At 53.0% G+C, this 41,691-nt stretch carries 23 protein-coding genes and 1 pseudogene; 14 read left to right on the forward strand and 10 right to left on the reverse strand.

The features are described from left to right. Positions 1–518 precede the first annotated feature (518 nt). Positions 519–1,490, reverse strand: coding sequence for a glutamate racemase (locus MXE39_RS10255; protein WP_246978594.1), 972 nt, complete (start codon positions 1,488–1,490; stop codon positions 519–521). Between the two features lie 415 nt (positions 1,491–1,905). Here MXE39_RS10255 and trmA point away from each other — a divergent pair, with 415 nt between their 5' ends. After that, a complete protein-coding gene (trmA, locus tag MXE39_RS10260) occupies positions 1,906–3,102 on the forward strand; it encodes a tRNA (uridine(54)-C5)-methyltransferase TrmA (protein WP_246978595.1) in 1,197 nt (398 codons plus the stop codon). Positions 3,103–3,397: 295 nt separating this feature from the next. Here trmA and MXE39_RS10265 read toward each other — a convergent pair whose 3' ends face one another. Further along, entirely contained in the window at positions 3,398–4,663 is a 1,266-nt protein-coding gene (locus MXE39_RS10265; RefSeq protein ID WP_247074053.1) for a malic enzyme-like NAD(P)-binding protein, read from the reverse strand. A gap of 925 nt (positions 4,664–5,588) precedes the next feature. After that, the gene (gene rpmE, locus MXE39_RS10270) at positions 5,589–5,810 is read right to left on the reverse strand and encodes a 50S ribosomal protein L31 (protein ID WP_246909703.1); all 222 of its coding nucleotides are present in this window, start codon (positions 5,808–5,810) and stop codon (positions 5,589–5,591) included. Positions 5,811–6,311: 501 nt separating this feature from the next. Here rpmE and priA point away from each other — a divergent pair. After that, positions 6,312–9,350, forward strand: a complete 3,039-nt coding sequence (gene priA / locus MXE39_RS10275; RefSeq protein ID WP_246978597.1) for a primosomal protein N' — start codon at positions 6,312–6,314, stop codon at positions 9,348–9,350. Between the two features lie 200 nt (positions 9,351–9,550). Here the strand turns inward: priA and MXE39_RS10280 are convergent, their stop codons facing one another. Next, positions 9,551–10,495, reverse strand: coding sequence for a glycosyltransferase family 2 protein (locus MXE39_RS10280; RefSeq protein WP_246978599.1), 945 nt, complete (start codon positions 10,493–10,495; stop codon positions 9,551–9,553). Positions 10,496–10,818: 323 nt separating this feature from the next. Further along, positions 10,819–11,895 (reverse strand): hypothetical protein, encoded by a 1,077-nt coding sequence (locus MXE39_RS10285; protein WP_246978600.1) that lies wholly within the window; start codon positions 11,893–11,895, stop codon positions 10,819–10,821. 560 nt (positions 11,896–12,455) lie between these two features. Between MXE39_RS10285 and argS the strand changes: the two genes are divergently transcribed. The 5 genes and pseudogenes from argS (at position 12,456) to MXE39_RS10310 (ending at position 18,654) form a co-directional block, all read left to right on the forward strand. Then, complete coding sequence (gene argS / locus MXE39_RS10290; RefSeq protein WP_246978601.1) at positions 12,456–14,192, forward strand: arginine--tRNA ligase; 1,737 nt, start codon at positions 12,456–12,458, stop codon at positions 14,190–14,192. A gap of 318 nt (positions 14,193–14,510) precedes the next feature. After that, positions 14,511–15,203 carry an SPOR domain-containing protein gene (locus tag MXE39_RS10295; RefSeq protein ID WP_246978603.1) on the forward strand — a complete coding sequence of 231 codons (693 nt, stop codon included), beginning with the start codon at positions 14,511–14,513 and terminating at the stop codon, positions 15,201–15,203. 664 nt (positions 15,204–15,867) lie between these two features. Then, a pseudogene (hslV, locus tag MXE39_RS10300) lies at positions 15,868–16,395 on the forward strand (ATP-dependent protease subunit HslV); the annotation flags it as partial. 89 nt (positions 16,396–16,484) lie between these two features. Continuing rightward, entirely contained in the window at positions 16,485–17,819 is a 1,335-nt protein-coding gene (hslU, locus tag MXE39_RS10305) for an ATP-dependent protease ATPase subunit HslU (RefSeq protein ID WP_246978605.1), read from the forward strand. Positions 17,820–18,396: 577 nt separating this feature from the next. Further along, positions 18,397–18,654, forward strand: a complete 258-nt coding sequence (locus MXE39_RS10310; RefSeq protein ID WP_246978607.1) for a hypothetical protein — start codon at positions 18,397–18,399, stop codon at positions 18,652–18,654. 150 nt (positions 18,655–18,804) lie between these two features. Here the strand turns inward: MXE39_RS10310 and MXE39_RS10315 are convergent, their stop codons facing one another. Beyond that, a complete protein-coding gene (locus MXE39_RS10315; RefSeq protein ID WP_246978608.1) occupies positions 18,805–20,259 on the reverse strand; it encodes an AraC family transcriptional regulator N-terminal domain-containing protein in 1,455 nt (484 codons plus the stop codon). 404 nt (positions 20,260–20,663) lie between these two features. On the opposite strand from MXE39_RS10315, the gene MXE39_RS10320 reads away from it, so the two are divergent. After that, positions 20,664–21,974 (forward strand): flavodoxin, encoded by a 1,311-nt coding sequence (locus tag MXE39_RS10320; protein ID WP_246978609.1) that lies wholly within the window; start codon positions 20,664–20,666, stop codon positions 21,972–21,974. A gap of 1,149 nt (positions 21,975–23,123) precedes the next feature. Beyond that, entirely contained in the window at positions 23,124–24,803 is a 1,680-nt protein-coding gene (locus MXE39_RS10325; protein ID WP_247074055.1) for a flavodoxin, read from the forward strand. 93 nt (positions 24,804–24,896) lie between these two features. Here MXE39_RS10325 and MXE39_RS10330 read toward each other — a convergent pair whose 3' ends face one another. Both MXE39_RS10330 and MXE39_RS10335 read right to left on the reverse strand, forming a co-directional pair. Continuing rightward, positions 24,897–27,218, reverse strand: coding sequence for a fructose-specific PTS transporter subunit EIIC (locus MXE39_RS10330; protein ID WP_246978611.1), 2,322 nt, complete (start codon positions 27,216–27,218; stop codon positions 24,897–24,899). Between the two features lie 804 nt (positions 27,219–28,022). After that, positions 28,023–29,498 carry a cation diffusion facilitator family transporter gene (locus MXE39_RS10335; protein WP_246978612.1) on the reverse strand — a complete coding sequence of 492 codons (1,476 nt, stop codon included), beginning with the start codon at positions 29,496–29,498 and terminating at the stop codon, positions 28,023–28,025. Between the two features lie 1,090 nt (positions 29,499–30,588). Between MXE39_RS10335 and plsB the strand changes: the two genes are divergently transcribed. Both plsB and MXE39_RS10345 read left to right on the forward strand, forming a co-directional pair. Beyond that, positions 30,589–33,240, forward strand: coding sequence for a glycerol-3-phosphate 1-O-acyltransferase PlsB (gene plsB, locus MXE39_RS10340; protein ID WP_246978613.1), 2,652 nt, complete (start codon positions 30,589–30,591; stop codon positions 33,238–33,240). Between the two features lie 485 nt (positions 33,241–33,725). Continuing rightward, positions 33,726–34,196 carry a flagellar basal body-associated FliL family protein gene (locus MXE39_RS10345; protein ID WP_246978614.1) on the forward strand — a complete coding sequence of 157 codons (471 nt, stop codon included), beginning with the start codon at positions 33,726–33,728 and terminating at the stop codon, positions 34,194–34,196. A 247-nt stretch (positions 34,197–34,443) separates the two neighbouring features. Here MXE39_RS10345 and MXE39_RS10350 read toward each other — a convergent pair whose 3' ends face one another. Together MXE39_RS10350 and rfaD are read right to left on the reverse strand one after the other, a co-directional pair. Beyond that, the gene (locus MXE39_RS10350) at positions 34,444–35,346 is read right to left on the reverse strand and encodes a rhomboid family intramembrane serine protease (RefSeq protein ID WP_246978615.1); all 903 of its coding nucleotides are present in this window, start codon (positions 35,344–35,346) and stop codon (positions 34,444–34,446) included. Next, on the reverse strand, positions 35,325–36,290 hold the full coding sequence (gene rfaD / locus MXE39_RS10355; protein ID WP_246978616.1) for an ADP-glyceromanno-heptose 6-epimerase: 966 nt from the start codon (positions 36,288–36,290) through the stop codon (positions 35,325–35,327). The genes MXE39_RS10350 and rfaD overlap by 22 nt, the downstream gene beginning before the upstream one ends. 550 nt (positions 36,291–36,840) lie before the next feature. Between rfaD and waaF the strand changes: the two genes are divergently transcribed. The 3 genes from waaF to MXE39_RS10370 all read left to right on the forward strand — a co-directional run. Continuing rightward, on the forward strand, positions 36,841–37,902 hold the full coding sequence (gene waaF, locus MXE39_RS10360; RefSeq protein ID WP_246978617.1) for a lipopolysaccharide heptosyltransferase II: 1,062 nt from the start codon (positions 36,841–36,843) through the stop codon (positions 37,900–37,902). Between the two features lie 251 nt (positions 37,903–38,153). Continuing rightward, a complete protein-coding gene (locus tag MXE39_RS10365) occupies positions 38,154–39,443 on the forward strand; it encodes a 3-deoxy-D-manno-octulosonic acid transferase (protein WP_246978618.1) in 1,290 nt (429 codons plus the stop codon). 1,566 nt (positions 39,444–41,009) lie between these two features. Then, on the forward strand, positions 41,010–41,691 hold a 682-nt coding region (locus MXE39_RS10370; RefSeq protein WP_246978331.1), incomplete at its 3' end, for a helix-turn-helix domain-containing protein.

The raw sequence follows: 41,691 nt of genomic DNA on the forward strand, positions 1-41,691 counted from the left end.
AATCTGAGCCATGATCAAACTCTTCACTTTAATGATTCGTTTGAAGTGCAACTGTAACCAGTTGCCAGTATGTTGGCAAAACTCAAAGTTCTTAACTTAAAGAACCCACACAGATTGTCTGTACTTATCTGATTTTTAAAGAACTTCAAAGCGCTGGGCTTTTGCAGCTGATTCGCTCACTGCGTCACAGCGGAAACGTATTTTAATGATTTTCACCACCGGGTCAACACTTTTTTCACAGTTTTTTTAAAGTTTTTTAATACTTTGAGCAAAAACACGATATCTACGGGCTTTTGCCCGACAATATTTTCCTTTTTTCTGAGATTTGGATCTCATCCCCGACCACAAAACAGCGCACCACCATAGTGCAGTTAACACATTTTCCGCATTTTTAAGCCTGCCAGATACTGAAAGCTGTCTGCTCACCTGTCCGACACGAAGATTTTGTCTGAATTTAACAGCACTGAGGCAGGCAGCCGCTCAGCCAGCAGCTGAGCGGCTGCGCCCCTGTCGGGCGTTTATGCAACGGTACCGGCATCCTTGAGTATGAAGTTTCTGACCTCAACAAAACCAAAGCAGCGGAAGGTGCACTCAAACATGTCCTTTTCCTGATCGGTAGCATTACCTGTATACATGGCAACCTGCGGTCCGCTCTCTACGGCCCCGCCAGCAGCGGCGACTGCTGCGCCGCTGCTTTCCTGCTGACCTGCCAGCAGGGAGTTGATTCTTCTTGCTACGGCCTCACCTGAGTCAACCAGAGTAATGTCCGGTCCGAGCACCTGAGCAATGTCATCGCGCAGCAGCGGGAAGTGGGTGCAGCCCAGAATAAGAGTGTCAGGACGATCACCCTGAGGCAGGGACAGAACCGGCTCTAGAATCTTCTCAAGGCGCTGATGATTGGTACTGTCGTCATCAGCAATATGCAGATGCTCATTCTCAAGCATGCAGCTGTGTCGGCCCTGAGCATTTTCCAGATCAGCAAGATGCTCGGCACAGAACCTGCGACCAAACTTGAGCAGCTCAGCTTCGGCAAGGCGCACCAGGTCCTCACTGCCAATGCGCATCACACGGCAGTCATAGGCAAATTCGTTGATCAGGAAATCGGTATAGGCCCTGTGAACTGTACCCGGGGTAGCCAGCAGGGCAATGTGTTTGTTGCGGCTGATGGCTGCTGCCGGCTTGATGGCCGGAACCACACCTACTACAGGAATGCTGAAGATATCTCTTATGACAGGCATAACTGTGGTACTGGCGGTATTGCAGGCAATAACAATCAGATCAGGATGCAGCTCATCAGATACTGCCTTTAGCAGTGCAGACACACGGCGGCGTAAAAAGACCTCGCTCTTATTGCCATAGGGAAAGCACTCATGATCAAAGAGGTAATAGAAAGCGGCATCGCGATTGAGCTTCCATGCCTCAGTAAATACTGACAGGCCGCCCATGCCCGAATCAAAAAACAGAACTGTCGGTTTGCGCTTCTGGGTCATAAGCCCTCCTCAAAAACTGTCATAGTAAGACCTGCTGCTGACAACTTTGCTTCCCGTGCAGCTGCTGCTTGCTCAGCAGTGCAGCAGCGCCCAGGGCAGGCCGCATTGCCCGCAATTACAGGCACTGCCAGGCCTCGTGGCCATCAGAGCCGGCCAAAATTCGATGTACATCCGATTATACTCCAGGCCCGCATGTCCCTGGCCTGCATTGGCATATGCCCAGCCGCCACTCCTGGCCTGCCATTCAGGACAGGCCAGCATGGTTACAATGTTTTGCGTGAACCGTGCGGATGGTGAGCTGATGACAGGAGTTGATGGTGTGAAACTGGGCTGGGAAAAGCTGTTTTATGCAGTTTAGTGACTTTTTTGCTAACATGCAGTCGAGTTTTTTTCTGAGAAATACAGGATTTTGAGCATGTTACCAGTTCTTTTGACCACGACTGACAAAGACAATTATCAGGCCTATCTTGATGAGAAGGTCACCAGAGTATTCGGCATGCTCAAAGAGACGCTGCAGGATTCAGATGATCTCAGAGGCTATGAGGATCTGTGTGGCCTTACTCCTGAGGTACATGCATCCATCCCTGAACACTACCGCATGCGCGCTGAGTTTTCGGTCTTCCACCACAATGACGGCACCTGCGATTACGCCATGTATGAGCCAGGCAGCAAGCCACGCAAGATCATTCTGATCAAGGACTTCCCAGGCTGCACTGTCTCCATTAACAGGGCCATGGCCGCTCTGCGCGAGCTCCTGCCTGAATACCCTCTGGTCAAGCGCAAGCTGTTTGGTGCTGACTTTCTGAGCAACAGCCATGATGATGTTGTTATCAGCCTCAACTATCACAAAAAGCTCGATGAGGCATGGCAGGAGGAAGCACAGGGTCTTTATACCCGACTTAATGAGCAGGGTCTGTCCATTTCCTTTGTGGCCCACGCCCGCAAGCAGGCCATTGTCATAGGCAAGGATCATGTAATCGAGACTATTCCTACCACCAGAGGCGATATCCGCCTCAAGCAGGTGGAAGGTACTTTCTCTCAGCCTAATGCTACAGCCTGCTCAGCCATGCTTAACTTTGCTCTTTCCTGCGCTCAGGACGGCATTGATGAAGCAAAGGCCAAAGGACAGAAGGCCAGAGATCTGATTGAGCTGTACTGTGGCTCCGGTACCTTTACCGTAACTCTTGCCCCACTGTTCCAACGCGTGTTTGCAACCGAGGTTGCCCGTCTGCCAGCCGAAACAGCTGTATTTAACATGCAGCTAAATGGGGTGGACAATATCAGCATGGCCCGTCTGAGCGCTCTTGAGGTAACAGAGGCCCTGACTCATGTACGCACTTTCCGCCGTCTGCAGGAAAAGGAGATCAATCTTGATGATTTTGACTTTGGTACCCTGCTTATCGACCCTCCACGAGCCGGTCTGAACGATGAAGAAGCCCTGAAGTTTACCAGCTCCTATGACCGCGTCATTTACATCTCATGCGGTCCTGAGTCCCTGGCCTCAGATCTCAAATATCTTACCCGCACTCACCGCATTGCCCGTCTGGCTTTCTTTGACCAGTTCCCATACACCAGTCACATGGAAAGTGGCGTACTGCTGATCCGCCGCTGACAGCTGCCACGCGCAGCCAGCCGGACTGCCGGGCTGGCGGCCTGCCTGCCAGACAGCAGGACTGCCTGATGGGCTGGCGGCCTGACAGCCAGCAGGGCACGGCAGACAGAAGACATGGCAGACCGCTCTGTATGACCTGTCCATACTGCCGCCCGGCCATATGGGGCGGTGGCGCCGTTAAGTGCGGCGCCATGAGCCATGGGCCGGGAGGATGCTGTTAAAGGCGTAAAAAAAGGCATTCAGAATTTTCTGAATGCCTTTTTTTGATCACCAGATTAAGGTGCCAGTCTGAGAATTAGTAGTTCTCAAGAGCCGGGCTGTAGTTCTCTGGCATTGGGATCTGAGCAACACCGCTGTCAACGGCAGCCTGTGCTACAGCACGGGATACCTTAGGCAGTAAGCGTGGATCCATTGGCTTAGGAATTACGTAATCTGGACCAAACTCAAGCTTGTCAACCTGAGCAGCCTTTACTACCGCAGCTGGAACAGGCTCCTTTGCCAGTTCACGGATAGCCTCCATGGCAGCCAGCTTCATCTCCTGGTTGATGCAGGTAGCGCGTACGTCCAGGGTGCCACGGAATAAGAATGGGAAGCACAGAACGTTGTTGATCTGGTTTGGATAGTCGGAACGGCCGGTACCAATGATGATATCAGGACGTACACGACGTACTACAGCTGGCTCAACCTCTGGATCAGGGTTGGAGCAGGCAAATACTACAGCCTTAGGAGCCATGCTCTTTAAGTCTTCTTCGGTTATCAGGCCAGGGCCGGATACACCCAGTAATAAGTCAGCACCGGCACAGGCCTCAGCCAGGGTCTTAGGACCGGCATCGTTTACAAAACGTGGCTTCTCACCGTTGTTGTACTGGGCACGGTCAGAGCGGATTACGCCGTGACGGTCAACCATGAATAACTTGGACTTGTCAGCACCTGCTGCGATGAGCAGGTCAGAGCAGGCAACACCGGCAGCACCGGCGCCTACGCAGACAACCTTACAGTCTTCAATCTTCTTGCCCTGAAGCTCGAGGGCATTGAGAATGCCGGCGCAGCTTACGATGGCAGTACCGTGCTGGTCGTCGTGGAAAATAGGTACCTGGCAGCGCTTGATTAACTCGCGCTCGATCTCAAAGCACTCTGGAGCCTTGATATCTTCGAGGTTGATACCACCGAAGGTATCGGCAATGCACTCGACAGTGGTGATGAAGTCTTCAACAGTCTTGTTCTTAACTTCGATGTCGATGGCGTTAATGCCGGCAAAACGCTTAAACAGGAGGGCCTTGCCTTCCATAACTGGCTTGGAGGCCAGAGGGCCTAAATTGCCTAAACCTAAAATGGCAGTACCATTGGAAATAATGGCTACGGAGTTACCCTTGCCAGTGTAGCGGAAAGCATCAGCTGGATTGTTGGCAATCTCACGTACTGGCTCGGCTACGCCTGGGCTGTAGGCTAAAGTTAAGTCGCTGGCGGTTTCAGCGGCCTTGGTAATTACAACCTTGATTTTGCCAGGAACTGGCTTCTCGTGATACTCCAGAGCGGCATCGTGTAAAGACTTCTGATCCAAGGCATCCCCCTTAAAAAAATGCATCAGCCTGTTTAAAAAATTCATGCCTGCTGCACGCTTCGGCAGCGGTCATCCTGTTCCCGGAAGGTTCTGAAAATCTCAGAACAGCCCCAGGTTCAGTTTGAATAACTCAACGGATGAAGAGTTTAGTCAAGAAGTACCGAAAATTGTGAGAAACCAGTCGTATTTTTGAAAGATGTGTTGAATTAAATCCCCAAAGATTGATCCGTCTCTCACTTCACCGCAAAGCCTGTGGAAAGGCTGTCCGGCGCGTGTCCAGGCACATGGTCATCATAGCTCCAAAGTAAGTCCGCACCTGCAATTGCAAGAATTTATCAGTTCTTGAAGACCCCTTTCATAGATATAAAACTGACGCTTTTTAACTGACAATGGTCGAAAGACTTCCATTATTAAATCAACTTTTTTAAAGTGAAATCACTATTATGTGCATTTCTGACCGAAAGTACCTATCCCCGTGTCTTCGTGACTTGTGACGTGACCTGCATCTCTTTGGACAAATCAAAACCACAGCCTCTGCCGCCAAAATTCCCCCGTGTTTTATAACCGTCCCCGGGCACCAGCAGCTTTGGCTGCCACCTGACCAGCCTGACTGCTATGTCTCAACCAGACATGGACCTCGGATGGAGCTTATGGCCTGCAAGGACGGCAGGCAGACCGACAGACAGACTTGGGCCGTGCAGCTGTTCCGGGCATAAAAAAAACGCCTGTTCCCACGGGGCACAGGCGTTTTTTTGATATCCCGGCTCAGCCGGGACGGGATGACACAAAAGGCAACTTCCTTTTATGAGTCCAGCGGTACGGTCAGAACATGCTGGCCATAGCTGGCGGTGCGGCCCATCCCAATGCCGCATAATCAGGTTTATGGAGCATCCTGTCCATGAATATGGCAGGAGGCCTGACCCAATTACTGCTGCTTCTGAGCGCCGAGCATACCGAAGCGCTTCTTGAAGGCTTCAACACGACCGCCGGTATCAACGATCTTCTGCTTGCCGGTGAAGAATGGGTGGCATAAGGAGCAGACTTCGATATCGATGTCGTGACCTGCAGTGGAACGAACCTGGAACTTGTTACCGCAGGAGCAGCGTACGTTTACTAACTCGTACTGTGGGTGAATATTCTTTTGCATTTGGACCTCAAGTGCATGTCGCCATTCCGCCACAAACTTAATATTGCGCCGAACACCACATGCGGTTATGTAAAAAAGCGCCTCATGATAATTTAAATTTGACAGAAAGGCAACATATTCATTCACTAAGACTTAACTTTTATCTGGCAGCAGCTGTGCCTCATATTTACCGGCTGCATGCCGCGCCTGGCTCTGCAGCATGGCATGGCAGCGCCAGCTCCTGCAGCTCCGCCCTGGTGGTGCCCGGCCGGGCCAGACTGAGCAACCGCCTGGCCGGGCATTACTGTCCCGTGCGTCATCCGGGGCGGGACTGCAGATTAGCTGTCGGCGTGCTGAGCACAATGCGATCGGATAAATCATGTCCCAATATGTTAAAAGGACCATTACAATTAGCAGCCAGAAAATTCTCTGTACCGATCTGGTTTGCTATAACTGAAGACAGCTGGTGCCGCTCACAGTGAGCCACGCTTTCCTTTCCCACAGCTTGATAAGGAGTTGTCTATGACCGGTCAGAATAATGATTCCCCTGCCGCAGCACCGGGCAGCAATACTCTCAGTCACTTCGGTCAGACCAGTATGGACCGTGAAATTGCCGAGATTTCTGAGGCAATGAAGGATCTCAATTCTGACGAGGCCATGATGCGTGAGGCTGTAGGCAAGGGCAGCGAACTGGAACTGCGCGTAGCTGAAGCACTGAAGACTCAAAAAGTGCCTCTGCCCAAAGCCGCTCCTGCCGGCAGGAGCAGTCGCCGGAGCCGTGCGGCCGCCACAGGCGCTGCAGCTGCCCAGACTGAGCTTAAGGATCCTCAAGGACGTTCACTTATGACCACTAATGACAGCAAGGACAAGACTGCCTCAGCCCATGGCAAGGCTGCAGCTGACATCACGGCCGTTCCGGCAGCCGGCCGATCTGCTGGTGGCTCTGATGCAGCTGGTACAGACAGCAGTGCTGCTGCATGCGCTGCCACCGGTGCGTCTGCTGAGGAGAGCAGCGCTGCTGTCGGCAGCAGCAGCACCGGTCGTGCTCGTCGTGGCACAACGAGCGGATCACAGACTGCTGCAGGTAAAGGCAGGGGGCGCAGGAAAAAAGATGCTGATGCCGATGCTGTTGAAGCTGCCAGGGCTTTGGGCATGGACGAGGAAGATGAGGACAGCTTTACCCTGACCCCTCAGAGCGCCCGCCCGTCTCAGACCGGCAAGACCAGGAAAAAAGGCGCGCGCGCATCAGGACGTATATCTGTGACCACCACTGTCGAAGAGGACTTTGATGAAAGTGAGTGGACTGTAGTTCAGGTTGCTATTAACCGCGCCCTGTACCAGACCTATGACTACCGCATGTATGGCAGATACGGCAATGAGATCATAGGCTGCCGCGTCCATGTGAGCTTTGGCTATGCCAAAGGCAATAAAGAGGTAGGTGTAATTACCGCAACAGGCGCCATGTCAGGCATGCCGGTCAGGTCACTCAAGGAATGCTCACTTATTGATGCAAAGCCTGTGATTGTGCCTGATGTGATGCAGACCCTGCTCTATGCAGCCGCCTACTATCACTACCCTGTAGGTCAGACTGTTCCTGTGGGACTGCCAGCCATTTTGCGAGATGGCGGCCATGCCTCCTATCGTGAGATCCCGGGACTTGCTTTAACTGTACCTGAAGATGAACTTGAAGATGCTCTTAAAAAGCTGCGCTCTGTCGGTCAGAAAGAGCTCCTGATGGCATTGCGTAACGGTCCGCGCAAGAATACCGATCTGCGTGAGCAGGGCTGGACCTCAGCTCAGGGCAAGGCCCTGATCAAAAAGGGCATGGCCCGGGCCATAGACTTTGCCCATGATCTGCAGCCCTATGACCTTGAGGCTGAAGCTGCAGCTGACAACATCATTGCTGACAAGCCTTTTATCCTCAATGATGAACAGCAGGCCGTGCTTGAAGCCATTAACTCCCAGCAGGGCTATGGCGTCTTCCTGCTCAATGGTGTTACCGGTTCAGGTAAGACCGAGGTCTATCTGCAGGCTATTGAACACACCTTGAGACAGGGCAAAAGAGCTCTGGTAATGGTGCCGGAAATTGCTCTTACCCCTCAGACTTTCAAGCGCTTCTACCAGCGTTTTAAAGTACCTGTAGCCACCATTCACTCAGGACTTAGCGACCGTGAGCGTCTTGATGCTTTCCTCGACATGTACACCAGCAGAGCTGCCATTCTCATTGGCACCCGCTCCGCCCTGTTTACGCCGGTGAACAATCTGGGGCTGATTGTCATTGACGAAGAGCACGACAGCTCATTCAAGCAGGGTGACGGTCTGCGCTATCATGCCCGCACCCTGGCTGTATACCGTGCCCGTCTTAACAACTGTGTGCTGCTTCTGGGCTCTGCTACTCCATCACTTGAGTCAGTCCACTACTGTCAGCTGGGTTTTTTCCGCAGACTTGATCTGGTAAGACGAGCTCAGAAAGCAAGGCTGCCGCGCATGCACCTTATTGATTTGCGCGCAGATGAGCTTAATGAAAATGTGCTGGCCGGTGTGGGCGAGGTGGTGGAAAAGGCCGTAGGCATTGCTACTGCACAGCACCAGCAGGCCCTGCTCTTCCTTAACCGCCGTGGCTTTTCCAGCGCCCTGATCTGCCCGCACTGCGGCTATGTGGTCATGTGCCCAAAGTGCGATGTTGCCCTTACCGTGCATAAGGAAAAGCATCAGATGTGCTGTCACGTCTGCAACTCGTTTTTCCAGCTGGTAAAGCACTGTCCATACTGCCGCGCCAAGACAGGACACCTGTACCCACTTATTGAGATAGGCGTTGGTACCGAACAGGTGGCCGGATATCTGAGCGAGCGTTTTATGGACGTGGGCATTGAGCGTATCGACCGCGATGTCATTACCTCAAAGGAGGGACTTGATCAGAGTCTGCAGCGTATCCTGCACCATGAGAGCGAAATCATTGTAGGAACCCAGATGCTGGCCAAAGGTCATGACTTTCCAGATGTGACCGTGGTAGGCATTCTTGATGTTGACGGAGGTCTGTTCTGCGATGACTTCCGTGGCTATGAGTACACAGCTCAGCTTGTTACCCAGGTAGCCGGACGTGCCGGACGAGCTGACAAGGAGGGTGATGTCTATATTCAGACCCGCCATCCTGATCACCTGCTGCTGCAGTCACTGGTAGATCCGTCCTTTAACTACCTGCGTCTTGCCTGCGAGCTGCTGACCATACGCAAGGACAAAATGCTGCCTCCTTATACTTTCCAGGCCATAGTCATGGTCAACTCCACCGACCGTGACCTTGCTTTCTACACTCTGCGCGACATCATGACCACGTTTGAAAACCGTACCGACGGTGTGCTCAATGAGGTAAGGCCAAGCATTATCTTCTCAGACCGTACTGAAAAGCGCTTTAACCGCTTCCATTTCCACTGCAATATCATTGCGCACAGCCGCAGTGCCCTTGACCGTGTTCTTGATGAAATCACCACTGTTTACAGCGGCATGAAAAACCTCAAGGACCTGCGCTTTGCCATCGATGTCGACCCGGTATCTTCAGTCTAGCGCCCGGCCAGCACTGCCCTTGCCTGCCTGACTGTCCGCCATGCAGGAACCATGACAAAGGCAGGAGCTGCGCCCGCCCATAACCTGAGCATGATTCTGCAGCCAGATCGGCCGCCATGGCTGCATGGCCTGCAAAGCAAAAGCCCCCGTATTTCTGCGGGGGCTTTTGCTGTGGAGCTGTTGCCATGTCAGCTTCGGACTCAGTCAGATCCTTTGTCCTTGCAGGCATCTACTGCTGACTGAGGAGCATTGGACCTGTTGATGTGAACTTCCATTGGATTGTCTTTGAGACTGAGGCTTGCCTCCCACAGGAAGTAATACTTGAGCAGGGTATACATGAATGCTGACTGAGCAGCCAGATAGCCTGCACGGCCATCAAGAAAACCAAGCTTGATAAAGTACAGTTTGATGAAGCTGAACACAGGGCTGAAGATGATCTTCATCAGTGAGGCTTTCTTGCCTTTGACTATATAGCTTTGAGCTGACATGCGGGCATAACGTATTGTGCGGCGGAAGTGGTCATCAATATCACGGTAGGAATAGTGAATGATGAAACCATTGAGGCGCTTTACCGGGGCATCAGAGACCAGAGCCTCATGAACAATTTCGCCTTCCCAGCGCGGATTGCTGTCACGGCGCACCAGACGCAGACGGTAGTTTGGCTGCCAGGCATGATCAAGAAGCTTTCCCAGATAGTGGGTCTTGCGGTTCATCTCAAAGCCAGCCAGCTCATTGGCCTCAATAACACGGATGATGTCATTGCGCAGATCGTCATTAAGTACTTCGTCAGCATCAAGAAAGAGAATCCAGTCCTGGGTGCACTTGGGAATAAGAGAGTTTTTCTGCTCCACATACCCCTTGAACTCCTCGGTATAGACCCTGGCACCAAATGCCCTGGCCACATCAATGGTGCGGTCAGTGGATACCGAGTTTATCACCACAATCTCAGAGGCCAGATCAGCTGCAGCAGCCAGAGTTGCAGGCAAACGGTCCTCTTCATTATGAGCAATGATGGCAATGGTCAGCGGCAGTCTGCCACCTGGCAGCGGAGCGCTGCCGTCAGCTGTAACTCCAGGCGCAGCCTCATGCTCAATAACCTGAGATGTAGCAGCTGCGGTTAAATCATTTTGCTGTGTACCTGGCATGTCCGGGCCTCTTGTTTCGTTGCTGTTCTGTGGTTGTTCTGATGATTATATATACCTGCAGTCCTCATCGGACCATGCGTGACCTGCCGGGGCATATCCCGGTAATGGGGCCATGCCTCATGTATGGGTCCAGATCTCCGTCATGGGGCCATGCCTCATGCATGGGCCCAGATCTCCGTCATGGGGCCATGTCTCGTGCATTGAGCCATATGTCAGCATGGGGCCGCAGGTCGGGCCTGAGCCATGAGGCCAAGGCTTGAACCGGGGCTGCCGGCGCTGGTGACGGAGCCGGGACTGCCAGGCAGCGCCGCTCGTCATGACCTTCATGAAAGCAGGCTCTTAAGTGCGCTCATGGCCGGGGCTACAATCTGCTGCTTAATCTCTGGGGTCATGGTAATGAGCTTTTTGGTCTCAGGGTGAAGATCTTCAAGCCTGAGGGTCACAGGGTGCTCATCCCTGTCGCCATAAAGGGCCCAGCGGGTATGGGAGTTGGAGATGCGGGTAGAGTAAAAGCAGATACAGGCCTTGCGGTAATTGCCTGCAATCTGGGTGATGCCTGTGCTTGGTCCAATGAAGAATGTACAGCGATCCACCATGGCAGCTGCCACCATAAGACTTGCCCTGTTGATAAACAGATGGACCCTTGATCTGGCCTGCTCATCAAGACCAGCCACCATCTGCTCCATACTCTGAGCGTTTTGCTCCATGCCCATGATAATCACATCAAAGGCGTGATCGGCAGTATCGATGCCTGCATCCTGAGCCGTCCTGGGATCAAGCAGAGTGGCAATTACCTGAGCATAGTGCTCATCGTTGATATTAGAGCCCGAGCCACCGGTAAAAGGATTGATCAGAATGAAAGGTCGCGAACCGGCGCCCTGCTTTTTGAGCCAGCTGTCGACCAATGCAGCATCATCTTCACTGTAGTGTATGCGTGAGGCCTGAATACCCACCTCATCAAAGCGTGCCGGGTCGAGCGAACGCACCAGATCAAGATTGTACTCAGCCTCACTCTTGATGCTCCGGGAGCGACGCTGTCTTACCCCTCTGTTGTAATGGAAAAACGACATCATCTTTGAGTATGGGCCGATACGAATCGGGGCGCCGCTCTTTTTAGCCAGCGCGGAAATCTCGTTATTTGATACCAGGGCCACAAATACATCAGGCTCAAGAGCCCTGATGGCAGCAAGAAGCTGATCTTTGTCCGCGTAATCATCTATATTCACACAGTGATCGATACAGTCGACATTGCGGGCAATTATGTGATTGTTTTTGCTCACCAGAGCGATGATGCGGGCCTGAGGATACATGGCCTTCATGGTGGCGTAGGAAGGAATTGAGACGACAAAATCGCCTATCTTGTCGGTTCGGGAAATAATGATATTGCGATACTGTGCCATTAATTACTCTTCCTGTGGCTTGAATCCATATTTGCAGCCAGCGCCGCCAGCAGCGCCTTACCCGGCCGCTCAGGCGCCATAGCCTTGCCTGGGTCTGATCCGGGCATGTATATCGGGAATGGACCTTGGGCATGGAACTCGGGCTATGGCCCCGGGCCTGCAGCGCTGTGGTATGACAGGCAGGTCTCAGGGTGGGTCCCATGCTCTGCATCAGGGGCGTCATAAAGCATGAATAAATCGGATCTGTTAGCGCTGTGCTTCAGTCTTGCCGGCTGTTTTGCTGCAGGTAAAAGCGCCATATGAGCGCATGGTGCTATGTTATAATATGATATTTTGGTTCTGACGGTAATCACAAGCCTCATACACCCTGCAAAGCTGATAAACATGCATTTATCAGTCTGGTTTGCATTCTGGTAACAGGCGCTGCTGTCAGCACTGCGAGTGCCCCGTATGTCAGGCTGCTTTTGTCGGCCTCACTGGGGGAATAACATCCTGTTGTGCCCAGTATAGGAGACCTGCAGGCTTATATGGCAACCACCATATCCGGCCTGCGATTTTTTATGAAAGATATTGTTGCTTCTTCAGTTCTTGCAAGTCTTAACAGCTTAAAAGCAGATTTTGCCATCCCTGATGATGTTGAGAGCAAAATCCGAATTGACCGAACCAAGGACAAGAGCCATGGCGACTTTGCTACCAATATCGCCATGATGCTGGCTAAGCCACTGGGCAAAAATCCCCGCGAACTGGCTCAGCTCATTGTAGATAATCTCCCTGACGACAGCCGTATTGCCAAAACCGAGATCGCAGGTCCAGGCTTTATCAATTTCTTTGTCAACTCAAGCCACACAGCCTCCCAGCTTGAGGCCATGCTCGCCGATGAGCGCCTTGGTGTAGCAGTTGCTGAGCAGCCTCAGAACATTGTAGTTGACTACTCAGCTCCAAACGTTGCCAAGGAAATGGCCGTTCACCATATCCGTTCTACTGTGATAGGAGATGCCGTAGTACGCGTTCTGGAGTTTCTGGGCAATAACGTTATCCGAGCCAACCATGTTGGTGACTGGGGCACCCAGTTTGGCATGCTCATCGCCTACCTTGAAAAGTGTGAAAAGGAAAACGATGATGCCCTAAATCTCAGCGACTTTGAGGCTTTCTACCGTGAAGCCAAGCGCTGCTATGACGAAGATGAGGAATTTGCTGTCAAGGCCCGCTCCTATGTAGTACGTCTGCAGGGCGGTGACAGCTACTGTCACGAAATGTGGCAGAAGCTGGTCAAAATCACCATGGATCAGAACCAGCTTATCTACGATCGCCTGAATGTAACTCTGACCCAGAAAGACATGATGGGTGAAAGTATCTACAACGACATGCTCCCTGAGGTGGTTACAGATCTGCTCTCACGCGGCATTGCTGTTGAGGATAAGGGCGCTGTAGTTGTTTATCTTGATGAATACAAAAACAAGGAAGGCGAGCCACTGGGCATTATCATCCGCAAGAGTGATGGCGGCTTCCTGTATGCCACTACCGATCTGGCCTGCGTCAAGTACCGTGTTGAAAAGTTCAATGCCAACCGTCTGATGTACTTTACTGACTCCCGCCAGCATCAGCACCTTGAGTCTGTATGGCAGATTGCCCGTATTGCCGGCTACCTGCCTGAGAATGTAAGCTGCGAACACGAAGCCTTTGGCATGATGCTGGGCAAGGATGGCAAGCCGTTCAAGACCAGAACCGGCGGCACCGTAAAGCTCAAGGATCTGCTCGATGAGGCCGAAAAGCGTGTTGACGCCATGCTTACCGAGCGTGGTTCTGTCTACGAGCCAGGTGAGCGAGAGCGTGTGATTCATGATATTGCCATTGGCGCCGTCAAGTATGCTGACCTGTCCAAGAACCGTCTTACCGACTATATCTTTGACTGGGACATGATGCTCTCCTTTGAGGGCAACACTGCTCCATATCTGCAGTATGCTTACAGCCGTATTCAGTCCATCTTCCGCAAGACCGACAGAACTCCTGGTCAAATCGTGATTAATGAAGAGGCTGAAGAGGCACTGGCTACCCGTCTGCTGGCTTTCTCTGATACCGTAAACTCAGTAGCTGCCAAGGCCATGCCGCACCTGCTGTGTACTTATCTCTTTGAGCTTTCCGGTACCTTCATGCGCTTCTACGAGGCCTGCCCGGTTCTCAAGGAAGGCGTTGACGAGCAGACCAGCCGCTCCCGTCTTGCTCTGTGCGCTCTGACCGCACGTGTGCTCAGGCAGGGCCTTAACCTGCTGGGCATCCAGGTAATGGAAAAAATGTAATACTCCCTGACTTCAAGGAGTTTCACGCCTTTATCAGCACTGACAGCCAGAGCATGAGCCTGCGTTACAGGCAGCCTGTACTGGCTGAGAAGCTGCTGTGCAGCTGCAGTAATTCCGGCCTGCCAGCAGGTTCAGCCTGTACCAGTTACCTGGCTGAGAGCGGCATTGCTGCAGCGCTGATAACGACTGGCACTGGTCCCTTATGGGATGATTGAGGCCCACTGCCGGCGAAAGTAACATTGAACTGCCTTGTGCAGCCATCATGACCAGATTTCTGCAGGCTGAGCCTGACAGATGGTCATCATTGAGGATAGAAAGGTGAAACTGATCGACAATCTGCTCAATGGCAAGGAAATGCCACCTCAGAAAAAGCGCGTACTTGCACTGGGCGGCATAGCCTTTATCGTTCTGCTGTTTGTAAGCTTCCTGCTGTCTCTTACTGAAGATGACAGCAAAACCCCGGCTGACAACGGCTCAGGCAATGTAGTCGAGCAGGTTCCTGCCAGTGGCCAGGACGGCAGTCTGAAGCTGCCAAGCTCACAGCGCTATGATTTTGAAAATGACGGCAATCATGTGGGCGGCGGGCTTGAAAGCCTGCTCAACGATGCTCCTGCCAGTCCATCAGATCAGGGCCTGAACAATGATCCTTTTGCCGGCATGAAGGGCGATTACTCCAATGAGTCTACCGTTCCTGGTCCTGCTCCTCTGCCAACAGAGGACGACTATGACGAAACCACTCTTGCAGCCCCTCAGGGCCAGAGTGCTCCTCAGACCCGTCCTGTTGCTGAAAAGACCATGCTCTTTTGCGACAGCTACACTACTGTAGCTGCAGCTGAAAGCCAGAAGGCTGTACTTGCTTTCCAGGGCATCAGCGCCAGCGTCATCAAGAATCAGGATGGCAGCCATGGCCTGCAGATTGGTCCTTTTGACAAGGCTGAAGAGGCCCGCAAGACTTTCAATGATCTGGCCAACAAAGGCCTGCTGCAGCGCTGCGCCCTTATCAAGCAGTAACCCGCTCCCGGATTTCATGCGCTGTTTACCTGCAGCGCACATAATAAGAGCCGGTCCCCGCAAGAGGACCGGCTCTTATTTATTTGCAACCCTGCACTCAGCCCCAGGCCCGCCCTGCCAGGCATACCGGACAACAGCAGCGCTGCTGCCGGCATGCCCGACCTGCCCTGACACTGGCGGCGCGGCTGCCCGGCATATCCTGGTTGCCCTGACACCGACGGCGCGGCTGCCCGCCATATCCTGGTTGCCCTGACACCGGCGGCGCGGCTGCCCGGCATATCCTGGGTGCCCTGACACTGGCGGCGCGGCTGCCCGGCATATCCTGGTGGCCCTGACACCGGCGGCGCGGCTGCCCGGCATATCCTGGTGGCCCTGACACCGGCGGCGCGGCTGCCCGGCTGCCTTATTGCCAGGGTGCCAGGCCTGCGAGGCTTTTGGAGCATTCTGGGTCTTTCCCAGGCAATATGCACTATGCTCAATAAAGTACTGCAGCTGTCGAAGTCAAAGCCATATGTTTGCTTTTTGATGGTCATTGCAATGGTGCTTTTGCATCTGACCTTGATATTCGGGCAGTGCGCCCCCACTTAGTTAAAGATATTATTGCCAGATCAGAGTACTGACGGGCATTGAACTAAGGCTCAGCCTAAATTGGAATTATATTGCTATGACAACTATTGTTTCCGTACGCAGAAATGGTGTGGTTGCTGTCGGTGGTGACGGTCAGGTTACCATGGGACAGAGCACCGTCTTAAAGGACAATGCCCGTAAAATCCGCCGTCTTTTCAAGGGCCGTGTAATTACCGGCTTTGCCGGCTCCACTGCCGATGCCTTTACCCTGCTTGACCTCTTTGAAAAGAAGCTTGAGGCCCATCAGGGTATTTTAGAGCGCGCCTGCGTTGCTCTGGTCAAGGACTGGCGTACCGACAAAATGCTGCGCAAGCTCGAAGCTATCCTGATCGTGGCTGACAAGGAAAGCAGCTTCCTCATTTCAGGCTCGGGTGATGTTGTGCGCATGGATGATGACATCCTGGCAACAGGTTCAGGCGGCAACTATGCCCTGTCAGCAGCACGTGCTCTGGCGCGCAATACTGATCTCAGTGCTGAGGAAATTGTCCGCCAGTCTCTGAAGATTGCAGGCGAGATCTGTGTCTTTACCAACCAGAATCACATCATCGAAACCATTGATTTCAATGAGGGTGCTGAAAACAAAGACAGCAGCACAAGTGAAAGCAAGCCTCAGGAGTCCGGCTCCTGGAGCGCCGATTAATAAGGATCGACACCATGTCAGAATTAACCCCACGTGAGATTGTCAGCGAGCTCGATCGCTATATTATCGGCCAGAGCGAAGCCAAGCGTGCCGTAGCTATTGCCATGCGTAACCGCTGGCGCCGCATGCAGCTTGATCCCAAGATTCGTCAGGAAATCTACCCTAAGAACATACTGATGATCGGACCTACCGGTGTGGGCAAGACTGAAATTGCCCGCCGTCTGGCAACCCTTGCCAAAGCTCCTTTTATCAAGGTTGAAGCCACCAAGTACACTGAAGTGGGCTACGTAGGCAAGGAAGTTGACTCCATTATCCGTGAGCTCATGGAAGTTGCCATGAAGCTGGTCAAGGAAGAGGCTTTCAAGCGCAACAACACCCGTGCCCAGGAAGCTGCCGAGGAGCGCATTCTCGACGCCCTGCTGCCTAATCCTTCAGCTACTGAAGACGAGAAAATGTCCAATCACACCCGTCAGATCTTCCGCAAGAAGCTGCGTGAGGGTGAGCTTGATGACCGTGAGATTGAAATCCGCACCCAGGAAAAGACTCAGGGCTTCAGCCTGATTGGTGGCGGCAGCTCTCCTATGGATGACATGAGCAATCAGCTCCAGTCCCTGTTTGATACCCTCTCTCAGGGCCGCAGTGTCACCAAGAAAATGAAGATCAAGGATGCTTTCAAAGAAGTCTGCCAGGAAGAGGCTGAAAAGCTCACCTCCTCAGATGATCTGCGTGCCGAGGCCGTAAAGCTCTGTGAAAATCAGGGCATTGTCTTTATCGACGAAATCGACAAGATCTGCGGTGGCGACAGCAGCAGCGGCGGCTCCCGTGGAGAAGTGTCACGCCAGGGCGTACAGCGCGATCTGCTGCCTTTAATCGAAGGCTGTCAGGTCAACACCAAGTACGGCATGGTACGTACCGACCATATTCTCTTTGTGGCCTCAGGTGCTTTCCAGATTGCCAAGCCTTCTGATCTCATACCTGAGCTGCAGGGACGTCTGCCAATACGTGTTGAGTTAAAGCCATTAACCGCTGAAGACTTTGTACGTATTCTCAAGGAGCCACATGCCTCTCTTACCAAGCAGTATGAGTACCTGCTGGCCACTGAAGATGTAAAGGTTACCTTTACTGAAGATGCCATCAGACGCATTGCCGAAGATGCTTTCACCGTCAATGAAAAGACTGAGAACATCGGCGCCCGCCGTCTGCACACTCTTATGGAGAAGCTTCTCGACAGCATTTCCTTTGAGGCCCCTGACATGCCAGGCACAGCTGTTGAGATTGACGCCGAATACGTAAACAGGCACCTGAGCGACATTGTCCAGGACGAGGACCTGTCCCGCTACATTCTCTAAAGTCCCCAAAAAAGACCTCCGCTCGCGCCGCCACTGCCGCCCGCGCCCCTCAGGCACGACCCCGCCGGGGGCGCCCGCGCAGCCGGCCTCTGCCCCAGGCTGCCATCAATGGCAGCCATGGGCGGCCTGACGGTCTGGCCTGCCATGCCCTGCCCGACTGTCTGTCCTGCCAGGCCATTACGGACTGTCTCCTGCCCGGGACTCAAACTCTGCTGTTTCCATTCAGACAGCAGAGTTTTTTTATGCCCGCATACGGGGCACAGATGAGAGCTGGCATACAAAAGTAAGCTCTAATTTGACTTTGAACGTACGCGTTCGCCCTGAAAATGCTACTATTACAATGTCTCAGTCCGTGCCTGGTCGCCACTGAGTCCGATCTGTCATAATGTCCGCCCTCATAGCTGACATGCCACTGTGCAGGTGACAGTGATTCATCTGTCTGCTGCAATTGAGGATCTGTATTTTCAGAGCACCATTTCACAGAGCACAGGCAGTTAAGAAGAACCTTATTAACGCAACAGCGCAGGGAGACCGCCCGGCTGACTGAAATCACAGGCAGTACCGGCGCCGCAATTTTATGAATAACCGTGAACAACTGAGCCTCAGAGAGCTTGAGATGATTCAGGAGCTTACTGAGATTGCTGCCAAGACTGAAAACATGAATGACAGCCTTGATGAAAAATTCCGCAGCCTCGATCAGAAGGATATGGAAATAGCAGCACTCAAAAGAGAGCTCGAAGAATACAAGCAGGAAAATGCACGTCTGTTTGAAATTATCCAGACCTGGCGTTCCCGCATGGACAAGGTGCTTGTGACCCTGGGTCAGATTAACTGATCTGCCCCGGCACATACGCAGCATAAGGCAGGAATATAAGCTCCCTGCTGACCGTCACTGCTGCACCAACTAAGCGGTTTTATAAAGCACCACAACAGACAGGCCCCGAAAGACTAATCCTTCGGGGCCTGTTTTTTTTATTCTCAGATCTCAGGCATCAGGGTATATAAAGCCCTGCGGCCCGGCCCCGGCAGGCAACATGCAGCCCCTGTCTCCTGCACTGCCACTGAGGGCGGCAGTGCAGGCAGCGGTGCACGCGCCGGTGCGACCTGAGGCCTTATTTGCGCCGGGGATGTAGCCTGACTTCTCAAGCTGCTTTTTAAGGTTTTTTATATCGCGTACCGGCGGGCAGCCAAAGAACTGGCGATAGGCGGTCAGGGTCTGGGAGCTGCCGGGCATTTTCATAACCCTGAGAGCCTTATCAAGGGACATTTTGTGCTCAAGCATCAGTATTCTGAGCTTGATGAGCCTGATCCTGTTATACCAGCGCAAAGGAGTCATGCCGGTCTCAGCACTGAAGTGGCGGGTGAACAGATAGGGGTCCATGCCATGCACCTTTGCAAGCTGAGCGGCATCAAAGCTCCAGGTGAGGTCGGAGGCCATAAACCTTACAGCCCTGTGCATGGTCTGAGCACTTTCATCCTTCATGGCGCGCAGGATCATAAAGCCGGCCTGTGGATGGCGCAGCAGATGATAGGTCATAAGATTGACAGCCAGTTCAAAAGGCACTTCATCTGGACAGTCACCAAGGTACATGTCCACAATTCTTTCGAGCATGCAGAGCATGTCATAACTGCAGGCCATGACCTCAGTGCTGCGCCCGGTCTCAAGCTCATCAGCAGCAAGAGCTGTATACACCCTGAGCTCATCATCTGGCAGCGCAGAGCAGCCTGCAGCCCCTGCAGTTGCCACTGCAGCGGTCCCTGCAGCCGCTCCGGCGCCAGCGCCTGCTGCGTCAGACAGTGCAGCGCCGTGCTCCCCGTTCCTGCGTGTTGCGGCCATGGTCCTGACCCTGGCCTTGTACTTGAGGTGCTCGCGCGAGGAAAAAGAGGCGCGCATATGGTCGCAGCGGCGCATATCAAAACGCAGCGCCAGGGAAATAAAAGCATGGCTGTTGCTGTCAGGTATGTTGACCACTTCCACAGGCAGAGGCACACAGGTAATGAAAAACTCACCAGGACCAATGCAGAAGCGGCTGTTACCGGCTGTAATGTACTTCCAGCCTGACAGTACAAAGATAAAGCAGGGCTCATAAAGCCAGCGCCCGCCCATGCACTTCTGTGCTGGCTGTACTGCACCAAAGGAGCCGCCACCGGCGCCCACTGCGTCCATGGCAGCAGCACCGTAGCCCGCTTCGTCCAGGGCTGCAGCACTGTAGCCCGCTTCGTCCAGGACTGCAGCACCGGAGCCGCTTCTGCCTGAGCTCACAGCAGCGCCCTGAGCTGCGCCTGCCTCATGGCCGGGCCATAAGCTCTCGTATTCAGGAGTGCAGTACAGAGTCAGATCCCTGTGCCTGAGGTTGATGAGTCTGCCTGGCTGAGCAGCCCTGAGAGCTGCTTTTTGCAGGCGCTCGAGTACCTGACCTTTATCCTGTAGCGTGTCCATGACTGCCCTCCTATTAGGGGCACTTGCCCCCACTTCCAGACCCAGTGCAGTCATCATAACCTGCACAGCACCTGATTAGCACCCGGGCACAATTAAGCAGCCTGGCAGAGCATCATTAAGCAGCCAGCTGCCAGGTCATGACCAGTAAACTCATTTCGCAGCTGTCATTGCAGATCATGCGACACGACCGGCTGCTGCAGCGCAGCAAGGCTGCTCATGGCGGCATGGTCAGGCAGAGCATGATGCCGGACTGCTGATATCGTAACGCCCTTAAATCAGGGATTTTGTTCACTTAATCTCATAGGCTGAAACTTTTCGTTTACAATATTGGAACGTTATTTTTGCCGGCACCGGTCACCTGAGCCGCACAGGTACATCAACTGGTCATAATTTAAGGGTTAGCGATGCATTCCGGAAAAACTGTTTTTCACGCACTTACAGCACCTAAGACTCTGGCAGCACTTGCTCTGAGCTCCATTCTCTGCGTCTCTGGCGCATATGCTCAGACTGGCACTGCAGCTGACAAAGCTGCACCTGCCCCTGCCGATCCCGGCGCTGTTAAAGCTGAAATCATGCAGGACGCAGACAGCACCCTGCGCGCACTGAGCGACAAGAACACTGCTGTAAACGAAAATACTGCACTGAGAGAAAGCTCCCGTGAAAAGTCCCGTGTTTACCGTGACCCTTACGGCAATCGCATCAGTGCTCCGGTAAAGCGTGCTGCCGGTGACAAAGCAGACAAGACCAGAGACAAGATCCCTGGTACACGTACCCAGGGCAAAAAGACCAGCAATACATCTGTTCCGTCTTCATCACTGCCGGCATCTGCCAAGAAGACCTCAGCTGTTGCTGCAGCAGCAACTGCCGGCTCCTCTATTGGAGCAGCCATGGCAGCTGATGACAATGCTCCACTGAAAGTGGCTGTACTGTATTTCAGCCAGCCGGAGAATGAAAAGAGCACTGATACTGACGTGCTCAGCGGCGCCTCAGTAGTAGTTACCTCAGAGGGCAAAACCCAGGGCTCTGTAGAGCACCTTGCCCGTCTGGCCGCAGATCGCCTCAAGGCCGATGTCTTTGCCATAACCCGTGCTGAGCCATATTCAACTGAACACGATGAGCTTATCTACCAGGCAGCCGAAGAGATCGACAGCAAGGCCCGCCCTGAAATTCAAATCAGCCCTGATTTCAGCATCGACCGCTACGATGTGATTTTGCTTGGCTATCCAATCTGGTGGTACGACCTGCCAATGGCCCTGTACTCATTCATGGACCAGTACGATCTGTCAGGCAAGACCATAGTTCCATTTTGCACCCATGGCGGAAACCGCCCTTTCAAAACCTTTGCTCTTATCGCCCAGAACGAGCCAAATGCCCAGGTTACCATCAACAGCGGGCTGATTGTTAACCGCTATGATGTGCCATCCCGTGGCGGCAAACTGGTAGACAAGTGGCTGACTGCCCTTGCCTCAGGTGTGATTGATCAGCAGTACCTGCGTCATTTCATCAAAAATCATAACCCTCAAATCACTGCACCGGCCCCTGACAGCGCCAGCGATGCAGGGCAGGCTGCTGCCCCTGATGAGGTCACCAGTGCAAAACCAGCCAGACCAGCTAAAAAGGATAAGGCCGAGCCTGATGCCGACGCTGCCCCTGCAGCTGCCAAAAAACCAGCCACCAGCAGCCTCACCGCTCCAGCTGCCCAGACAGCATCCTGATCCCGTCATCAGGCCCGGCTGATAATAGCCTGCCCAGGCTCAGGTCACTCTGCCACTGTCAGCTCTGACCTGAGCATAATCTTCGCGCCATGGCCGCGAATCACCTGTTAATTGCTCCAGGCTTTCCCTGCCGCTGCATTACACTTCTTTCACTGCTAATTGCTCCCGCACTCCACACCTGCGCCTGAGCCCGCCTCTGGATCCGCCCGGCCCCGCATCAGTCATGGCACCAGAATCTGTCCCGCCCCCGAATCTGAACCTTCGCTCGCATCTGTCCCGGTCCAGAATCTGTCCCGGCCCCGAATCTGAACCGGCGCTCGCATATGTACCGGCACCTGTACCTGCACCTGCTCGCTCTTCTGTCTATGCGTTCAGGCCAGCTTCCGACACCGGAGCCTGTCTTTGTCACTGTCTTTTTATGGCACTGGTCCCGTCTTTGTCCCTGTCTTTTCCGGCACTGGCTCTGTCTTTGTCCCTGTCTTTTTATGTCCCGGTCCCCGTCTTTGTCCCTTTCTTTTCCGGCACCTGAACCCTGGCCCGGCACAGGCCTGAGCTGAAGCATTCCCCCTGATATCTGTGCCTGACATACGGCCATAACCAGGCTCTGATTTTTACCGGTCAATATGACGGAAATACTCAGGCACAATGTCTGCATAAGCACTTGAGTTGACGTCATCTGCTGGCTTGAGTAGCCAGGTTTGTTATATCTAGATTTTTCTGAAATAACGCCATACAATCGGATTTACAGCTGTATCCGCACCTGAGGATCACCCTGATCCTGACTGTTTGCTGTCTGACAGTCATGTATATGGATCAGCTGCCTATAACACCGCCCTGACCTGAGTACTCCGACCTGCAGGAATTATTGTCACAATCAGCTGTATCTGCGCCTTACCAGCATGTCTTCAGTCCTGTGAGCTCCCGCTCCTAAGCTGTATTCCGGACCTGTTGGGCACATACAGCCACACTCACGACCTGACATGAAGAGAGAGCTGTCAGGAAGATTATCTCAGGCTGTAAGGGCAATGTGTCCTTACTGCAGCCATTACCCTGTGCACCATACCAAAGCCGAGAGCTCAGCTCCCCTGACGGGCTGACCGGCCTGTAGTTCCTATCTGGCGCTGCTGCGCCTGTCCACCAGATTGCGTTATGACTTCTTTGTTTAAAAGCAGATTTTTCCAGCTATGCGCATTTGTACTTGCAGGCGTTGCAGGTACCAGCCCATTCTGGCTTTTTAACAGTGATCAGCCCACTGCCATTGCCTCTGACAGCAAGGACCAGGACTCGTCAGGTCACGACATAGCCGTGGGCGCAGCATCGAAAAGACCTGATGAAAGCAAAGCTGACAAGTCTGCCGAAACTCCAGCTGACAGAACCGCAGCCGGTGCTCATGCCACATCCGGAGACAAGACTTCAAAGGGCAGCTCCAGTGACAGCAATAACTCAGCAGAGGTCAAGAGCGCTGACAGCAAGAGCGCCCAGAGCAAGAGCGCTGACAGCAAGAGCTCCCAGAGCAAGGACTCAAAGAGCGACCAGAGTGCAGCCGTCACAGGCACTGACAGCAAGGATTCAGACGGCAAGAGCACCAGGGATGGCAAGAGCACCCGGGATGGCAAGAGCGCCGATAAGACCGGGGCAGATGCTGATGCAAAGGCCAAAGGTGCTGACAGCGCAAAGGGTAAAGATGCTGACAGTAATGATGACAATGGTTTAAGTGAGAGCAAAGGCAATCCAGGCGAAATCATCAGCGCCCTGTCTGCCGATAACATGCTCGAAGAAACAGTGATTGAGGAGCACCAGGCTGATGCCAGGGGTGTGGCCGGTACAATTGATATCAAAGGTACTGCCAAAGGCAGCTCTGACATCAAGGCACAGGAGGTGGCTAATGAATCCTCAGTCACTGGTAAGAAAGATTCAGTTTCAGCTGGAAAGGCTGATCCTGCTGATAAGCTACAGGCTCAAAGCTCTTCGGGCAAAGAGCAGAAAAAAGACGGTTCGTCGGGACAGAATGGATCAGATGAAAGCAAAGGCAAGAGCGGCGGGAATGATGGCAAGGGAGAAGACCAGTCAGCTCAGACAAAAGGCCAGAGCCTGGAGCAGAAAGTAAAAGCCCTGACCGAATCTCAGACCCGTGAGCAGAAAGACGCCTATGAGCGCTCCCTTGAGGAACGTCATGAGCAGGTCGAGTCGGCTATTGCATCAATTGCAGAAAACAGCCGCATGTATCTGCCACCTCTTATCAGCTCCCGTGCTCTGGTGGTCTACTATCCGGCTCCTTCCATTGACAGCCGCCGTACGCCAAACAGCTCACGCGTTGATGCTGTTACCGGCCCTACCAGCGTCAAAATCGATGGCAAGGCCGAGCCTGCCATTGCAGGCATTGCCCGCACCATAAGCAATGAAAGCGGCGCTCGTCTGTACCAGATAAACGCCATTTCCAGCTACCCTAAAAAGGGCTATGAGCTGTACGAATACGCACTCAACGAGCTCAACACTAAAAACTATCCTGAGCTTACCGATGATGAGCCGCTGCATATGGAAGACTACGATACTGTCTACCTGTGCTATCCGCTGTGGTGGGATGATCTGCCAGGCGCCATGTACAGCTTCCTCATCAAATACGATCTGTCTGACAAAAACATCATTCCGGTCATTATCCATGCCGGAGACGGTTTTGCAGCCACGCTCGACAATATCGCCACCTATGAGCCTAATGCCGTGGTCTACCGTCAGGGTCTGTCATTTTCCATCAATGAAAATCTCGAGGACAATCACTTCACAAGAAGAGTTCGTCAGTTCCTGACCAGACTGAGCACCGACTTTAACTGACAGGCATTAAGCCCTCCAAAAGCAAAGCCCGACCTTATGGTCGGGCTTTGCTTTTGGAGCTGACGTTATGAACATCATCGCTCACGGCTGTCATCAGATGACAGGCTTTGTCTGCTCTGTGCCTTCTGCACGCTGACCGCTACTCTGTTCAGACTCCTGATTTTGAGACTTCTGGCCGTTAGCTGACAGCGGGGCTGCCTGATGAGCAGCAGCACAGGCATCAGCTGACAGAGGATCTGCCTCATGGGCTGACTGAGCACAGTCTGCAGCACCTGCAGCGTCAGTTGCTACGGCTGCGACGGCTGCTGGTTCTGCCGCCCCGGCCGGGGCTGAAGGAGCGTCAGCCTGGCTGTCCTGAGCTGGCTGAGTGGCCTGGCCGGTTGCAGCTGCATCAACCTGAGCTGCAACAGTAGCAGCTTCCTGAGCCATGGATGGGCCGCGCTCAGGAAGCTGACCTGAGGACAGGGAGCTTGCGGCCTCGCGTGCCGCTTCGTCCTCAGCTGCAGCGGCCGCAGCAGCTGCCTGAGCTTCGGCCTGAACTGCAGCCTGATTAGGGCTGAGCATGGCAAACATCAGGGCACCGCAGAGCACGCCGCCCAGCAGTGAAACTATATAGAACAGCGGCTCTGTTGCCAGAGGGAAAAGGAAGATACCGCCGTGAGGAGCACAGATTCCACAGTGGAAGAACATGCTTAGACCGCCTGCCACAGCCGAACCGGTGACACAGGCCAGACGCAGACGCTTTAAGGTCAGAAATGGCAGTACGGCTTCGGTAATAAAGAGCAGGCCTTTGAATATGGCTGAAAGGGCAGCTTCGCGCTCGCGGGCTGCAAAGTGACCAGGGGCAATAAAGCGTGCAGCTACACCAGCTGCCATTGGGGGCACCATACCGCCTAACATGACGCTGGCCATAACCATCGAGCCAGGTCCGTTTTCTGGCAGACAGTCAGCAAGCAGCAGTACGCCTGAGGCATAGGCCAGCTTGTTAAAAGGTCCACCCATGTCAGCTGACATCATGCCTGCCAGCACCGCTCCTATGGCTACCAGGGTAATGGTGCTGGTATCAGAGATAAAGTCGTTGATAACATTGTCGATCAGGGCCGCCGGCAGATTGGTAATAAACTGGGCTATCAGCGTGGTCAGCACCGCGCCTGCCAGAGGATAGACCAGCAGCGCGAACATGGCATCATGTCCTTTGAGAAAACGCTGGGCTATTCGCGCCACCACAAAGGCTACGCCGCCTCCTACAAAGCCGTTGAGCAGAGCTCCTATCACACCGGCGCTGGCCATATCAGCCATAACACCGCCGGTAAAGCCTGCTACCAGAGCCATACGTCCGGCCATGGAGAAAGCAATAAAGGCACTTAGTACCGGAAAGAGCAGACTGCCAATACTGTAGCCAATGGAATCAAGGAACAGACCAAGGCTGCTGGTCTTTACAAACTCAAGACGGGCTACAGCCGAGAGAATACCTGCAGTGGCAGCAAGAGGAAGAATGTAGGTCAGACCGCTCATCAGATGGCGGTAGAGCTTCATCGGCAGGTTGGTCGATTCAGTCGACATGCCGCCTATCCTGTAGACAGGACAGTCAGGTGAGAGGGCCTTTTTGATGAGCTCTCCAGGACGGTGTACGCCATCGACCACCCCGGTACGCACCATTGGCTTGCCGGCAAAGCGGTCAATATCCACAGCACGGTCAGCAGCCACAATAACAGCACGGGCAGAGGCAATATCCTCAGGCATCAGGCTGTTGCGGTTACCGGCAGCGCCGTCAGCCTCTACCTTGATGGTAAGTCCCATTTCTCTGGCCTTTTGCTCAAGAGCCTCAGCGGCCATGTAGGTATGAGACAGACCTGCCGGACAGGCAGTCACGGCTACAATGTCATAGCCCTTTTTCTGCTCGGGACTGTCAGCCTCTTCCTCCTGACGTGCCTGCTCACTGGCCTCTTTTTCATCCTCCACAGACTCGGCGCTGTCGATAGCCTCAAGGAACTCATCTACGCTGTGAGCTGAAAGCAGGGAAGAGCGGAAGTGCTCGTCAATAAGAAGAGTGGACAGGCGGGCCAGCACATCAAGATGGGCATCTGATGCCTGGTTTGGCGAGGCGATCATGAAGATGAGATGGACAGGCTCACCATCAATGGAATCAAAATCAACTCCATTAGGCACAACCATGGCTGCAAGGCCGGGACGGTCTACGCCAGGGCTCTTGGCATGAGGTATGGCAATGCCCTCACCAAGACCGGTAGAGCTCTTGCGCTCACGCTCAAATACATCTTCACGGAAACGGTCAATGTCATTGATGCAGCCGGTTGAAGCCATGGCATCAACAAGCCTGGATACAGCATCTTCTTTACTTACCGGGCTGGCGTTGATACAGACTGACTGTCTTTCCAGCAGATCCCGAATGCGCATATGCCTACCTTAAATTAATCTTTCTGTGTGCCGGACCATGCCGGTTTAATGTCCCCATATGTATGGACCGTCGTGCCGCGCTCCACCTGTGCAGGCTCCAGCCGTGCCACGTACCGGGCGTGACACATACCGGCCGTGCCACGTACCGGGCGTGCCGCGCACAAAAGACCGGTACTTATACATATGCATGCACCACTATCAGCTGCATATACTGCGACCGCAGAACCGGCTGCCACTGCAACTCAGAGTGCTGGTGCTGCAACTCAGAGCGCTGGTGCTGCAGCTTGTGCGCTGGTGCTTCGGCATCTAAAGTGCAGCTGCAGGTCCAACTGTGAATGCAGGGCAACGCACTGTAATGACGTGTCTGGGGAATGTCTGTACTTGAAGGTGCTCACAGGCAGGCTCTTAAGAACTTGGATTGAGCATCTGGTCAGTTATGTTCCGCTGACCTTGCGGATAACAATAAAGCCTTACGCATGAAAGCATGGCTCTCATACGCCCATACGCCTGCTGCCTGCGGTCAGACCGGCTGTCTGAGGCCGGGACCACGATATCTGACAGCGCAGGATGATTGTGGGTGAAATGGCCCTACTGTGCTGACTGTATGAAAATTGATCCCTGATTCTAACATTTTAGACAAGTGATGGTGCAAAACACCGTTACATCAATGTTACAAAAGCCAGCATCAGGACTAAAAAAGGGATAACTGCGACAGTCATCCCTTTTTCATATTTATCCTTTACTATGTTACCAGGTAACAGAACTTACCACGGTCAGGACAGCGCCCAGGTGCACCATATCAGGCTATGCCATGGAGGCTGAGCCGTGCTGTGCAGCCTGTGCTGCAGAGGAAGCTGGCGCAGCAGCTGGAGCACCTGCAGCCTGGGCAGCGCCCCTGTCACTGTCACCTGCTTTGGCGCTGGCAGCGGCTGCAGCATCGGCTGCTGGCTGCGTGTCGTCAGCCGAGGCGCTGCCTGAGCGGCCATAGAAGTTGACTGGCACCTGACAGAACTGACTGTCGATAAAGGTAATGTCCTTAAAGGTCTCGTTATGATCCGGCTCCATATGCAAAGAGATGTCAGCATCAGGGAAGAAGCGGCGTATATTGTGCTCGGCCTCGTCAGCAAGATCATGAGCCTGACCAAGTGGCATTGAGTGATCAATTACGATATGGCACTGAATATAGTGCTGAGGACCGGCCTTACGGGTACGCAGATCATGGAAAGAGTCGATGCCGTCCACAGCCAGAATGGAGCGGATAATCTTGTTGTTATCCTCAACACTCATGGACTTGTCCAGCAGAGTACCTACAGCTACATGGCCAATATGCCAGGAGCTCTTCATGATGTACAGACCAAGCAGAATGGTGACCAGACCGTCAGACCACTCATAGCCCATACGGGTCAGTACCAGAGAAACAATAACGCTCAGGTTCAGTCCGACGTCAGAAAGATAGTGGAAGCGGTCAGCTGCCACGGCCTCTGACTGGGTAAGCTTGCACACATAGCCCTGGAACATGGTCAGCATTAATGTGAGCACAATGGAGGCTATGGACACATAAATGGCTATGTCGATATAGCCAATGGCCACTGGCTTCATCAGGCGCTCATAACCGTTGAAGATCAGCAGCAGGGCTGATCCGCAGATAAATGCTGCCTGAGACAGGGAGGCCAGAGCCTCGGCCTTGTAATGACCAAAGCGGTGCTGCTTGTCAGCCGGCTGCAGAGCATAACGCAGTGCCAGCAGGTTGATAAAGGAAGCACCAAGGTCAATAAGAGAGTCGGTAAGAGATGCCAGAATGGTGGCCGAACCTGAAAAGAGCCACACCACAAACTTCATGACAATCAGAAGTACGGCTGTTACTACTGATGCGGTACCGGCCAGCAGTACCAGCTTTTTGTAGCGCTCAGGAATAACTTCGGCACTGCTGCTCTCATGTGAGCAGCCTGAGCTTTTACCATCAGGACAGCCCTCACCTCCTGCAGAGGCAGCGCAGCTCTGACAGTTTTTCATGTCGGCCGGGGCACACTTGCAGTCAGTAGCGCCGCTGCCACTGGCAGCACCGGCGGCGCAGTCACTGGTGCAGGCGGTATTTTTGATTACTTTGATCTTTTCAATGCGGGCAGCTTCCCTGACGGACATGCTTTCACTGTCCGAATCGTCATCAGGCATATGCCCGGCAGCGCCCTGCATGTTGCCTGCAAGCCCCTTACGAGCCAGAGTCTGAGCTACATGAGAGGGAGCGTCTTCAGCCTTGCTGAACTGTTCTAACTTTTCCACTGCTCTTTTCCTGTTTTTACTTTCTTCCATGCCTGTTCCTGCCCGCCTGCGCCACCCTTATGTGCAGCGCACAGCGGCAATGCCCGGCGGCCCCGATGGCGCGCGCCTCAACGGCGGCCTCGATGGCAGTCTCGACGGCGGCTGAGTCATCTTTCAGAGGTGCGGGCCGGTAAACTTGTCATTGTGGTTGCTGCAGGCCCGGGACTGAGCATAGAATAAGAGTTTTATATTGCGGGTTCTGAGCTTACCGTTACTGAAAAAAGATGCAAGCCCACAGCAACAAAAACTCATTTAAATCCTTATCTTACCGGAGTTTTACAACTCTAACCCCCATTGTGCACCTCTAATTTTAGATACTGAGAGCTAACGGTTTTCCTAATGCTGAGCTTGCTTTGTCCAGTTACAATAAACTGCGACTGACAGGCCGATCATGCCTGTGCACCAGGCGCAGTACTGCTGTTGATACCCGTAAGCTGTTCCCGGCTTTTTCTGCCGGTAAGGCTGCAGCTCATCATAAGCCTGAGTGCGTCCAGATGTCATAATTTTTTTAATGACTTTATTAATTGCAGTTAAAAAATAATATGACCCAGGAATGCAATAGCTTTGCAAAGTACGCGCTTATGCATCACGTTTATGGTTTTGCAGACATTGAAACCACCCTGGACCGTAATGACATGGACAGGATAATCAAGCTCTAAGGACAAAAAAATTCTGTCTATTTTTGAAATATGTGAGATACAACCAAAAAGCAGTAAAAGGCCCTCCCCATAAGGGGTAGGATGTGGAATTTGTGCCTGCATTGTGTACATTGTAGGTATTGACTGAGTTATGGCCGATGCGTGGGGACATCAGGCCAGTCAAGCATGTGATTTTTACGGCTGACAGCTCTCCCCAGCGACGTGGCAGTGATAAGGAGTCTGAGACCACGGATTCCCTGCCTGACCTTTCTCTTTTATTTCCCGCCCCGGTAAACCTGTTTAATGCCGCTGACAATAAGGAAAGGGGCCTTACTTGCTTTATACCGGCCTGTCACGCCTGTAAGAGCAATTGCGATTGAGCAGCTCTCTGCCAAATGAGGAGCCTGACTAATATGATGGTTAATCGTTTTCTACGCGCTCTTTTTTACTGGCCTATCAGGATCACTGCCACATGTGAGCCTATTCCTTTTGAGCCGCTCAAGCACTTCAAGATTAATGACTCAAAGCAGATTGTCTACATCATGGTGTCCTCATCAGTAGGCAACATGCTTACTGTCGAGCGCCTTACCAGCAAGCTGGGCTGGCCAAGTCCTTTTGACAATATCATCATTGGCGATCGTGAGCTGCCACGTACCGCCTATCTGCGCAGTCCTTCTTTTTTCAGCTCCAAGGCCTATGCCAGGGATATCAGTGAAGTCATTTTTGAGTGGTTTGATGCCTGCGAGCACTTTAAAACTGACGTTCAGATCATTCCTATTTCCGTGCTCTGGTCACGCGACCCTTCCATAGAAGGCAAGGCTATCCGGGGCATCGATCTGTCTACTCCGGGCTGGCGCAAATTCCTTACTCTGACCTTTGCCGGCCGCGATAACAGCACCATCATTTCCGATCCCTGCCTTGCCTCGGTTCTCAAGGGCCGTCTTGATTTGATTGAAAATCCCGAGACCCGCCGTACTACCTTAAAGCGTCTTATCTCTTTTCACTTTCTGAGTAAGGCCCGCTCTATTGTCGGACGCCCTTTCCCTAACCGTACCCGCCTGCTCCAGGAGCTGGTTCAGCGTCCGGGAACTCAGAAAGCCATTGCCGCAAGCATGGCCAAAACAGGTGAGAGCAAGGAAATTGTGGAGAAAAAGGCCTATGACATCTTTGATGTCATGATTGCTGATACCCGCTATCCGCTGCTGCGCTTTTTCAACACCATCATCTCCCTTATCTGGAAGCGTATTTACCATGGCCAGAGCATTGTAGGCGCCAACAGAGTGCGCGAGCTGGTCAAGAACGGCTATGAAATTATCTACATTCCCTGCCACCGTTCGCACATGGATTACATCCTGCTGCTCTTTGCCATCTTCCATGAAGGCCTGCCTATTCCTCAGGTGGCATCAGGTGACAACCTCAACTTCTTCCCTGTAGGTCAGATTATCCGCCGCTGCGGCTCCTACTTTATCCGCCGCAAGATGAAGGGCGACTCTTTCTACACTGCCCTGTTCCGTGAGTATCTGTTCGTGCTCTTTGAGCGCGGCTATGCCACCGAGTTCTTTATTGAGGGCGGCCGTTCCCGTACCGGACGCACCCTGCCGCCACGTACCGGCATGGTATCCATGACCGTACAGGCTCAGTTGCGCGGTATTGAACGACCTATTGCCTTCATTCCAACCTATCTGGGCTATGAGCATGTCATGGAGGTGGGCTCCTACATGCACGAGCTGCAGGGCGCCAAGAAGCAGAAGGAAAGCATCAGGGGCCTGCTGGGTATTTTCAAGCGTCTGCGCTACTACGGACGCGGCTATGTCAATTTCGGCGAGCCTGTTATTGTGCCGCGCTTCCTGTCTGAGCATGTGCCTGACTGGCACAGCTGCATTGACCCTGAGGGCAACTCACGCCCTGAGTGGCTCTATGACACGGTCAATCAGCTCAGCCATGAGATTATTATCAAGCTCAATGACTCAGCCTCGGTCAATGCCATTAACCTTTGTGCCCTGGCCATCATTGGTGATGCTGACCACACCATGAGCATTCACATGCTCAAACGCTGTCTCAAGCTCTATCTCATCGTGCTCAGCTGCGATCCGCGCCGTAAGAATCTCATGCCTACCTCAAGCCTTGAGACTCTGATTTCTCAGGCTCTCGAGCTCAACAAGTTCAAGGTCTATGATGTGGGCGATGACATGAAGTTTGTACGCCCAAGCCGAGGCCAGACCCTGCAGCTGACCTATTTCCAGAACAACATTCTGCATCTTTTTGCTCTGCCGGCTCTGATTGCCAACATCCTCATCCGCAATGGCCACATCATGCGCGAGGATGTCATTACCAACACCCGCTCCCTGTTCTACTTTCTCAAACATGAGCTCTTTGCTCCTGTGCGTGAAGAAGAACTGGACCATATGATCAACAAGTACATCAATGCCTTTGTCACCGGCGGCTATATCACTGAGCTGGAAAATCACATGCTCACTCTCTCCGGCGACGGCTTTGAAGAACTGCTGATCCTCTCAAGCTCCATTCGTCTGAATCTGGTGCGCTACCTCATTGCCGTATCCATTCTCAGACAGACTGGCGACGGTATGATTCAAAAGCAGGAATTTATTGATACCTGCGTTGATCTGTGCAAGAAGGTACCATCAGACATTACCAATAACTCTCCTGAGTTTGCCGATCCCATCATGTTCAACATCATGTGTGACACCTTCATCCGTCACAATTACTTTGAATACCATGATGATCAGACTATCTGCCCTCATCAGGAGAAGATCATCCGCCTTGCTCATGCAGCCGAACCTCTTCTGGCAGCCAAGCTGGTACGCCATCTCAAGCGTGAAATTGCCGAGATTAAGATCTCCAATGCCCGCCGCCGTACCGAGAAAGCTGCAGCAGATGCCGCTGCCCAGGCAGCTCAGCGTTCAGCTGAAACCGCAGCCCGCATAGCCGACGGCCGTGCCTCAGCCATACGCCCGCTGCGCCGGGACCTCTCTGACGACAAGGCAGCAGCCGGCGCTGCCAGCGCCGCTGCTGGCGCCGCCACCGCAGGTCAGGACCAGCCATAAGTCCTGGCCTGAACACGGCCCACGCCCTGTCCGGTGTTGGCAAAACCAGGCCCACGCCCTGTCCCATCTGGGAAAAGCCATGCCCGGCCCAGGGACGGGCCCGGGACCCGGGCAAAGCCCGTGATTTGTTGCTGACAAAGCTGATACATACGCCGGGCCTGGAGGCCCGTCGCGGGGCTTTGTTGGCAAAGCTTTTGCAAAAAACTGTAAAATCAGCCCCTTATCAGGGCAGAATCACATATTTTTGACATCCGCAGAGCCATGTACCTGCAGAAGTTAATTTATGTGCCGATTAATTCCATGATGGTTTGCTTATACCGTCAGGACGTGCAGCCCTGCCTGGCAATGCCTTGCCCCGCCGTTAAGGACAGGCAAAAAGCTCATGGTCGAAAATTTAGATCAAGTCTTGTTCATCATGATGCGTTTTACATGCATCAGGTTTATTATTAGGCAAGTCTTGTTAGCAATCAGGAAATTAGTCCGTCATGTACCAGAAGATTTTGCTCACTGCCGCCACTGCGCTGCTTTTAAGCTCCACTGCTCCTGCATTTGCAGCAGCACCACATGAACCAATTGATATAGCCACTGAGGCCCAGGATCCTGCAATGGCTCTGGCTGAAGCCATGACTCCTGAGATTGGCTACTATGATATGACCCCGGACTTTACCACCAACCTGGCAAACTCCGGCGGCGGCCGTCTCCACTATTTACGTGTTCATGTAAATGTAATGGTCAAGGACAGCCGCGATCTTCCGCTGGTAACCGAGCATGACGCCCTGATTCGCGACGCTATCATTACCATTATCGGTGCCAAGGAATACAACGCCATTGCCACCGCTGCAGGCCGTGAGGCTCTGCGTGCCGAGTGCCGTGCCCGCGTTGCCGAGCTGCTGGCTTCCAAGAAGAACGGCCCTGTTATCCAGGATCTGCTCTTCACCAACTACATCTACCAGTAGTCTCAAAGTTTCTCTGCTCAGGTCCTTTGCCTGATCCAGTGCTTCACCTGGCTGCAGCCTCAGGGCAGCAGCCATGAAAAAAGCGTAATCTCCCATAGAGGGGGATTACGCTTTTTTTATGGTCCGCTAAGGCACAGGGCCGTCTGACGGCCCGTCCAAACGGCCGGTACACCCGCCTGCGCCGGTCAGGGCCAGCACCATCAGAGCCATCGGACCTGATGGTGCTGGCCCTGGAGGCACTGGAGTCTTACCTGCTCTGGCGTCGGTTGAGAGGACGACGGTAGTCAAGAAAGCCAAGGGCCAGACCAAGGAGCATGCCACCTACGTGACAGAGGTTGGCAATGCCGCTGAAGAAGAAGCCTATACCGATGAAGATAAAGCTTACCAGCAGCAGACCCTGAGGCAGTCTGAGATCATCTGGCAAATCCTCACGTCGTGAGAGTATACCCATATAGCCGATAAGGCCGTAGACCACACCTGACATGCCACCAAAGACCGCTCCCTGAGGAATAAACATGACCTGCAGGAAGTTGGAAACAATGGCTATGGAAATCATTATGTAAGCCAGTTTCCAGGCACCGAAGTGACGTTCAATCGGACGGCCGAAAGCCTCAAACATCACCATGTTAAAGGCTATATGGAAGATGCCAAAGTGCAGAAATACCGGGGTGATGGCACGGAAAATCTCAAAGTTGCCTGTTATCTCATACACAGAGGTCCAGGCAAGAGCACTGAGGAACATGTCCTCCATATCAGGAACCAGACACAGCAGATAAATCGCTATGCAGAGTACCTCGGTAATTGAGGTCAGGCTCATGAGCTTCCACTGGTAAGTACCCATTGAGAAGCTTAAAAAACCGCTGCCCTGAGTCTTTTCTCTTTTTACTGTGCGTCCCTGAGTCCAGGATGCCCTGTTATAGGCCCTGGCAAAAGGATTGTCGCCAAAACGCAGCAGCTCAAGCTTGGCCTTTGAGACATCGGACTCGTTGGCTACATAAATTGAGTAGCTGGCACCAAAGCCCGGTTTGGCCGTGGCCTTTATGCCTATGGAGTTGAGATAGTCAGCAAAGGTCAGAGCCTTGCTTCTGTCTTTTAAAACTCCAATCTCAAAAGGGAAGTTGTAGTCGTCTATTTCTTTGAATTGAGCCATTTCATGTACTCGGCAACGCCCTGAGCCACGGTCTTGAACTCAACATCGCAGCCGGCAGCACGCAGTCTGGTCAGATCGGCCTGAGTAAAGCTCTGGTAGTGACCCTTGAGGTGATCAGGGAACGGGATGAATTCAATTTCACCACGGCCATGATGGTCAATAACAGCCTGAGCAACATTGGAAAATGGCTCGGCACGACCGGTGCCGCAGTTATAGATACCTGAAGGGCCATTATGCTCCCAGAACCACAGATTTACCTTAGCTACGTCCTCAACGTAAACGAAGTCACGGGTCTGGCCGCCATCGGCATAGCCGTCACAGCCCTTGAACAGCTTTGGATTTTCACCCCTGAGCATCTGATTGTTCAGGTGGAAAGCAACTGAGGCCATGGATCCCTTGTGGCCCTCGCGTGGACCATAGACATTAAAGTAGCGGAAGCCTACTACCTGGGACTTGAGAGTGGCAATACGAGAGCGCAGATACTCGTCAAAAAGGAACTTGGAGTAGCCGTAGACATTGAGCGGTCCCTCATGGGCGCGGTCCTCAACAAAGACAGTTTTGTCGCCATAGGTGGCTGCAGAGGATGCGTAGAGGAAAGGAATGCGGTGGGAGGTGCAGAACTCAAATAGATCTACTGTGTACTGGTAGTTATTGTCCATGACATACTTGCCGTCCCACTCGGTGGTAGCAGAGCAGGCACCCTCATGGAAAACGGCATCGACACTGGCACAGCCGTACTTGCTGTTAAAGGCGCGCTCATCCTTAATCAGAGCACGGAAGTCCTCTCTGTCCATGTAATCGGCAATATCAAGATCTACCAGATTGACGAATTTGTGGCCGTTTTTCAGGTTGTCTACTACCAGGATGTCACGACGGCCGCGCTCATTTAACAGCTTTACGATATTGCTGCCAATAAAACCGGCACCACCAGTTACGATAATCATAATTACACGCTCCTACTGTCATTTCGGCTCAGGCATTGTATGAGATCCTGCTCTCATGCCCACTGCCATGATGCTCACTGCCCCTCCCGGAGAACTGACAGGAAAAGACCTGACGCCCGGGCCTGGCAGCTCCATCATTTTCGCCGCTGCAGCACTCATAAGCAAGCTGTTTAATCCCGCCTGCCCGCCCGCCCGCCAGGGCAAGCAGCCGCGCCTGCGCAGCCAGCACCCGCGCACTGGCAGCCGCGCACTGGCACCGGCGCCCGCACAGCAAGGCCCTTGCCAGGCGGTGCCACCTGCGCAGGGAGCGATGCGGGCAAGGCCTGCAAGGCCGTCCAGCACAAGCAGCCGCTCCTGCCTGAAAATGCCGCCATGTGCGGCCGGGCCCTTGAAGTATGGTGTTCTGTCTTTAAGGACCTAATGCTGATACACTAATCCCATTGCTTGATTAAGGCCTCCGGCAGAACTGCGTCAGCCGCAGCGACGGTGATAACAGGATCTGAACTCGTGCACCGGACGGCTTATGGCTCCTCTCTCTTAAGTGGTACACATGTCTGCTCGTATTCTCATCGTCTCACCTGCCTGGCTGGGCGACATCATCATGTCCCAGAGCCTGCTCAAAACCCTTAAAAAGCAGGACCCTTCCTGCACCATCACCATGTATGCCCCTGCCTATGCCCACTGCATTATTGAGCGCATGCCTGAAGTTGATGAGATTATGGAAAACCCTTTTGCCCATGGCGATCTGCTGCTGTCAAAACGCATGCAGGAGGGTAAAAAACTCGCTGCGCTCAAGTTTGACCGTGCCTTCATCCTGCCCAACTCTTTCAAGTCAGCCCTGATTCCTTTTTTTGCCGGCATTCCTGAGCGCATAGCGCTCAAGGGCGAGTCACGTTATTTCATTGTCAACAGAATGCGCTCGGACAAGAAGAATTTTGCCCGTATGGTCAACCGCTATGTGGCTCTTGCCTGGGTTGATGACAAAACTGTTACCGGAGATGAAAGCCTGCCGGCCTTTGACTATCCTTTACTTCAGACCCGTCGTCCTGACGAGGCGCTGCTTGAGCGTCTGGGACTGAGCCTGGACCGTCCGCTGATGGTCCTTGGCTGTGGCGCCAACTACGGACCTTCCAAGCTCTGGCCACCTGAGTACTTTGGCCGTGTCAGCGCTCATTTTATTAAAAAGGGCTGGAGTGTGCTTGGTATGGGCTCTCCAAAGGACAAGCCTACAGTTGAGCTCATCAAAAACAGCATAGTCAGTGAAGATCCGTCCCTTGAGCCATATTTCCATGACATTGCAGGCCTTACTGATCTGACCGAAGCCCTTGATCTGGTGGGTTCATGCAGTGCCGGTGTCTGCAATGACTCGGGCATGATGCATACCGTGGCTGCCGCAGGTGTGCCTCAGGTATGTATTTTCGGCTCCACCTCCACCCTGTATACCCCGCCTCTTTCTGACAGAGCTGTATGTGTAGAGTCCACTCAGCCATGCCATCCCTGCTTTAAGCGCACCTGCCAGTATGGCCACTATAACTGCCTGAAAGAACTCACCCCGGAGCAGGTCATTTCCAGCCTGGAAAAACTGCTGCTGCCAGCCATTCCTACAGCCTGACAAGCGCCCGCACCCGCTGCCGGACCGGCCCCGTCAGGGCAGGCCTGGCAGGCTGCCCGGCCGTCTGCCGCGCGCAGCAGGGCAGGCCCGGATCAGGCCAGAGCCTTGCAAGGCCAGCGCTTGCCGCTGGCATACGGGCACGCAAGCTGCAACATAAAATGACAATGGCCACGGGCGTCTTATTCCTGGCGCCGGCTGCCTGATACTGTGCCTGAAACAGTAATGTTCTCTCCCAACGAATAGCTGTGATTATGTCCTTAAAATCCCGACTGATTTACTGGCTGTATGGCCTGATCACCACCGTGATAGCCCCGCTGGGCATGCTGTACCTCATGTACAAAAAGAGACGTGATCCGCCTTATGGCCGCCGTGCCTGTGAGCTTCTGGGCCACTACAGCACAGGCTTTCGCAACTGCATCTGGTTCCACACTGTAAGTGTGGGCGAGGCTATTGCTGCCCGCCCGCTTATCAAGGCATTCATGCGCCGTCATCCCAAGCTTACCGTGCTGGTGACCACAACCACTACCTCAGGTGCCCGTGAAATTGAAAAGATCGAGGGCATCAACCATGTCTTTGCTCCTCTTGACTCCCCTCTGGCAGTATGGCGCTTTTTAAGAAACTTCAACCCTTCTGCTCTGTATATCATGGAAACAGAGCTGTGGCCATCTCTGCTTAATGTCACCCATGCATGGGGTACCCGCATCTGCATCATCAATGCACGCATGCCTGAAAAGACCTGCCTTAAGTACCTGGAGCACCGCACTCTGACCATGGATCTCATCAGCAGCAAACTTGATCTGGTACTGTGCCAGACCGCTGATGATATGGAACGCTTCAAGCGCATTGGCGTACCTTCTGACCGACTGCGCATGACAGGCTCACTCAAATATGATCTCTCACCTGACGAGCCCCGCTTCCGCGCTGCCCGTCACGTGCGCATGCAGTGGTCTGACCTTAAGATTATCGGCGCCATATCCACCCACGATGGTGAAGAGGCCATGATTATTGAAACCTTCTATGCCATGAAGGAGCAGTACCCTGATCTGCGTCTGGTGCTGGTACCGCGCCACCACGCCGGTACTGCCCGTGCTGTCAACTTCCTCAACAATATCCATGGTTCTTTTGCTCTGAGGACCAATCTCAACCCTGATCTGAGCAACTTCACCCAGGATGTGCTCATTGGCAACTCCATGGGCGAAATCGAGCTCTACCTGGGCCTGTGCGACATCATCATCATGGGTGGCAGCTTCGTTGATGTAGGCGGTCATAATCCTCTGGAACCGGCCTTTTTCTCCCTGCCTGTCATTACCGGTCCTTTTTACTACAACTTCGATGAGCAGTACGACAATCTCATTGAAAACGGAGCGGCCTATGTCGCCAATGATCATCGCCGCCTGTTTGCTGTCATCAAGATGTTTCTTGATGACAATGAGCTCATGGTCACCACGGGCATGCGCGCCTTTGACATTCAGCAGAACGGCCGTGGTGCCACGCGCAAGACCCTCAACGAAATGGATGGCTGCCTGCGCATGCGCAACTGACCGCCTGGCGGCACCTCCGTGCCCATCCACGGTCCCGGCTCCTGGCACCTGACCACTGGCCCGAAGCGTGCCCGGCCGGGCCATAGCCTTGCCCCGGGCAAAGCCCCGGTACCCGGGACGCTGCCTCAGCCTCAGCTTCAGAGTCCCCGTGACTGCAGACAATTAAGCCTCATGCCTTGAGGGCGCGATCAGCGGCCCCGTGCATGAGGCTTTTTCTTTATCCCGGTACTGATGAATATAACAGGACAATCCGTCGGATTTCGTGCACTTTTCGCTATTTACGTGCCGGAGCACTTGTGACAGTTATCAAGATTTAGCTGTTCCGTTTCTGAGATTTCTTGCTTTTAGATACATAAAGTGTGAGTATTTCAACCAAAAGTTTATAACTATGGATGCTGGCTGATGGCCTGTATATCTGTGTTTACAGACTGAGTACCATGAAATTGTCATGAAGTTATGTACAGATCGCTGGACACAGACGCCGTCATGGAATCACACATGTGCAAGGACACCTGAGCCACGTAAACACCTGGAAGTGACATCAGAAGGCACGCTCCTTGTTCAAGGCTGTAAGGCCCCCATTTCAGTAAGGCAGGCAGGCTGCGCACTGAAATCTCAGCCAGCAAAGACATGCCGGAAAACCCGGACAAAACTCTCCGCCGGAAATCCCTGACTTAATATCCGCCCTTAAAGCCAGGATAAAACTCAGGACAGACAAGGAGTATCAATAAGGATCAGGGTTTAAATTCATGTATGGCCCTGTTTGGACATCGAGAGGGACAAACCTCATCCCCCTGATAATTATCACACTCTGCCTGAAACAATCATCACTGCAACATCAGGAAGTTCTTATCACAATGCAGCCCTGGGCTGCATTATTGCGCGTGCCTCCGTGCATTTTTTGCATTGAGTGCCCCGTGCACTTTTGCACTGCTGCGTTTGCGGCACAAGGCCAGATCCAGGGTAGCACCAGCCATGAGAGCAGGCCTGGGTAACACCAGCCATGGGAGCCGGTCTGGGTAACACCAGCCATGAGAGCTGGCCTGGGTAACACCAGCCATGAGAGCTGGCCTGGGCCTGCAAATAGAGCCCGGGCAACAACGGGCATTTTGATGACTGGCAAGGACGTACAGGCAAGAAATACTGTACCTGGGCTGCGCAGTATCAGCAGCACAAAAACAATCAGCAAATTAAGGATCAGGTCGGCTCAGCCGACCATTTGAAAAACTGGACTGAGATGCCCGCAGCCCATGGCACAGTCAGCATAATGTCTGTCCGCCTGCAGCTGCATCAGGCCAGAACAAATACATCAGAAGGACATCACGACCAGGCATGGAGACTTATACCATGAGGCTCAGGCCATATGGCTTTTCAAACGATATCAAAAGGTCCTGCCTGAAAATACTGGAATTATTTCTGAAATTTACCATGCCCGTGTACTTAAGCAAAATATGATATTTATGCCGATTACCAGGCACTAGTATCAGATTTCAAAAGTTTTGACCCACTGAGTACTAGCACTAAATACGTATCGTAATCTGCAAATATATAGTAGAATCAGGGCTTATGAAAAAAGTAGAATGCCCTGATTCACAGGCTGCCCATGCCCTGCATAAGCAGCCAGGAACGATTTTACAGCAAGTAAAATCCCGTTTGAAACAAAATCCTGAAGAACTTGCCATTATTCAGCAGACCTCCTCAAGGAGGATTGACCAGCACGGTATTAAAGAACGTTGTAACGTTGTTCTTAGCGCAATGCGCTCCAAAACAATTTGTGAATTATCCAGACTTACTTCAAAATCAAGACAATTTATTAGAAGGTGGCTTAGCAGATACATAGAGCATGGCGTTAACGGTTTACGTGACCGTCCACGATCAGGTCGTCCACCATCTTTAAGTACTGACTCTATTGAGGAGATTAAGGAGCTCTGCTTCACAAGCCCTGATTACATAAAATCCCTTGATGAGTTCGATCATGCCAGAGATTCAATCAGTTCATCTGACTTCTGGACAATTGCTGGCCTTGCAGCAGTTATGAGGGTATCTCCGTCAACTATGTGCAGGTTCTGCAAAAAACACGGCATAGCAAGGCGTCCATCTGGCTCTTACTGCTTCAGTACCGATCGCGACTATGAGGCTAAGATTACCAGTGTTCATAGAGCGCTCTGCAAAGTGACAGAAGATGATGATGAAAACATTGTTGTTTTAAGTTATGACGAAAAGCCTTGTATACAGGCAAATCAGCATG

The sequence above is a fragment of the Anaerobiospirillum sp. NML120511 genome, assembly GCF_023050955.1.
In the GTDB taxonomy this organism is placed as follows: Bacteria; Pseudomonadota; Gammaproteobacteria; order Enterobacterales; family Succinivibrionaceae; genus Anaerobiospirillum.

Excerpts from the sequence above, each read along its gene's own strand:
- MXE39_RS10255 (WP_246978594.1), bottom strand. The coding sequence starts at position 1,490 with ATGACCCAGAAGCGCAAACCGACAGTTCTGTTTTTTGATTCGGGCATG.
- trmA (WP_246978595.1), top strand. The coding sequence starts at position 1,906 with ATGTTACCAGTTCTTTTGACCACGACTGACAAAGACAATTATCAGGCC.
- rpmE (WP_246909703.1), bottom strand. The coding sequence starts at position 5,810 with ATGCAAAAGAATATTCACCCACAGTACGAGTTAGTAAACGTACGCTGC.
- priA (WP_246978597.1), top strand. The coding sequence starts at position 6,312 with ATGACCGGTCAGAATAATGATTCCCCTGCCGCAGCACCGGGCAGCAAT.
- MXE39_RS10280 (WP_246978599.1), bottom strand. The coding sequence starts at position 10,495 with ATGCCAGGTACACAGCAAAATGATTTAACCGCAGCTGCTACATCTCAG.
- MXE39_RS10285 (WP_246978600.1), bottom strand. The coding sequence starts at position 11,895 with ATGGCACAGTATCGCAATATCATTATTTCCCGAACCGACAAGATAGGC.
- argS (WP_246978601.1), top strand. The coding sequence starts at position 12,456 with ATGAAAGATATTGTTGCTTCTTCAGTTCTTGCAAGTCTTAACAGCTTA.
- hslU (WP_246978605.1), top strand. The coding sequence starts at position 16,485 with ATGTCAGAATTAACCCCACGTGAGATTGTCAGCGAGCTCGATCGCTAT.
- MXE39_RS10310 (WP_246978607.1), top strand. The coding sequence starts at position 18,397 with ATGAATAACCGTGAACAACTGAGCCTCAGAGAGCTTGAGATGATTCAG.
- MXE39_RS10315 (WP_246978608.1), bottom strand. The coding sequence starts at position 20,259 with ATGGACACGCTACAGGATAAAGGTCAGGTACTCGAGCGCCTGCAAAAA.
- MXE39_RS10320 (WP_246978609.1), top strand. The coding sequence starts at position 20,664 with ATGCATTCCGGAAAAACTGTTTTTCACGCACTTACAGCACCTAAGACT.
- MXE39_RS10325 (WP_247074055.1), top strand. The coding sequence starts at position 23,124 with ATGACTTCTTTGTTTAAAAGCAGATTTTTCCAGCTATGCGCATTTGTA.
- MXE39_RS10330 (WP_246978611.1), bottom strand. The coding sequence starts at position 27,218 with ATGCGCATTCGGGATCTGCTGGAAAGACAGTCAGTCTGTATCAACGCC.
- plsB (WP_246978613.1), top strand. The coding sequence starts at position 30,589 with ATGATGGTTAATCGTTTTCTACGCGCTCTTTTTTACTGGCCTATCAGG.
- MXE39_RS10345 (WP_246978614.1), top strand. The coding sequence starts at position 33,726 with ATGTACCAGAAGATTTTGCTCACTGCCGCCACTGCGCTGCTTTTAAGC.
- MXE39_RS10350 (WP_246978615.1), bottom strand. The coding sequence starts at position 35,346 with ATGGCTCAATTCAAAGAAATAGACGACTACAACTTCCCTTTTGAGATT.
- rfaD (WP_246978616.1), bottom strand. The coding sequence starts at position 36,290 with ATGATTATCGTAACTGGTGGTGCCGGTTTTATTGGCAGCAATATCGTA.
- waaF (WP_246978617.1), top strand. The coding sequence starts at position 36,841 with ATGTCTGCTCGTATTCTCATCGTCTCACCTGCCTGGCTGGGCGACATC.
- MXE39_RS10365 (WP_246978618.1), top strand. The coding sequence starts at position 38,154 with ATGTCCTTAAAATCCCGACTGATTTACTGGCTGTATGGCCTGATCACC.